This window comes from Amycolatopsis sp. TRM77291 (genome assembly GCF_054166285.1).
Map to the genome: position 1 here is coordinate 1,766,089 of NZ_JBSZHF010000001.1, position 57,369 is coordinate 1,823,457.

At 70.0% G+C, this 57,369-nt stretch carries 47 protein-coding genes and 1 riboswitch (1 of these 48 only partly in view); of the genes, 24 read left to right on the forward strand and 23 right to left on the reverse strand.

The features are described from left to right. Positions 1-191 precede the first annotated feature (191 nt). Both ACXIZN_RS08385 and ACXIZN_RS08390 read right to left on the reverse strand, forming a co-directional pair. The gene (locus ACXIZN_RS08385) at positions 192-506 is read right to left on the reverse strand and encodes a DMT family transporter (RefSeq protein ID WP_457953409.1); all 315 of its coding nucleotides are present in this window, start codon (positions 504-506) and stop codon (positions 192-194) included. An 11-nt stretch (positions 507-517) separates the two neighbouring features. Continuing rightward, positions 518-586, reverse strand: a riboswitch (guanidine-III (ykkC-III) riboswitch). 69 nt (positions 587-655) lie between these two features. Continuing rightward, entirely contained in the window at positions 656-1,237 is a 582-nt protein-coding gene (locus ACXIZN_RS08390; protein ID WP_457953411.1) for a TetR/AcrR family transcriptional regulator, read from the reverse strand. Positions 1,238-1,296: 59 nt separating this feature from the next. On the opposite strand from ACXIZN_RS08390, the gene ACXIZN_RS08395 reads away from it, so the two are divergent. Beyond that, entirely contained in the window at positions 1,297-1,842 is a 546-nt protein-coding gene (locus tag ACXIZN_RS08395) for an SRPBCC family protein (protein WP_457953413.1), read from the forward strand. Here ACXIZN_RS08395 and mptB read toward each other — a convergent pair. Then, on the reverse strand, positions 1,746-3,185 hold the full coding sequence (mptB, locus tag ACXIZN_RS08400; protein WP_457953415.1) for a polyprenol phosphomannose-dependent alpha 1,6 mannosyltransferase MptB: 1,440 nt from the start codon (positions 3,183-3,185) through the stop codon (positions 1,746-1,748). The genes ACXIZN_RS08395 and mptB overlap by 97 nt on opposite strands. 111 nt (positions 3,186-3,296) lie before the next feature. Between mptB and ACXIZN_RS08405 the strand changes: the two genes are divergently transcribed. Together ACXIZN_RS08405 and ACXIZN_RS08410 are read left to right on the forward strand one after the other, a co-directional pair. Next, positions 3,297-3,932: a DUF4230 domain-containing protein gene (locus tag ACXIZN_RS08405; protein WP_457960483.1), complete on the forward strand. Its 636-nt coding sequence runs from the start codon at positions 3,297-3,299 to the stop codon at positions 3,930-3,932. A 94-nt stretch (positions 3,933-4,026) separates the two neighbouring features. Then, the gene (locus tag ACXIZN_RS08410; RefSeq protein ID WP_457953417.1) at positions 4,027-4,536 is read left to right on the forward strand and encodes an SRPBCC family protein; all 510 of its coding nucleotides are present in this window, start codon (positions 4,027-4,029) and stop codon (positions 4,534-4,536) included. Positions 4,537-4,705: 169 nt separating this feature from the next. On the opposite strand, the gene ACXIZN_RS08415 is transcribed toward ACXIZN_RS08410, so the two are convergent. Both ACXIZN_RS08415 and ACXIZN_RS08420 read right to left on the reverse strand, forming a co-directional pair. Then, positions 4,706-5,953, reverse strand: a complete 1,248-nt coding sequence (locus tag ACXIZN_RS08415) for a cation:proton antiporter (protein WP_457953419.1) — start codon at positions 5,951-5,953, stop codon at positions 4,706-4,708. A 43-nt stretch (positions 5,954-5,996) separates the two neighbouring features. Then, a complete protein-coding gene (locus ACXIZN_RS08420) occupies positions 5,997-7,199 on the reverse strand; it encodes a transcriptional regulator (protein WP_457953420.1) in 1,203 nt (400 codons plus the stop codon). Positions 7,200-7,358: 159 nt separating this feature from the next. On the opposite strand from ACXIZN_RS08420, the gene ACXIZN_RS08425 reads away from it, so the two are divergent. Then, positions 7,359-9,176 carry a flavin-containing monooxygenase gene (locus tag ACXIZN_RS08425; RefSeq protein ID WP_457953422.1) on the forward strand — a complete coding sequence of 606 codons (1,818 nt, stop codon included), beginning with the start codon at positions 7,359-7,361 and terminating at the stop codon, positions 9,174-9,176. Positions 9,177-9,308: 132 nt separating this feature from the next. On the opposite strand, the gene ACXIZN_RS08430 is transcribed toward ACXIZN_RS08425, so the two are convergent. Beyond that, complete coding sequence (locus ACXIZN_RS08430) at positions 9,309-10,256, reverse strand: helix-turn-helix transcriptional regulator (RefSeq protein WP_457953424.1); 948 nt, start codon at positions 10,254-10,256, stop codon at positions 9,309-9,311. Positions 10,257-10,348: 92 nt separating this feature from the next. Here ACXIZN_RS08430 and ACXIZN_RS08435 point away from each other — a divergent pair, with 92 nt between their 5' ends. From ACXIZN_RS08435 to ACXIZN_RS08450, 4 genes are all read left to right on the forward strand, one after another. Further along, positions 10,349-10,912, forward strand: a complete 564-nt coding sequence (locus tag ACXIZN_RS08435; RefSeq protein WP_457953426.1) for a DinB family protein — start codon at positions 10,349-10,351, stop codon at positions 10,910-10,912. Positions 10,913-11,370: 458 nt separating this feature from the next. Further along, on the forward strand, positions 11,371-13,407 hold the full coding sequence (locus ACXIZN_RS08440) for an acyltransferase family protein (RefSeq protein WP_457953428.1): 2,037 nt from the start codon (positions 11,371-11,373) through the stop codon (positions 13,405-13,407). A 118-nt stretch (positions 13,408-13,525) separates the two neighbouring features. Further along, complete coding sequence (locus tag ACXIZN_RS08445) at positions 13,526-14,281, forward strand: carbon-nitrogen hydrolase family protein (protein WP_457953430.1); 756 nt, start codon at positions 13,526-13,528, stop codon at positions 14,279-14,281. Continuing rightward, positions 14,278-15,969, forward strand: a complete 1,692-nt coding sequence (locus tag ACXIZN_RS08450) for a flavin monoamine oxidase family protein (RefSeq protein ID WP_457953431.1) — start codon at positions 14,278-14,280, stop codon at positions 15,967-15,969. The genes ACXIZN_RS08445 and ACXIZN_RS08450 overlap by 4 nt, the downstream gene beginning before the upstream one ends. Here the strand turns inward: ACXIZN_RS08450 and ACXIZN_RS08455 are convergent. From ACXIZN_RS08455 to ACXIZN_RS08470, 4 genes are all read right to left on the reverse strand, one after another. Beyond that, a complete protein-coding gene (locus ACXIZN_RS08455; protein WP_457953432.1) occupies positions 15,933-16,433 on the reverse strand; it encodes a VanZ family protein in 501 nt (166 codons plus the stop codon). The two genes, ACXIZN_RS08450 and ACXIZN_RS08455, sit on opposite strands and share 37 nt — an antisense overlap. 12 nt (positions 16,434-16,445) lie before the next feature. Further along, positions 16,446-16,994 (reverse strand): cysteine hydrolase family protein, encoded by a 549-nt coding sequence (locus ACXIZN_RS08460; RefSeq protein WP_457953433.1) that lies wholly within the window; start codon positions 16,992-16,994, stop codon positions 16,446-16,448. 10 nt (positions 16,995-17,004) lie between these two features. Beyond that, entirely contained in the window at positions 17,005-17,994 is a 990-nt protein-coding gene (locus tag ACXIZN_RS08465; protein ID WP_457953435.1) for a TolB family protein, read from the reverse strand. A 134-nt stretch (positions 17,995-18,128) separates the two neighbouring features. Next, on the reverse strand, positions 18,129-18,992 hold the full coding sequence (locus tag ACXIZN_RS08470) for an alkaline phosphatase family protein (protein ID WP_457953437.1): 864 nt from the start codon (positions 18,990-18,992) through the stop codon (positions 18,129-18,131). A gap of 345 nt (positions 18,993-19,337) precedes the next feature. On the opposite strand from ACXIZN_RS08470, the gene ACXIZN_RS08475 reads away from it, so the two are divergent. Next, positions 19,338-19,973: a helix-turn-helix domain-containing protein gene (locus tag ACXIZN_RS08475; RefSeq protein ID WP_457953439.1), complete on the forward strand. Its 636-nt coding sequence runs from the start codon at positions 19,338-19,340 to the stop codon at positions 19,971-19,973. Here ACXIZN_RS08475 and ACXIZN_RS08480 read toward each other — a convergent pair. The 5 genes from ACXIZN_RS08480 to ACXIZN_RS08500 all read right to left on the reverse strand — a co-directional run bounded on the left by ACXIZN_RS08480 (position 19,930) and on the right by ACXIZN_RS08500 (position 25,489). Continuing rightward, complete coding sequence (locus ACXIZN_RS08480; RefSeq protein ID WP_457953441.1) at positions 19,930-20,253, reverse strand: hypothetical protein; 324 nt, start codon at positions 20,251-20,253, stop codon at positions 19,930-19,932. The genes ACXIZN_RS08475 and ACXIZN_RS08480 overlap by 44 nt on opposite strands. Before the next feature lie 236 nt (positions 20,254-20,489). Beyond that, positions 20,490-22,037 (reverse strand): purple acid phosphatase family protein, encoded by a 1,548-nt coding sequence (locus tag ACXIZN_RS08485; protein WP_457953443.1) that lies wholly within the window; start codon positions 22,035-22,037, stop codon positions 20,490-20,492. Between the two features lie 274 nt (positions 22,038-22,311). Continuing rightward, positions 22,312-22,581, reverse strand: coding sequence for a hypothetical protein (locus tag ACXIZN_RS08490; protein WP_457953444.1), 270 nt, complete (start codon positions 22,579-22,581; stop codon positions 22,312-22,314). A 174-nt stretch (positions 22,582-22,755) separates the two neighbouring features. Further along, on the reverse strand, positions 22,756-24,708 hold the full coding sequence (gene glpK, locus ACXIZN_RS08495; RefSeq protein ID WP_457953446.1) for a glycerol kinase GlpK: 1,953 nt from the start codon (positions 24,706-24,708) through the stop codon (positions 22,756-22,758). Between the two features lie 13 nt (positions 24,709-24,721). Continuing rightward, on the reverse strand, positions 24,722-25,489 hold the full coding sequence (locus ACXIZN_RS08500) for an IclR family transcriptional regulator (RefSeq protein ID WP_007033228.1): 768 nt from the start codon (positions 25,487-25,489) through the stop codon (positions 24,722-24,724). Positions 25,490-25,640: 151 nt separating this feature from the next. Between ACXIZN_RS08500 and ACXIZN_RS08505 the strand changes: the two genes are divergently transcribed. Genes ACXIZN_RS08505 through ACXIZN_RS08515 form a run of 3 tightly spaced genes read left to right on the forward strand, consistent with a single transcriptional unit; the run spans position 25,641 to position 29,785 of the window. After that, the gene (locus tag ACXIZN_RS08505; protein WP_034316663.1) at positions 25,641-26,462 is read left to right on the forward strand and encodes an MIP/aquaporin family protein; all 822 of its coding nucleotides are present in this window, start codon (positions 25,641-25,643) and stop codon (positions 26,460-26,462) included. Between the two features lie 12 nt (positions 26,463-26,474). After that, positions 26,475-27,992 carry a glycerol kinase GlpK gene (gene glpK / locus ACXIZN_RS08510; RefSeq protein WP_457953448.1) on the forward strand — a complete coding sequence of 506 codons (1,518 nt, stop codon included), beginning with the start codon at positions 26,475-26,477 and terminating at the stop codon, positions 27,990-27,992. Positions 27,993-27,997: 5 nt separating this feature from the next. Then, the gene (locus tag ACXIZN_RS08515) at positions 27,998-29,785 is read left to right on the forward strand and encodes a glycerol-3-phosphate dehydrogenase/oxidase (protein ID WP_457953449.1); all 1,788 of its coding nucleotides are present in this window, start codon (positions 27,998-28,000) and stop codon (positions 29,783-29,785) included. A gap of 242 nt (positions 29,786-30,027) precedes the next feature. Here the strand turns inward: ACXIZN_RS08515 and ACXIZN_RS08520 are convergent, their stop codons facing one another. Next, entirely contained in the window at positions 30,028-30,459 is a 432-nt protein-coding gene (locus tag ACXIZN_RS08520) for a cupin domain-containing protein (RefSeq protein WP_378342926.1), read from the reverse strand. After that, positions 30,456-31,190, reverse strand: a complete 735-nt coding sequence (locus ACXIZN_RS08525; protein WP_457953451.1) for an SDR family oxidoreductase — start codon at positions 31,188-31,190, stop codon at positions 30,456-30,458. Before ACXIZN_RS08525 ends, ACXIZN_RS08520 begins: the two co-directional genes overlap by 4 nt. A 114-nt stretch (positions 31,191-31,304) precedes the next feature. Here ACXIZN_RS08525 and ACXIZN_RS08530 point away from each other — a divergent pair, with 114 nt between their 5' ends. Further along, entirely contained in the window at positions 31,305-31,781 is a 477-nt protein-coding gene (locus ACXIZN_RS08530) for an RrF2 family transcriptional regulator (protein ID WP_457960485.1), read from the forward strand. Here ACXIZN_RS08530 and ACXIZN_RS08535 read toward each other — a convergent pair. Further along, a complete protein-coding gene (locus ACXIZN_RS08535; protein WP_457953453.1) occupies positions 31,762-33,057 on the reverse strand; it encodes an MFS transporter in 1,296 nt (431 codons plus the stop codon). The two genes, ACXIZN_RS08530 and ACXIZN_RS08535, sit on opposite strands and share 20 nt — an antisense overlap. 67 nt (positions 33,058-33,124) lie before the next feature. Here ACXIZN_RS08535 and ACXIZN_RS08540 point away from each other — a divergent pair, with 67 nt between their 5' ends. Next, positions 33,125-34,075 carry an Lrp/AsnC family transcriptional regulator gene (locus ACXIZN_RS08540; protein ID WP_457953455.1) on the forward strand — a complete coding sequence of 317 codons (951 nt, stop codon included), beginning with the start codon at positions 33,125-33,127 and terminating at the stop codon, positions 34,073-34,075. Here ACXIZN_RS08540 and ACXIZN_RS08545 read toward each other — a convergent pair. Then, positions 34,065-34,871 carry an NmrA family NAD(P)-binding protein gene (locus ACXIZN_RS08545; protein WP_457953457.1) on the reverse strand — a complete coding sequence of 269 codons (807 nt, stop codon included), beginning with the start codon at positions 34,869-34,871 and terminating at the stop codon, positions 34,065-34,067. The two genes, ACXIZN_RS08540 and ACXIZN_RS08545, sit on opposite strands and share 11 nt — an antisense overlap. A gap of 141 nt (positions 34,872-35,012) precedes the next feature. Between ACXIZN_RS08545 and ACXIZN_RS08550 the strand changes: the two genes are divergently transcribed. From ACXIZN_RS08550 to ACXIZN_RS08565, 4 genes are all read left to right on the forward strand, one after another. Continuing rightward, on the forward strand, positions 35,013-35,228 hold the full coding sequence (locus ACXIZN_RS08550) for a hypothetical protein (protein ID WP_457953459.1): 216 nt from the start codon (positions 35,013-35,015) through the stop codon (positions 35,226-35,228). A gap of 167 nt (positions 35,229-35,395) precedes the next feature. Then, on the forward strand, positions 35,396-37,972 hold the full coding sequence (locus ACXIZN_RS08555; RefSeq protein ID WP_457953461.1) for a glycoside hydrolase family 3 protein: 2,577 nt from the start codon (positions 35,396-35,398) through the stop codon (positions 37,970-37,972). 210 nt (positions 37,973-38,182) lie between these two features. Beyond that, positions 38,183-39,388 carry an MFS transporter gene (locus tag ACXIZN_RS08560; RefSeq protein WP_457953463.1) on the forward strand — a complete coding sequence of 402 codons (1,206 nt, stop codon included), beginning with the start codon at positions 38,183-38,185 and terminating at the stop codon, positions 39,386-39,388. Between the two features lie 134 nt (positions 39,389-39,522). Continuing rightward, positions 39,523-39,945 carry a TetR/AcrR family transcriptional regulator gene (locus ACXIZN_RS08565; protein WP_457953465.1) on the forward strand — a complete coding sequence of 141 codons (423 nt, stop codon included), beginning with the start codon at positions 39,523-39,525 and terminating at the stop codon, positions 39,943-39,945. A 166-nt stretch (positions 39,946-40,111) separates the two neighbouring features. On the opposite strand, the gene ACXIZN_RS08570 is transcribed toward ACXIZN_RS08565, so the two are convergent. Both ACXIZN_RS08570 and ACXIZN_RS08575 read right to left on the reverse strand, forming a co-directional pair. Next, positions 40,112-41,077 carry an aldo/keto reductase gene (locus tag ACXIZN_RS08570; RefSeq protein ID WP_257486024.1) on the reverse strand — a complete coding sequence of 322 codons (966 nt, stop codon included), beginning with the start codon at positions 41,075-41,077 and terminating at the stop codon, positions 40,112-40,114. Positions 41,078-41,079: 2 nt separating this feature from the next. Continuing rightward, positions 41,080-41,880 (reverse strand): SDR family oxidoreductase, encoded by an 801-nt coding sequence (locus tag ACXIZN_RS08575; RefSeq protein ID WP_457953467.1) that lies wholly within the window; start codon positions 41,878-41,880, stop codon positions 41,080-41,082. 302 nt (positions 41,881-42,182) lie between these two features. On the opposite strand from ACXIZN_RS08575, the gene ACXIZN_RS08580 reads away from it, so the two are divergent. Genes ACXIZN_RS08580 through ACXIZN_RS08600 form a run of 5 tightly spaced genes read left to right on the forward strand, consistent with a single transcriptional unit; the run spans position 42,183 to position 54,720 of the window. Then, positions 42,183-48,467, forward strand: a complete 6,285-nt coding sequence (locus tag ACXIZN_RS08580) for an SDR family oxidoreductase (protein WP_457953469.1) — start codon at positions 42,183-42,185, stop codon at positions 48,465-48,467. Continuing rightward, a complete protein-coding gene (locus tag ACXIZN_RS08585; protein ID WP_457960486.1) occupies positions 48,464-52,486 on the forward strand; it encodes a beta-ketoacyl synthase N-terminal-like domain-containing protein in 4,023 nt (1,340 codons plus the stop codon). The genes ACXIZN_RS08580 and ACXIZN_RS08585 overlap by 4 nt, the downstream gene beginning before the upstream one ends. Before the next feature lie 17 nt (positions 52,487-52,503). Further along, on the forward strand, positions 52,504-52,803 hold the full coding sequence (locus ACXIZN_RS08590; RefSeq protein WP_126734326.1) for a phosphopantetheine-binding protein: 300 nt from the start codon (positions 52,504-52,506) through the stop codon (positions 52,801-52,803). A gap of 4 nt (positions 52,804-52,807) precedes the next feature. Then, positions 52,808-53,593 (forward strand): alpha/beta fold hydrolase, encoded by a 786-nt coding sequence (locus ACXIZN_RS08595; RefSeq protein WP_457953471.1) that lies wholly within the window; start codon positions 52,808-52,810, stop codon positions 53,591-53,593. Then, positions 53,590-54,720, forward strand: a complete 1,131-nt coding sequence (locus ACXIZN_RS08600) for a glycosyltransferase (protein ID WP_457953473.1) — start codon at positions 53,590-53,592, stop codon at positions 54,718-54,720. Before ACXIZN_RS08595 ends, ACXIZN_RS08600 begins: the two co-directional genes overlap by 4 nt. Before the next feature lie 127 nt (positions 54,721-54,847). Here ACXIZN_RS08600 and ACXIZN_RS08605 read toward each other — a convergent pair whose 3' ends face one another. Together ACXIZN_RS08605 and ACXIZN_RS08610 are read right to left on the reverse strand one after the other, a co-directional pair. Next, positions 54,848-55,702 carry an ABC transporter permease gene (locus ACXIZN_RS08605; RefSeq protein ID WP_457953474.1) on the reverse strand — a complete coding sequence of 285 codons (855 nt, stop codon included), beginning with the start codon at positions 55,700-55,702 and terminating at the stop codon, positions 54,848-54,850. After that, positions 55,699-56,643 carry an ATP-binding cassette domain-containing protein gene (locus ACXIZN_RS08610; protein ID WP_457953475.1) on the reverse strand — a complete coding sequence of 315 codons (945 nt, stop codon included), beginning with the start codon at positions 56,641-56,643 and terminating at the stop codon, positions 55,699-55,701. The genes ACXIZN_RS08605 and ACXIZN_RS08610 overlap by 4 nt, the downstream gene beginning before the upstream one ends. Positions 56,644-56,881: 238 nt before the next feature. On the opposite strand from ACXIZN_RS08610, the gene ACXIZN_RS08615 reads away from it, so the two are divergent. After that, on the forward strand, positions 56,882-57,369 hold the 5' portion of the coding sequence (locus ACXIZN_RS08615) for a hypothetical protein (protein ID WP_457953476.1). The gene runs 292 nt beyond the window's last position; the window shows 488 of its 780 coding nt (coding positions 1-488); the start codon lies at positions 56,882-56,884; its stop codon lies beyond the right edge, outside the window.

Consider the following 57,369-nt stretch of genomic DNA (forward strand, 5'->3'; position numbering starts at 1 on the left):
CCCCCGCCCGGCCCACCCGCGGGGGGGCCCCCGCCCCCGACCGCCCCCGACGTCGTCCGTGCGTCGGGGGCGGTCCCTCTTCACGGCGTAACTCGCGTGCTTGAAGGCGTAACTCGCGTGATCAGACACGCGACACCCGAGTTACGCCTTCAAGCACGCGAGTTACGTGTCCGATCACGCGAGTTACGGGGTCAGTGCAGGACTTTCAGGCCCACGACGCAGGCCACGATCCCCACGATCAGCAGGATCCGGGCCACCGAAACGGTTTCCGCGCCCGACCACATGCCGTACGCGACGGTGAGCGAAGCTCCGATGCCGACCCAGACCGCATAGGCGGTGCCGACGGGGAGATCCTTCATCGCGTACGCGAGACCCACCATGCTGGCGACCAGCGTCACGCCGAAGATCATCGACGGTACCGGCCGGGACAGGCCTTCGGATTTGCCGAGGGCGGTGGCCCACACGGCTTCCAGCACACCCGAAACGATCAGGACAAGCCACGACATGACGCGCTCCCAGAGCGCCGTCTTGTCGCTGGCCGGGTACGGCACCCACTCGTCCGGGGACCTCGATCACGAGGTTCCACGACCAGGATGGCACACCCCCGCGCGGGGTGCCCGCGGGTTTGACGAGGGTCACCACCTGGTGTCGCCGGTCAGCCCGCCAGCAGCGTGCGCGTGGCCCTGGCCACCAGGTCGACGGTGCGCGGCGGGGGCGCCTCGCCGCGGTCGAGATACCGCCGCACCGCCGCATAGGGAAGATCGACGAGGGCCAGCATCAGTTCGTCGGTGCTCCGGCCGGTCAGCGGGCGAAGCCGCCGCAGGACCTTGGTGATCGCCGCGTCCAGGCGCTGGTTGGCGGCGTCCACGCGGGCGCGGTCTTCGGCGCTCCAGTCGTCGACTCCTAGCGCGCTGTCGCCGCCGTAGAGCAGCTTGCCTTCGGCGGGATGGGCGCGGCACCAGCGGACGACCTGTGCGGCCGCCTCGACGGCGGCTTCGGTGACCGGCTCCTGTTCGAGTGCTTCGAGGTACCCCTGCTGGAAGCGGGTCACCGTGCGGAGCCAGACGGCGGCGAGCAGCGCCGGGCGTCCGGGGAAGCGGTGGTAGATCGACCCACTCGGCGCGCCGACCTCGCGGGCGACGGCCGACATGGTCACCCCGGCGGCCCCTTCGGTGGCGAAGATCCGCACGGCGGCGTCGAGGAAGTCGTCGGCGGTGTGCCGCGGTGGCCGTCCCATTTTCAGAGACTATCCTCTACTATGGTTTTAGGGGAAGGTCTCTAGAACTGGGAGGCGCGATGCGCGTGTGGAACAGGCATCACCGGATCGTCGACGTGGCACAGGAGCGTGCCGGAGCACTGATCGACACTCTGTCCACCGACGGCGACAGGCTCTGGCCCGTCGAGGGGTGGCCGCCGTTGCGGTTCGACCGGCCGCTCGGGGTCGGCGCCGACGGCGGGCACGGACCGGTGCGGTACCACGTGGAGTCCTACGACCCGGGAAGGTCCGTGCGGTTCAGGTTCACCGCGCCCCGCGGCTTCGACGGGTTCCACGAATTCACCCTGCGGGCGACGGAAACCGGGGAGACCGAACTCGCGCACCTCATGGTGCTGCGGCTCCGGCACCCGGCCTGGTTCACCTATCCGCTGCTGTGGCGGCCGATGCACGACGCGCTGCTGGAAGACTGCCTCGACCGTGCCGAGCGTGAGCTCACCGGCACGGTCGGGCAGCCCGCGCGATGGAGCCTTTACGTCCGGCTCTTGCGGAGCCTGATCTCCGGCAGGAGGCCCTTTCGCTTGAGCAGGAACAAAGTGCCGCCGATGAGCACGACGGCGATCAGGTAGCCCAGCGCCAACGACACGGCGCCACCGTTCGCGGGCGGGAGCAGGACTCCGAACACCGCGCTGACGACGGCGAGGATCCAGCGTCCGCGGTCGGTCGTCAGGCTCACGGCCAGCAGGGCGACCGTCCACAAGAGATACCAGGGCTGGACGACGGGCCCGAGGACCAGCATCGCGGCGAAGGTCAGGCCCGCGGCGTAGAGCGGGTGCAGCTTCTCGCGGTACGTGAGCCACAACAGCCTGGCACCCACGGCGAGACCGAGGATCGCACCGATCAGCGAGAACACCTCGATCGCGCCGTCGGTCAGGTCGGCCCCGAAGATCTTGCCGATCCCGCCGACGAGGAAACCGAGTTCGTTGGTGGGGGCCATCCAGCTGTGGACCTGGCCGGAAACGCCGGACAGCACGCGTACCCAGCCGAAGCCGAGCCCGCTGCCGAGCGAGATCGCCGCGGTGACGGCGGCGAAACCGGCGGGCAGCCCGAGCGCGACCGCCACCCGGCCGGCGGGCGTCGCGCGGCGGAACAGGCCGACGCCGACGAACAGCAGACCGGCGACGGCCACGATCTTGATGTTCGCGGCCGCGCTCACCGCGATCACGCCGGCCGCGATCAGCGCGGGCCGGGCCGCGCCGGTCTTCGCCGCGCCCATGAGGACGAGTTCCAGCCCGGCGACCATCAGCCCGACCATGAGACCGTCGTTGTGCACGCCCGCCACGACGTGCCACAGCACGAGCGGGTTGAGCAGGGCCAGCCACAGCGCGATCGACGGCGAGACCCCGACACGGCGGGCGAGCCGGGGGAGCGCCCATGCCATGAGCACGATCCCGATAAGCCCCAGCAGCCGGTGCAGCAGCACCGTCGGCACGAAGGCGTCTCCCGCGACCTGGGCGATCGTGCGGGCCAGCGCGACGAAGGCGGGACCGTACGGTGCGGGCGTGTCCCGCCAGTAGTGGCTGACCGCCATCGTCACCGGTGAATCGGCGCCGAGCGCCTCGGCGGGCCCCACGAGATAGGTGTCGAACCCCTTGGCCGCGATCAGGCCCTGTGCCAGATAGCTGTTGATGTCGCCGCTGAACAGCGGGCGCGCGGCCAGCAGCGGCGCGCACCACGACACCGCGATCCAGTACAGCCGCCGCTCCGGCAGCCCGGCGGCGAGCCGTCCGATGCCGAGCCAGGACAGCACCAGGGTCGCCATCCCGGCGACGCCCAGCGCCACCACCAGCACCGAAGGGAGGCCGATCCCGGACGTGACCAGCACCAGTACGGCGATTCCGAGGAAACCCGCCCAGTGCAACGCCGAGATGTTCAGCCCGGTCTTCTCCGGCGCGGGCAAGACGTTCTGCATGCGGCCAAACTACTCCAAGTGCGAAATCCGGTTCGGCCGATCGCACGGTAAACCGGCCCGGACGCTTCGGGGCCGCGTCCGCCGGGTACCCCACGCCGTGGAGAGGCGGTGGTGCGCGTGAAGAAGCGCTGGGTGCGTCTCGGGGCGTTCGGCCTCGTCGGGCTACTGATCGTCGCGGCGGCACTGCAGATCACCGGGCTGCTGCCGAAGCTCGACCCGTTCGGAACGTCCACTGTGGACCGTTCGCAGCCCGCGGTGCTCCAGGCGGTCCGGGATCTGAGCCAGTACCACGCGGCGGTCGGTGACTACCAGGTCGTCGTCGACATCGAGAAGGACGTCCAGTGGGTGCCCGCGAGCATCGCCGGGGAACGCACCCTGTTCGTCGCGGCGGGCTCTGTCGACGCGTACGTCGATTTCGGTCCGCTGGTGGAGAATTCACTGACCGTGTCCGAGGACCGGCGATCGGTCGAGGTGCGGCTGCCCGAGCCGAAGCTCGCGAAACCCAACTTGGACAACGAACGCAGCTACGTCTTCGGTCAGGAGCGCGGCCTGATCGACCGGCTCGGCGCCCTGGTCTCCACGCAGGACCAGCGGCCGTTCTACCTCGCCGCGGAGAAACGCATCGGTGAGGCCGCGCGGCACTCCGGCCTGCTCGAACGCGCCAAGGCCAACACCAGGGCGATGCTCACCCAACTGCTGCGGGGGCTGGGCTTCCAGGTCACCTTCCCGGGGGAACCGGCCACCTGACCGCCCGGATTCCGCGTCCGTGCGGTGCTCACCCCGCCGGTCTTGACCAGGCGGGCCCGTGCTGGTGGGCTGGCGAAGTCGACTGGGAGGCGCGATGGTGACGAAGCCGAGGGACAGCCTGACCTACAGCGAACCGATCGCCACCGGGGAGGTCACGATCGACACGAGCCCGGAGCGGGTTTACCGGCTCGTCAGCGATCCTGTCTCGATGGCGGAGTGCGCCGAAGAACTCCGCAAGGCACGCTGGATCCGCGGCGCGACCGAGGCACGCGTCGGGAACTGGTTCTCCGGGAGCAACCGCAACGGATGGCGGCGCTGGGTGACCCACGCCGAAATCGTCGAGGCCGAACCCGGACGCCGGTTCGCCTACCGGGTGCGCACGCCGTTCTTCGTGCCGATTTCCCGGTGGGAGTACGAAATCGTCCCGGAGGGCGACGGCACCCGGCTCGCCGTGGCGAACTGGCTGCTCGTGCCGCCGTGGTTCGTCCCGTTCGCGATCCTCATCACCGGCGAGCCGGATCGGGCCGGGACCAACCGGGCCAACATCGCCGCCACGCTGGACCGGGTGAAGGCCCGGCTCGAAGGCCGGGAGTGGCACCGCTAGCGGCTCTCCCCGGCCGTGGTCGTGTCGTCCGTCCAGTCACACGTGTCGTCCGATCGGTCACGAGACCCGGCCCGCTCGGTATCGGTGCCCCTCGCTCGGCCGCACGTTGCGAAAGTGGCTTTCGCAATGTCGGCCGTGGCCGGGAGCCAGTCGGTACCGGTGGAGCCGCTCACTCGAAGTTCTGCATCCCCCGGTCCTCCAGTTTGCGCATCACCGGGCCGGAGAGCAGGCCGTGCACGAGCACCGAGACCGCGATCGTCAGGGCCGTGATCCGCCACAGCGAGTCGGCCATGGGGAAATCGCCGTGCCCCAGCGCGTAAGCGAGGTAGTAGAGACTGCCGATCCCGCGGATACCGAAGAACGCGATCGCCGTCGCCGCCGGGCGGGTGGTGGTGCCGCCGAGCAGGGCCAGGCCGCCGAACAACGGGCGGACGATGCCCACGGCGACGACCGCCACCAGCACTTCGGCGAGCTTCAGCCCGTCCAGTAGCCCGTCGCCCATCGCGACGCCGAGACCGAGCAAGGCCAGCGCGACGAAGAGCCGTTCCAGCTGATCACCGAATTCGTGCAGCACCCCGTGGTACTCGTGTGATCGCTCGCTGGCGCGGATGGTCGCGGCCGCGGTGAACACCGCGACGAAGCCGATGCCGCCCAGCCATTCGCAGAGCGCGAAAGGCAGGAACGCGATGGCCAGCACCACCAGCCCATCGGAGTATTCGCCGAGGCGCAGTCTTTCGTGCCGCACCCGGAACATCAGCCACGACAGCAACCGGCCACAGACGAGGCCGACCAGTACGGCGACCGCGAGCGGGATGACGACCTCCGTCAGCAGCCAGGGGACCGGCGACGTGCTCGCGGTCCCAGCCAAGACGAGGGCCAGCAGCACGAACGGCATCGCCAGACCGTCGTTGAGCCCGGCTTCCGAGGTCAGCGTGAACCGGATCTCGTTGTCCGAGCCCCGGCCGTCGTCGGTATGCGGCGCGGGCACTTGGACGTCGCTCGCCAGCACCGGGTCGGTCGGCGACAGCACGGCCCCCAGCAGCAGCGCGGCGGCGGGGGACAGGGCGAGCGCCCACCAGCCGAGCAGGGCGACCGCGCAGACCGACAGCGGCAGGGTGATCGCCAGCAGCCGCCAGGTCGAGTTCCACGACCGCCAGCCGAACAACCGGTCGGATTTCAGTCCCGCGCCGACCAGGGACACCAGCACGCCGAGTTCGGTGATCACTTCGACGGCGCCCACATGCGACCGCGGGTCGAGTACGCCCTGGCCATAGGGGTGTCCGAACGGGAGCAGCCCGAAGACGAGCCCGCCCACCAGCAGGACCAACGGCATCGAGAGCGCGCGTTCGTGCAGCAGGTTCGGCAGCACGGCGGCACACAACGCCAGAACGCCTGCCCCGGCGAGCAAGATCTCCATTCGCCCGGAGTACCCGGGCCGCTCGTCCGCCAACCGGGCGGGTTCAGCCGCCCACTTCAAGTCCTTTGTGGACCGTCAAGGCGACACCCGCGGCCAGCCGGTACGGCCGCGTGTCCACAATGGCCCCGAGCAGCCGTCGCAGCCGGGAGACCTCGGCGCGGACGGTGACCAGGTGTTCGGCGTCGCCGTAGAGCGCCCGGCTGAGCGCCTCGGCCGAAAGCCCGGACGAGCCGGCCGTGTTGAGGTGCACCAGGATCTCCGCGTGCCGCGGGGTCACCGTGCGGACCCAGCCGACGTCGCCCGACGCCATCCGCAGCATCGGCGCGTGACCGAGTTCGAGATCCAGCCGGACGCGGCGCGCGGTGTCGGCGGGGCGGACCAGCCAGCCTTCGGTCAGCCGCTCGGGCAGGCAGGCGCCGAGTCCCGGCACGGCGAGGATCTGTCCTTCCGCGGGCGCCGCGATCCGCGCGCCGGAGGCGACCCCGGCGGAGTGGGCCACCCAGCCGTCGTCGTCCACCAGCAGTACCGGGCCGCCCACGCCGGTGACCACCGGTTCCGCGGTGCGGCGCAGCCGGTCGAGACCCTGCTGATGGTGCCGCCAGAGCTCGGATTCGACCAGGCGCCGCCCGGTCTCCACCAGCGCGCCGATCGCCGGGTGCAGGGTCAGCGCGGGACCGCTGACGTCGATCACGCCGAGCAGTTCACCGGTGCGCGGGTCGTGCACCGGCGAGGCGGTGCAGTACCAGGGATGCTGGCCCTGTTCGAAGTGTTCGCCCGCGAGCAGTTCCACGGGCGCGGCCTCGGCGAGCGCGGTGCCGATCGCGTTGGTGCCGACCCTGGTCTCGGTCCAGACGGCGCCTTCGGTGAAGCCCAAGGTGTCGGCCCGGCGCCGTACGGCGGACGAGCCCACCCGCCAGAGGATGATCCCCTCCGCGTCGGTCACCACCAGCAGCATGTTCGCGGTGTCGGCCGTCGCGCCGACCACCTGCCCGAGGTCCTCGACCACCAGCCGCAGCGGGGAGGCGCGGCGACGGCGGGCGACCTCGTCGAGCGGCACCGAATCCCGGGTGTTCACCCCGTCGGCGGCGAGCCCGAGGCTCAGCATCCGTGACCACGACCGCGACACCAGCGGCCGCGGCCGGACCCGCGGACGGCCGCCACCGATCACGGCTTCGTGCATGCGGATCAGGTCCCGGGCGTGCATCGGCAGGTCGGCGCCGGGCGGGACCGAGCTGTACAAGCTCACAGGCCACCTCCGCACCATCGCGTCGACTGACCAGCATAGGACCGCCCGCCGAGGCGCGCCAAGGAGCCGGAGGTGCAACACGCTGCAACCTTTGCCCCCGTCCCCGCCCGGGGCGTGTGATCGGGGTAACAGCCGAACTTCGAAGTTCAGGGAGTGGCCATGACACAGACGGTGGACCGGATCGAGGCGACGGGCTCGCCGCAGGCCCGGGTGGACGCCTGGTTGAGCCGGTTCGAATCGGCCCTCGCCGCCCGCGATGTCGAAGCCGCCGCAGCGCTTTTCGCCGTCGACAGTTACTGGCGTGACCTGGTCGCCTTCACCTGGACGATCAAGACGGTCGAAGGCCGCGACGAGGTGGCCGGCCTGCTCGGCGCGTGCCTCGACCGGATCGACCCGTCCGGATTCCGTACGACCGAGACGCCGACCGAAGCCGACGGCGTGACCGAGGCGTGGCTCGAGTTCGAAACCGCGACCGGACGCGCCAAGGGGCACTTGAGGCTGAAGGACGAAGGCGCCTGGACGCTGCTGACGAGTCTGCGCGAGCTCAAGGGTTTCGAGGAACGCCGCAACGAGCAGCGGCCGAAGGGTGTCGAGCACGGTGTCGTGCGCGGCCGGAAGTCTTGGGCCGAGAAGCGCGAGGAGGAACAGACCCGGCTCGGCTACGAGCAGCAGCCGTACGTCGTCGTCATCGGCGGCGGACAGGGCGGGATCGCGCTCGGCGCCCGGCTGCGGCAGCTCGACGTGCCCACGCTGGTCCTGGAACGCAACGAACGGCCGGGTGATTCGTGGCGCAAGCGGTACAAGAACCTCTGCCTGCACGACCCGGTCTGGTACGACCACCTGCCCTACCTGCCGTTCCCGGACAACTGGCCGGTGTTCGCGCCCAAGGACAAGATCGCCGACTGGCTCGAGATGTACACGCGGCTGATGGAAGTGCCGTACTGGACCAGCACCGAGGTCACCTCGGCGTCCTGGGACGAAGAACAGCGGCAGTGGCTGGTGACCGTGGTCCGCGAGGGCGAGGAGCTGGTGCTCACGCCACGGCACGTCGTCTTCGCGACCGGGATGTCGGGCAAGCCGAATCTCCCGTCGTTCCCCGGGATGGACGTCTTCGAGGGCGATCAGCACCATTCGTCCCAGCACCCCGGCCCGGATTCCTACGCGGGCAAGAAGGCCGTCGTGGTCGGCTCCAACAACTCCGCGCACGACATCTGCGCGGCACTGTGGGAACACGGCGCGGACGTCACCATGGTGCAGCGGTCCTCCACCCACGTGGTGAAGTCGGATTCGTTGATGGAGCTGGGACTCGGCGACCTGTACTCGGAACGCGCGGTGCGGTCGGGGATCACCACCGACAAGGCGGACATGATCTTCGCGTCGATCCCGTACCGGATCATGCCGCAGTTCCAGATCCCGGTGTACGAGGCGATCCGCGAGCGGGACAAGGACTTCTACGCGCGGCTGGAAGCGGCCGGGTTCCAGCACGACTGGGGCGACGACGGCTCCGGCCTGTTCCTGAAGTACCTGCGCCGCGGCTCCGGCTACTACATCGACGTCGGCGCTTCGGAACTGGTCGCCGACGGGAAGATCAAGCTGGCCCACGGACAGGTCGACCATCTGACCCGGGACGCGGTGGTGCTGTCCGACGGCACGGAACTGAAGGCGGACCTCGTCGTCTACGCGACCGGCTACGGCTCGATGAACGGCTGGGTCGCCGATCTGGTCGGGCAGGAGACGGCGGACCTCGTCGGCAAATGCTGGGGCCTCGGCTCCGGGACCACGAAGGACCCGGGCCCGTGGGAAGGGGAGCAGCGCAATATGTGGAAGCCCACGCGGCAGGAAGGCCTTTGGTTCCACGGCGGGAACCTGCACCAGTCGCGCCATTACTCGCTTTATCTCGCGCTGCAGCTGAAGGCGCGTTACGAGGGCATCCCGACGCCGGTGTACGGCCTCCAGGAGGTGCACCACAAGGCGTGAGGAGCCTCGAAGCTTCGGTGACCGGGATCCCGGGCGGTCCCGGTGCCGGAGGGCACCGCCTCCGGACCGCGGGCGGTGGGCGACGTCGGCACCGTCCCCAGACCCTGGGCGGTCCCGGCGTCGTATCCGTGTTCAGCGGGCGGCCTTCGCATAGCGGCGGGCCAGGACGGCGAAGGCCTCCTTGAGTTCGGGAGGCCCGACGACCTCGATGTCGGCGTCGAACCGGCCGATACTCGCCGCGAGTCCGGCCCACGACCACGACCCCAGCGTCAGACGGCACCGATCCGGCCCGAGTTCTTCCACGACACCGTCGCGGACGTAGTGGGACACCGTGGCCGCGGGAAGATCGAGGACGACTTCCCCACGGCATGGCCATTCGCCGGATTCGGACGCACCACGAAAACGGCTCGCGACGAACGTGGCGACGTCGGGAGCCGGCAGTTCGCGTGGGGTGAACCGCGGGCCGGTCGGTGTGCGCGGCGAGATCCGGTCGGCCCGGAAGGTGCGCCAGTCCGCGCGATCGAGATCCCAGGCGACGAGGTACCAGCGGCCGTGCCAGGTGACCAGATGATGCGGTTCCGCCCGGCGCGGCGCGTCCGCGTAGTCGAACCGCAGGATCTCGCGGGCGTGCACGGCCGCGGCGAGCGCGAGCAGGACGTCGCCGTCGACGCGGGGTTCCGATCGGCTCGCGGGCGATTCGACGGCGGTGACCCGCAGAGTGTCGATCCGGCGCCGCAGCCGCGAGGGCATCACCTGCCGGACGGTGTGCAGTGCCCGCATCGCCGCTTCCTCGATCCCCGCGCCGCTGGTGGTGGCGATCTGGAGCGCGACGGCCAGCGCGACCGCCTGGTCGTCGTCGAACAGGAGCGGCGGCAGTTCGGACCCGGCGTCGAGCCGGTACCCGCCGTCTGGGCCCTTGATGGTCGCGATGGGGTAGCCGAGTTCGCGCAGCCTGTCGACGTCGCGCCGGACGGTGCGCGGGCTGATGTCCAGCCGTTCGGCCAGCAGGGCCCCCGGCCAGTCGCGGCGGGCCTGCAGCAACGACAGCATCGACAGCAGGCGAGCGGAGGTCTTCGGCATGTTTTCCATGATGCCTCCAGTAGAGGCCACAACCTGTCCTCTACCCCTGCGAGAGTCGTCTTGTGCCAGAAAACGACAACCCGGAGGGCCCGATGACCGCCACCATCCTCGACGCCGAGCGCGCCGACCTGCTCGAAGCCCTCGACACCGTCCGCGCCGCGCTGACCACCACCGTCCAGGGGCTCACCGACGAGCAACTCGACGAGCGTCCGACGGTCAGCGAACTGAGCCTCGGCGGCCTGATCAAACACGTCGCCTCGATCGAGGAGATGTGGCTGCGGTTCGCGGTCGAGGGCCCGTCCGCGATGACCTACGACCTGCCGGAGGGCGTCACCTGGGCCGACCTCGGCGCCGGGACCGCCCGCGAGTTCCCGCAGTGGGCGATCGACCACCAGAACAACTTCAGGATGCTGCCCGGCGACACGCTCGCGGGGATCCTCGCGCGCTACGAGCAGGTGGCCGCGCGGACGAAGGAGATCGTCTCGTCGATCCCGGACCTCTCCGCGGCGCACCCGCTGCCGGACGCGCCCTGGAACCCGCCGGGCGCGGTGCGCAGCGTGCGCCGGGTGCTGACGCACGTCATCGCCGAGACCGCTCAGCACGCCGGCCACGCGGACATCCTGCGGGAGAGCATCGACGGCCAGAAGTCGACCTGACCGTTGGTGCGATCGTGTCGCGAAAGCCACTTTCGGGACATCACACGTCCCGAAAGTGGCTTTCGCGACACNACGCCACGCCGGACAAGCTGTTCAACGATCCGGAGCACGACCGGACGCGGCGGTTCCTCAAGGCGGTCATCGACCGGGCTTGAGGCTCGGCTGTGCATGTCGCGAAAGCCACTTTCGGGACATCACACGTCCCGAAAGTGGCTTTCGCGACACCCCGCGCCTTCGTTGCAGCCCGGAGGCAGGGCGCTTGCGCTACCCGCCCACCGACGTTGCGAAAGCCACTTTCACAACGTCGATGGTTGCGAAAGTGGCTTTCGCAACCAGCCGCCTTTCGCCGCCCAGCCCAAGGTGACCGCCCGCCGCCCACAAGGGGGGCATAGCTCGCTCACAGCTTCCTGCCGTAGGGTCCCCGCCCGTCGGCGGCGGGTGATCTTGGTGGTGGTCGTGTGCGGGAGACGGGGCGGCGGTTCCGCCCGGAAATCCAGGGACTGCGGGCCCTCGCTTGCGTTCTCGTGGTCGTCTACCACGTCTGGCTCGGCCGGATCTCCGGCGGCGTCGACGCGTTCTTCCTGATCTCCGGCTTCCTCGTCACCGGCCAGCTCTACCGCGCCACGGCGCGCGGGAGGATCGAGTACCGGCCGATGTGGGGCCGGATGATCAAGCGCCTGTTCCCGGCCGCGCTCACCGTGCTGCTGCTCGTCGTCGCGATGAGCACGGTGCTGTTGCCGCAGAACCGCTGGTTCCAGACGATCAAGGAGGTCGTCGCCTCCGCGCTCTACGTGGAGAACTGGCGGCTGGCGGCGGATTCCGCCGACTACTTCGCGCAGCACAACTCGGCAAGCGTCGTCCAGCACTTCTGGTCGCTGTCGATCCAGGGACAGTTCTACGTGGTCTGGCCGCTGCTCGTCGGTCTGGTGCTGCTGGCCGCCAGGCGAACAAGCCGCAACGTACGGCCGATGCTCCTCGGCGTACTCGGCACGGTGTTCGCGGCTTCGCTGGCGTATTCGGTGTGGCTGACCGCGGTCGACCAGCCGCTGGCGTACTTCGATTCGCTGACGCGGGTCTGGGAATTCGCACTCGGCGGCCTGCTCGCGCTGGTGCTCGACCGGGTTCCGGTGCCCCGGCCGGCGCGCGTCGTGTTCGGCTGGGCCGGGGTCGCCGGGCTGGTCTCCTGCGGTCTGGTGCTCCAGGTCGGCACGGTCTTCCCCGGCTACCTCGCGCTCTGGCCGACGCTTTCCGCCGCGTTGGTGATCCTCGCGGGCGACACCGCCTTCAAGGGCGGCGCGGATCGTTTCCTCAGCAGCCGCCCGCTGAAGTACCTGGGCGACCTGAGCTACGCGCTCTACCTCTGGCACTGGCCGGTCCTGGTGTTCTACCTCGTCGCCCGTGACCGCGAGGAGGTGGGCACGCGCGGCGGCGCGGTGATCATCGCGCTGTCGTTCGTCCTCGCCGTCCTCACCCATCACCTGGTCGAAAAGCCGGTCCGTGGTTCCGCGATCGGAACGCGGAACGGTTGGGGCGCTTACCGTTTCGGCGTCGCGACGCTCGCGGCCGTGCTCGCCGCGGCGGGCGCCTGGCAGTGGGTGAGTGTGAGCCAGGCGGAGAGTTATTCGATCGCGGTGGACGATCCAGACCACCCCGGGGCGGTCGCGCACACCGAAGGATTCACTTACTGGGGTGCCGCCGACGCCGCGCTCGTCCCGTCGTTCGTCGCGGTGTCCGAAGACTGGGCGGGGATCGACCCCGGCCGCTGCGGTCCTTCCCCGCGCAACGCCGACCTCGAGGTCTGCACGTCGGAGACCTCGGGGCATCCCGCCCGCCGGATCGTGGTCGCCGGCGACTCCCACGCCGGGCAGTTCCTCGGCGCTCTGCTCCCGATCGCCGAGAAGAAGAATTGGGAGGTCACGGCGGTCCTCCGCGGCGGCTGCCCGTTCTCCACCGACTCAGACACCGTGCCGGGCGACCAGTCCTGTATCGACTGGAACTCCGCCGTCGTGGACGAGATCGTCACGACGCGGCCCGACGCGGTGATGACGATCGGCACCAGGGACGTGAAGGTCGGCGTCGAGGAACGGGTTCCCGCCGGCTACATCGCCCAGTGGCGCAAGGTCGACGAAGCGGGCATTCCCGTGCTCGCGGTGCGGGACAACCCGCGCTTCGGCCAGTCGCCGTCGGCGTGTGTCGAGAGCCGTGGCGCGGAGGCGCCCGAATGCGCCACCCCGCGTCATGATCTCTATGCGGCGGAGCCGCCGTACGAGGCGGTGCCGGATCTGCCGCAGAACGTGCGCTTCCTCGACTTCAGCGACTATTTCTGCACCGCCGAGATCTGCCCGCCGGTGATCGGCAACGTGCTCGTCTACCTCGACGACAACCACGTCAGCGGTACCTACATGTCGACGATGTCGGCGATCGCGGAGAAGGCGATCACCGAGGCCCTCGGCTGGGCGGACGACCACGCGGAGGAACCACCGCCGGGAGGGTGATCCAGACAACAGATCGCCGCTGAATTGCGGAATGCTGCACTGATTCGACGGTCTGTCAATATTCCACGCAACGATCAGCCCTTATCGGCGCACCGGAACGGCGGATATCGTCGTCACCATGAAGGTCGCCGTCCATCAGGGCTCGTACGCCGAGCTGCCGTCCGCTGTCGCGGTGTCGGGCGCCGATCTCGTGATCGCCGCCGAGATGATCACCACCGGCTACCACATCGGCGCCCGTTCCCACGAGCTCGCCGAACCGGCCGACGGTCCGACAGCGGTGCGGATGTCCGCGCTGGCAAGGGAAACCGGCGTCGCGCTGGCCTATGGGTACCCCGAGTCCGACGACGGCCGCGTGTACAACAGCGTCCAGCTGATCGGCCCCGGCGGGCAGCGGCTGGCGAACTACCGCAAGACGCATCTGTTCGGCGAAATCGACCGTGACTGGTTCGAGCCGGGCACCGAGGCGGTCGTCCAGGCCGTGCTCGGCGGTCTCCGCGTCGGCCTGCTGATCTGCTACGACGTCGAGTTCCCCGAGCTGGTGCGCGCGCACGCGCTCGCGGGGACCGAACTGCTCGTGGTGCCGACCGCGCTGATGAGCCCGTACGAACTGGTCGCCGACACGCTGGTGCCCGCCCGCGCCTACGAGAGCCAGTTGTTCGTCGCCTACGCGAACCGGTGCGACACCGAACAGGAGCTGACCTACTGCGGCCGCTCCTGTGTCGTCGCCCCGACCGGCGAAGTGCTCGCCCGCGCGGGCGACGGCCCGGAACTGATCAGCGCCGAAGTCACCCGTGACGCGCTCGTCGCGTCGCGTCTGGAGAACACCCACCTCGCCGACCGACGGCCCGAGCTGTACCGAGGACTTCCCGCATGACCTCCGCCCTCCCGACCGCGATCCACCACGACGAACCGGCGGGCCGCCCGATCACCATGTTCGGCCCCGATTTCCCGTTCGCCTACGACGATTTCCTCGCCCACCCCGCCGGGCTCGGCTCGCTTCCCGCCGAGCGCCGCGGCACCGAGGTGGCGGTGATCGGCGGCGGTCTCTCCGGCATCGTCACCGCGTACGAGCTGATGAAGCTCGGCCTGCGCCCGGTCGTGTACGAGATCGCCGAGATCGGCGGCCGCCTGCGCACGGTGAACTTCCCCGGCTGCCCGGACGACGTCGTCGCGGAGATGGGCGCGATGCGCTTCCCGCCGTCGTCGACCGCGCTCTTCCACTACATCGACAAGGTCGGCCTGGAGACCACGCCGTTCCCGAACCCGCTGGCCGAGGGGACGCCGAGCACCGTCGTCGACCTCAAGGGGGAGAGCCACTACGCGCGCACCGCGGACGAACTCCCCGCCGTCTTCGGCAAGGTCGCGGCCGCCTGGGACAGCACGCTGTCCGAGCAGGCCGCGTTCACCGAGATGCAGAAGGCGATCCGCGACCGCGACGTGAAGACGATTAAGCGGCTGTGGAACGAACTCGTGCCGAAGCTGGACAACCAGACCTTCTACGGTTTCCTCTGCGACTCGCCCGCGTTCGCTTCGTTCCGCGACCGCGAGATCTTCGGGCAGGTCGGCTTCGGCACCGGCGGCTGGGACACCGACTTCCCGAACTCGATCCTGGAGATCCTGCGGGTGGTCTACACCGGCGCCGACGACGAGCACCGCAGCATCGTCGGCGGCAGCAGGCAGCTTCCGTTGCGGCTGTGGGAACACGCGCCCGAGGACATCGCGTTCTGGCCCGCGGGAACGAGTTTGAGTTCGCTCCACGGCGGAAGCCCGAACCCGGGTGTCGCCAGGCTGCACCGCACCGCGCCGAACAACATCACCGTGACCGACACCGAAGGCCGCATCCGCACCTATCCGGCGGCGGTGTTCACCGCACAGAGCTGGATGCTGCTGTCGAAGATCGCCTGCGACGAGGCGCTGTTCCCGATCGACCACTGGACGGCGATCGAGCGCACGCACTACATGGAGTCCTCGAAGGTCTTCGTCCCGGTCGACCGGCCGTTCTGGCTGGACAAGGACCCGGCGACCGGCCGCGACACGATGAGTATGACGCTCACCGACCGCATGCCGCGCGGCACGTACCTGCTCGGCGACGACCCGGACGCCCCCGCGGTGATCTGCCTGTCCTACACCTGGGCCGACGATTCGCTGAAGTGGCTGCCGCTCTCGGTCTCCGAGCGGGTCGAGGTGATGTTGCAGTCACTGAAGGAGATCTATCCCGGCGTCGACGTCCGGCGGCACATCATCGGCGACCCGGTGACCGTGTCGTGGGAGGCCGAACCGCATTTCATGGGCGCGTTCAAGGCCAACCTGCCCGGCCACTACCGCTACCAGCACCGGCTGTTCACCCACTTCAAACAGGACCGGCTGGAGGAGCGCCACCGCGGTCTCTTCCTGGCGGGCGACGACGTCTCGTGGACGGCGGGCTGGGCCGAGGGCGCCGTCCAGACGGCGCTCAACGCGGTGTGGGGCGTCCTGCATCACTTCGGTGGCGAGACCGACCCGGCGAACCCTGGGCCGGGGGACGTCTACGACGAGATCGCGCCCGTCGAACTGCCCGACTGAGCGCGGCGGCCCACCAGCCACGCCATGCCCGTCGCGAGGAGAGCGCCGATGGTGTTCATCAGCCAGTCGCTGGTGTCGCAGGCGCGGCCGATGGCGGGGACGAACGCCTGCAACGCCTCGATCACCGCGGACAGTGCCGAACCCGCCGCGAGCATCGTCAACGGCCGCCGGGACGCCAGCGCGGCGAAGTACACCGGGGGCAGGAACAGCGCGATGTTGGCCAGGAGTTCCACCGAGCCGAGCGTGGGCAGGAAGAACTGCGCCGTGCAGACGACCCCGTCGATCGTGTGCGCCGTCGGCACCAGGGTCAGCGCGAAGACCGGCACCAGGGACACCCCGGCGAGGGTCCACAGGATCCGGCGCCTGCCCGCGAACAGATAGCCCAGGGCGGCGCAGACGAGCGCGACCAGCAGGATCGCCACCGGCACGAGGGCGGAGTGGTCGAGCAGGAAGTTCGTGATCATGGTGGGCCGATCCTACGAGCCGGTGAACCCGACCTCCGCCGACGGCACCACGCGCACTCGTCCGCCGGGATGGATCGCCGTGCTCAGCAGCAGGTTGTGCCGGGCGATGACCTGTTCGGCCGTCAGGCCTGTGGTCGGGTCTCCGTCGGCGGACGGCGCGTGGCCGTCGGCGACCAGCACGACGTCCAGGCCGTGGCTCTGCGCGGACCGGGCGGTCGCGTCGACGCAGTAGTCGGTGGCCAGCCCGGTCAGCACCACGGTGTCGACGCCCCGGTCGACCAGCAGACCGGCCAGGCCGGTGCGGTAGAAGGAGTCCGTCGCCGTTTTGTCGGCCACGACGTCGACCGGTTCGAGACCGAGCAGCGCGCTGACCCGCGTGCCCGGCGACGCGGGATCGAAGTCGGTGCCGGGAGCGCCGATCTGCCGCAGCGCGATCACCGGGACGCCGTTCTCACGGGCCCGCCGGGCGAGACCGGCGATCCGGGCAGCCAGCTCCTCGCCGCGCCAGACCAGGGGAACGAGCATTTCCTGCATGTCGACGATCAGCAGCGCGGCCCTCATACGCGGCAGCCTAGGGCAGCGCGGCGGGCGACTCCGCCTCCGAAATGAGCAGCCGGGGCGAGCCGGTCCCGTCGGCGGGGACGGCCCAGACGTCGGAGTGTCCTTGCGTACGGGGGAGGGCGTAGGCGACGGTGCGGCCGTCGAGCCAGGCCGGCTGGTCGTCGACGCTCCGGGTCTCGGCCAGCGGGGTCACCGTGCCGCTCGCGAGGTCGAGCACCGAGACACGCCAGCCCTTCGCGGGGTCGCCGTCGATGGCGGACTTGTAGGCGATGCGGGTCTCGTCGGGTGAGAGGGACGGGCATTCGACGTTGTCCCGCACCGTCCGCACGATGCGGGCCTTCGAGTCGCCTTCGACTAGATACCGGTGCGAGCCGGTCGACATGGTGGCGTAGAACCGGTTCGGCTGCCGGGTGAAGGTGACGCCCCAGAAGTTGACGTCGGCCGCCTGGTACGGCTTGCCGTCCACGGTCACGGCGAAGTCCTCCAGCGTGCCCTCGACGTCGCCGGTGGTGAGATCGAGGGTGCCGGCGCGGGTGGAGAACCGGCCGCCGTTGTAGGAGTCGCCGGTGACGAACACCGTCCACGCCAGCCGTTGCCCGTCAGCCGAGACCCGCGCCCGATTGGGCACCCCGACCAGCGGGATCTCCTGCGTCACCGCGAGACGGCGGTCGAGCACGGCCAGCTGATAGGTGGTCAGCCCGGTTTCCGGCCGCAGGCAGATCGCGGTTCCGCCCGCGGCGTGGACCCGGCTGCAGGTCACGGTCGACACCGCCCGTGGCCCGCCGGGGTCGGCCGCGCTGACGCTGGACACGTGCCCGCGATCGGCGTCGGCGGTGCTGCGGAACAGCAACCGCGGGCCTTCGAGGGTGACGGCGTCGCTGGTACCCGCCGAGGCGGCGCCTTGGTTGCGCGCGCCCGCCGCCCCGACGTAGAGCACGGCGGCCGTGGCCAATGCGAGGGTTCCGGTGATGGTGATCAGGACGCGGGTGCGGGTGTTCACGGTCGTGCCTTCCTGCGGAGGAGCCGAAGAACTGTTTTGGGGTAAGGCGAGTCCTGGTTCGCTCGACTTCGCCCTACCCGACAAGGCCGCCCGCGGGCGCGTCCACAGTGGACACGCCCGCGGGGTTCACCCGGTCACCGCCAGACGTTCGTGATCGGCGGCTTGTTCGCCGCGTTGCCGATGCCCGGCAGGCCGAACGCCGCCTCGATCGTGCGGAGGATCGAGTAGTGGTTGATCGATTCGCTGTAGCTGCCCGGCTTCACGTTGGCACCGACGAACGTGGTGAAGATCTGGTTCACCGACGTCCCGCTGTCCTCGTCGAAATTGACGATCAGCAGGCTGTTGTGCGTCTTGGCCCACTGGGCGTAGGCGTCGAGGTTCTTCTTCAGCCATTTGTCACCGGTGTCGACCGGGCAGTCGTGCATGTCGCTGCACAGATCCGGGGTCACGAAAGCGACGTCCGGCAGCTTGGTGAAGTCGCTCGGGAACGCCGAGAACCGCTTGTTAGCCGACGACGGCACATTGCTGAAGCTGACCCAGCTGTTGTGCTTGCGCGCGTATTTTCCCTTCGTGCAGCCGGTGTAGCCGTCGGAAGGCATGCTTTCGGCATAGCCGACGAACTTCTTGCCGATTCCCGCCAGCTGGGACGCGAGGTTCTCCTTGTTCCCGAGATCCTGGCATTTGTTGCTGTCGACCCCGTGGGTCGAGCCCGCGAACTGGGCGATGTAGTTCGGCTGGCTCGGGTGCGTCGTCCCGTACGCCTTGGTGAACTTGGCCCCCTGCGCGGCGAGCTGGTTGAAGTAGGGCGCCTTCGAACTGCCGCTGATCTCCTTGTAGTCCTTGTTTTCGAACATCACGAGGACGATGTGGTCGAACTTGGGCACCGCCGCCGCGGCGGGCTCCACCGCGGCGGCGGGAGTGTCCTGATGGGACACCACCAGCGCCGCGGCCAGCCCGGTCGCGGCAACGGCCGCGACCGCGATCCGTTTCCAGAACATTGAAACCTCCTGGGAAAAAGGTTGAAACTTTGACGACCGACCGTCGGGTTCAGCGGCGCTCCGCAGGCGTCGACAGAGTCGAGACATCAGATGTCTCAGGTGCATTTAAACGGCAGGTAAGTCCGCGGCCCATCAAGATCGCCTGACTGGAGCAGTCGGCGGGTGCGGAACGCCCCAAAACCGACATTACTTGGCACGAAACCATGTAAACCGGGCCTTCGCCTTGTGTCGGGGCGCGCGAACCGATCAACTTATGGCAACTCGCTGATTCAGCCCGTTGACACTGGTGGCGCCATTGCCGCCACTTCATGGTGCACTCATCCGACCATTGTTAAGCTGGTCGGCGTGAAGCCCTTTTCGCCGAGACCGGCCGGATACACGATCGAAGAACTCTCCACGATCGTCGGCATGTCGGCGCGTAATATCCGGGCCCATCAGACCAGGGGCCTGCTCGCCCCGCCGGTGCGGCACGGCAGGACCGCCTACTACGGGCCGGCCCACCTGCGGCGCCTGCGGCGGATCACGACGCTGCAGAAACAGGGCTTCAACCTGGTGTCCATCGCCGCGATGCTCGGAACGGCCACAGTGGACGGCGCCGAGCGGCTGGACGCGGCGATGGCCGACATCGCCCGTGACCAGCCCGCCGTCGTCCGCTGCCTGGAGCGGCACGGCGTGCTCGGGCGGGACGACGCGGGGGTGCCGGCCGTCGTGCGCCCGTCGGTCTCGCGCGCGGTGACGGAGCTCGCGGGAGCCGGGGTTCCGCCCGCCGCGGCGCTGCGGTTCCTCGGGCAGTTCATGGACCGGGTCGCGCCGCTGGCGGACGAGCAGCTGGCCGCGCTCAAAGCCCAGACCGGCGGTGTGTCGGCGGCTCCCTGGACCTGTTTCGCCGAGCTTATGGTAAGCGCTTTCAGAGCGACCGTGGAGAACGCGGCAGAAGTCACTTTCGCAGACGGGGAGCCAGGGCCACGGCCGCCGAGGTGACCGCCGCCGTCGCGACGCCGAGGCTCGTGCCGTCGGCGAAAGCGGACAGCATGACGACGATGTAGCGGTCGCCTTCACCGACGAGCCCGGTCGTGTGCGCGTCCACCGAACCTCGTCCGGCCGCGCAGACCTGTTTCACCGCCCACGGCCGGCCGGGGAAGGCCGGCGGAATGCCGAAATGCCGGCCGAACCCGTCCGCCGCGGTGCGCGTCGCCTCTCGGAGCGGTTCGAGCACCACGGTCCGTTTGGCTTTCGGCAGGCCGAGGTTATGGCGGTACACCGCGGCGACGTCGTCCGCTGTGGACAGTGTGTCGCCCCAGCGGCCCGGGTCAGCGGACGGGCCGGGAAAACGGGCGTGCGCCGCGGCCGGTGGGGCCCACCCGTACGGTGGTTGTGGCCGATCANNTTTTCTATTTTTTCTGTAAAGGTTTTGGCTTTTTTGGGGCGCCGATTCCGCCGGCAACCCGGGGGGCCGCCGCGGCCGCGGCGCACCACTCTTCCGGTGGATGTGCCCGATCAGGAACGCTGCACGATGACCTGATCGACCAGGGTGCCGTCGGCACTGATCGCGCGGACGTCCATTTTGGGCGGTGTGGTGCCCGTGCCCGCGATGACGTCGACCGCGACCAAGCTGTAGCCGCGGAACCGGACACGGGACCAGGTGACCTTCTTGGTGCGGTCCTGTCCGTCCCGTTCCGAGTACTTCATCGGGACCGGGGTGTCGTTGGCGGTCTCGTGGCCGAGGTAGGTGTCGGGGGCCGGGAATTCGGAGACACTGCCGCCCCCGCCGCCCGCGGTGATGTAGGTCGTCCCGTCCTTGACCGGGTCGGTCGTCCCGCGCGACGGCACCTTCTTGACGGCTTTGCCCGCCCGGATGGGGTCGGTGCGTTCGTAGATGTGGTTGTGGCCGTTGAGTACGAGATCGACCTGATACTTGTCGAACAGCGGAGCCCAGTCCTTCTGCGCGCCGAGTTCCGCGCCGTTGGAATGGCAGGTGGAATACGTGCACTGGTGGCAGTAGACGACGATGAAGTCGATCGTGGGATCGGCGCGGAACGCGGCGAGTGTCCTGCCGAGCCACTTGAGCTGCTTGCCCTTGGTGTAGTCCAGATTGGACGGACTGTTGTAGCAGACGTCGTTGCCGTCCAGGCTGATCAGCCCGACGTTCTGGTAGCGCCACGAGTAGATGCAGGTGGAGCCGTCCCAGGCGTTGTCCGGCATGGTGAAGCGTGCCCGCACGCCGCCGTACCCGTCCGCGGAGTACCAGCCCTCCATCTCGTGGTTGCCGAGTGCCATCATCCACGGGATCCCCGCGGTGACCGGCTCGTTCTGCACGAAGAAGGAGTCCCAGAGCCGCGCGTCGTACTTGTCCTCCTCCGGGTGCCCGCCCTCGCCTTCGAGGGCGTAGCTCAGGTCGCCCATGGCGAGGTGGAAGGCCGGATCGAGGCCCGCGATCAGGCTGCTGGTCGCGACGGCGTTGTAGCCGACACCCTGGTCACCGAAAGCGGTGAAGGAGAACGTGCCGCCGCCACCGGGGGCGGGAGCGGTGCGGAAGCTCGCCATTTCGCCCAGCCTGGTGGCGGGGTCGTAACCCTCGTGGCCGACGACGTAGTAGTACGTGGTGCTGGGCAGGAGCCGGTCGATCCGGGCGTGGAGGTAGTACTGGGTGATCGTCTTCGGGCTGTTGGGCGGTACTTCCTCCACCGGGTGCTGCCAGGACATCTGGCTGGTCAGCGCCCGGACCTCGGCCGGGATGGGCGGGCTGAAGTCGCCGGGCACCGTGCCGATCCGGACGAACGGCGCGGTCACCGCCGCGGGTACCTGCCAGGAGACCACGACCTGCTGGGACGGGTCGGCCCCGTAGGCGATGTGCCGTCCGAACGGGCGCAGCGCCGACCCCGCGACCTTGTCGGCGTTGAGCAGCACGGTCGGCCCGGGGGAGGCCGCGGCGGATCCGGGGAGGAGGACGCCGCCGGCGGCGAGTGCCGCGCCGCTCACCGCGCCCACCCGGAACAGGGTCCGCCGTGAGTACCGATTGACGAACTTGTCGTGTTTCTCGGCCAAGCTGAGCCGACGATAGGCTTGAGACCTGCTGTTCCGTGGAGTTTCGGCCATGAAGCAGAAGTTAAGAAGGCTTCTTAGCCAAGTCAATACATAGGTGGTTCTTCCTTGACCGGCTGCACGGAACCGTGCAGCGACATCGGGCATCGGGGACGTTTGCGCCGACTTCGCGTGCTTGGAGACGTAACTCGCGTGCTTGGAGACGTAACTCGCGTGATTGAAGGCGTAACTCGTGAGTTACGCCTCTAATCACGCGAGTTACGACTTTCGCGGGCAGTCAGACCAGTTCCGAGGAGACGACCGACGACAGCCCGCGCAGCCGGTCCAGCAGCGGCTCGACCTCATCGGCGTCGATCAGGACGGCGCAGGTCATGGTGCTTTCGCGGACGCCGTCGCGGACGTCGACGGACAGGTCGTGGACCAGGCAGCCGAGCGCCTCGACCAGGCCGGGGATCTGCTCGACGCCACCGACGAAGTAGGTCGCGATCCGGCGGCGGACCAGCATGGACGAGCGGGGTGCGGGGATCTGGAACGAAACAGCGGGCATCGTGGACTCCAAGGGCGGGAAACGTACAGGCCATGGAGGGCCAGGTCCCGGGAGATGCCCCGTGTCGAGGGGTCGCCGGATTGCGCGCCGGCGACCTGGTTCAGCCGGCGCGCTTGACTACGAGTCGCGTAAAGCGGAGTCGAGTCCAGTGGCGCACGGCGACAGGCTAGCACGTCACGAGAGGCGTAGCCGGGAACCCTGCTCGCGGACGTGCGCGGCGGAGCCGCAATCGAGGTCCAGCTGCCGCTGCCGTTCGGCCACGAACGCCCGGCCGAGGCCCGTTCGGTCCGAAGTGGACAGCGTGCGCCGCAATTCGTTGAGCAACCCGCGCTCCTCCGCGCGGATATGCGCGTCCACCGAGTTCTCCAGTACCGCCAACGCTTTTTCGGGATCGGCGGATTCCAGCACGGCCAGCAGTTCGTCCGCGAGCCCGCGGTCGCTCGCATCGGGGCGGACGATCCGTTCGGTCGCGTTGGCGTGGGCGACCAGTGCCGCCGACAGCTCCGCGATCAGTGCCGGACGGTCGGCCTCGTCGTTGCGGAGGTCCCGGAACAGCTGTTCGATCCGGCGGTGGTCGGCCAGGACGACCTCGACCAGGTCGGAGCCCGGGGGAGCGGCGGTCGGGCCCGGGCGCATCCAGCCGAACGTCAGTTCCACGGCCTGGCGCCAGTGCGAATACTCGCTGTCGCGGCGGGCCGGGTCCATCGTCGGCAGCCACTGCCCGGCGCGGTGCCAGTTCCGCCGCAGGCCTTCCAGGTCCGGCCAGTACCCGACCGACAGCCCGGCCGCGTACGCCGCGCCCAGAGACACGGTCTCGGCGACCATCGGGCGCACCACCGGCACGTCGAGGACGTCGGCGACGAACTGCATCAGCAGGTTGTCGGCGGTCATCCCGCCGTCCACCTTGAGCGTCGAGAGCGCGAGCCCCGAATCGGCGTTCATCGCGTCGACGACCTCGCGCGTCTGCCAGCCGGTCGCCTCCAGCACCGCGCGGGCGAGGTGGCCCTTGGTGATGTACGACGTCAGCCCGGCGATCACGCCGCGTGCCTCGCTGTGCCAGTGCGGCGCGAACAGGCCGGAGAAGGCGGGCACGATGTAGCAGCCGCCGTTGTCCTCGACCGTCCGCGCCAGTGTCTCGATCTCGGGGGCGCTGCCGATCAGTTCGAGCCCGTCGCGGAACCACTGCACCAGCGACCCGGTGACGGCGATCGACCCTTCGAGGGCGTAGACGGCGGGCTCGTCGCCGATCTTGAACCCTACGGTGGTCAGCATGCCGTGGGTCGAAAGCACGGGTGTCGGGCCGGTGTTGAGCAGCAGGAAGCTGCCTGTGCCGTACGTGCACTTCGCCTCGCCGGGCGCGAAGCAGGTCTGGCCGAACAGCGCCGCCTGCTGGTCGCCGAGCGCGGCGGCGATCCGGATCCCGGGCACCACCCGCGACGTCGTCCCGTACACCTCGGTCGACGGGCGGATCTCCGGCAGCATCGCGCGCGGGACGTCGAAGAACTCCAGCAGCTCGTCGTCCCAGGACAGCGTCCGGAGGTTCATCAGCATGGTGCGCGAGGCGTTGGTGACGTCGGTGACGTGGACGCCGCCGTCGGGCCCGCCGGTCAGGTTCCAGATCAGCCAGCTCTCGACCGTCCCGAACAGCACGTCGCCGCGCTCGGCGCGTTCCCGCAGGCCAGGGGTCCTTTCCAGCATCCAGCGGATCCGGGGAGCGGAGAAGTACGTCGCCAGCGGCAGCCCGCACAGCCGCCGGACGCGGTCGGCGCCGGGCTCGCGGGCGAGCTGTTCGAGCATCGCGTCGGTGCGGGTGTCCTGCCAGACGATCGCGCGCCCGACCGGGTTGCCGGTGTGCCGGTCCCACAGCACCGTCGTCTCGCGCTGGTTCGCGATGCCGAGGCCGACCACCTGCGCCGGTTCGACGCCGGCGTCGGCCAGCGCCTGCGGCACGATCCGGCCGACGTTGCGCCAGATCTCCGTCGCGTCGTGCTCGACCCAGCCGGGCCGGGGGAAGTGCTGCTGGTGTTCGCGCTGCGCGACCGACACCAGCCTGCCGCGCGCGTCGAACAGGATGCACCGCGTCGAGGTGGTGCCCTGGTCGATCGACATCACGTAGCGCTGGACCACGCGAGCACCTCCATCACCATCGGGACGCGCCGAGATCGCGGGAGACCGCGCGTGCCGCGTCGCGCACGTGGCCGAGCAGCCGGGGGATCGGGCTGCCGTCGGCTTCACAGATCCGTTCCGTCGCGCCGGACACCCCGATCGCGCCGACCACGATGCCGCCGTGGCCGCGGATCGGCGCCGCTATCCCGGCCTCACCGGTGATCATCTCGCCGTTCTCGCTCGCCCAGCCCGCCTCGCGCACCTTGCCACAGGCGCGTTTGATCGCGGTCTGGGTGACCAGGGTCCGGCGGGTGTAGGCCTCCGGCTCGCCGGTGCGCAACGATGCCACGAGACCGGTGTCATAGGCCAGAAGTACTTTTCCGAGCGCCGTCGCGTGCAACGGCAGGAGTGTTCCGACGTCGAGGGTCTGCAGGCTGTCGTCGGGGCGGAAAACGTGGTGCACCACCAGGACCCGGCCTTCCAGCGGCGCGCCGATCCGGACGGCTTCACCGCTGCGCGCGGCCAGCGCGTCGGCCCAGTTGATCGCGCGCGACCGGAGCTCGTTGACGTCGAGGTAGCTCGTGCCGAGGTGCAGGAGTGCCGCGCCCAGTTGGTATTTCCCGGTGTCGCGGTCTTGTTCGACAAAGCCGACCCCTTGCAGGGTGCGCAGGATCCCGTGCGCCGTCCCCTTGGCGAGTTCGAGGGAATCGGCGATCTCGCCGACCCCGAGACGCCCCGAACCGCGCGCCAGCAACCGCAGGATCGCGGCGGCGCGCTCGATGGACTGGATCGGACCGGGCACGGCTCAACCGTAGCCCGACCGGCCCTGATTCGACAATGTCGAACATCGTTTTCGGGCGTTCGACAATGCCGACCGGCGTGCGTTGACCCCGCGTTTCCGCGAACTTAACTTCGGCCTCAACAGGGCAACGGTGTCCTTTGTGGAGGAAGCAATGGTGCGAAACCTCAAGGCTCGCGGACTGGCGGGCGAACTGGCGGCGGAGTTCGTCGGGACGATGATCCTCATCCTGTTCGGCTGCGGGGTGGTGGCTCAAGTCGTCGCCGCGGGCATCGGGGACCACGACAGCATCGCGTGGGCGTGGGGAATCGGTGTCACGCTCGGTATCTACGTGGCTTCACGGATCAGTGGCGCGCATCTGAATCCCGCCGTCACCGTGGCGCTCGCGGTGTTCAAGGGCTTCTCGTGGCGCAAGGTCGCCCCGTACGCCCTGGCGCAGACCGCCGGCGCGTTCCTGGGCGCGCTGCTGGTGCGCTGGAACTACACCGAGGTGCTCAACGCCGCCGATCCCGGCCTGACGATCAAGACCCAGGGTGTCTTCTCCACCCTTCCGGGTAACGGAACCCTGCCGGTGGGTGACTGGGGCGCGTTCCGCGACCAGATCATCGGGACCGCGATCCTCGCTTTGGTGATCTTCGCCATCACCGACCTCCGCAACACCGCGCCCGCCGCGAACCTCGCCCCGGTCGTCGTCGGTTTCCTCGTGGTCGCGATCGGCATGGCCTGGGGCACCAACGCCGGCTACGCGATCAACCCCGCCCGCGACTTCGGCCCGCGGCTGATGTCCTGGCTCACCGGCTACGACACCGCGTTCACCGACCAATACGGCTATCCGTACTGGTGGATCCCGATCGTGGCGCCGGTCATCGGCGCGGTGATCGGCGGTGCGATCTACAAGTTCTTCATCGAGCGTTACCTGCCCGCTGACCCGGCACCGGAAGCCTTGCCCGCCAAAGACATCGAGCGCGTTTCTTAAGGAGCGAAACCCATGCCTGACTACATCGGCGCCGTCGACCAGGGCACCACCAGCACGCGCTTCATGATCTTCGACCACGGCGGCAACGAGATCGCCCGCCACCAGCTCGAGCACGAGCAGATCCTCCCCAAGCCGGGCTGGGTCGAACACGACGCCACCGAGATCTGGGAGCGGACCCGCTCGGTCATCGCCACGGCGCTCAACAAGGCGAAGCTGACCGTCGCCGACCTCGCGGCGCTCGGTATCACCAACCAGCGTGAGACCACCGTCGTGTGGAACCGCCGCACCGGGCGCCCGTACTGCAACGCCATCGTGTGGCAGGACACCCGCACCGACCGGATCGCCTCGGCGCTCGAACGCGAGGGCAAGGGCGACGTCATCCGCCGCAAGGCCGGTCTGCCGCCCGCCACCTACTTCTCCGGCGGCAAGCTGCAGTGGGTCCTGGAGAACGTCGAGGGCGTCCGCGAAGACGCCGAAAAGGGTGACGCGCTCTTCGGCACCACCGACACCTGGCTCATCTGGAACCTCACCGGCGGCCCGGACGGCGGCGTCCACGTGACGGACCCGACCAACGCTTCGCGCACCATGCTCATGGACCTGGAAACGCTGGAGTGGGACGACGAACTGCTGTCGTTCTTCGGCGTCCCCAAGCAGATGCTGCCGTCGATCGCGCCGTCTTCGAACAACGGCCGCTTCGGCGTCACCCGTGCGGACGGCCCGCTCGGCGGCGAGGTCGCGATCACCGGCGTGCTCGGCGACCAGCAGGCGGCGACCGTCGGCCAGGTGTGCTTCCGTCCCGGCGAGGCCAAGAACACCTACGGCACCGGCAACTTCCTGCTGCTCAACACCGGCCACGAGGTCGTGCGCTCCAAGCACGGCCTGCTCACGACGCTGGCCTACCAGCTCGGCGACGAGAAGCCGGTGTACGCGCTCGAAGGCTCGATCGCCGTCACCGGTTCCGCCGTCCAGTGGCTGCGCGATCAGCTGGGCATCATCAGCGGCGCGTCCCAGAGCGAGAGCCTCGCCCGTCAGGTCGAGGACAACGGCGGCGTCTACTTCGTCCCCGCGTTCTCCGGGCTTTTCGCGCCGTACTGGCGATCCGACGCGCGTGGGGCGATCGTCGGCCTCACCCGCGCCACCACGAACGCGCATCTGGCGCGGGCGACGCTCGAAGCGATCTGCTACCAGACCCGCGACGTCGTCGAGGCCATGCAGAACGACTCGGGCGTGACGCTCGACGTGTTGCGTGTGGACGGTGGCGTGACGGCGAACGAACTCTGCATGCAGCTCCAGGCGGACATCCTCGGTGTGCCGGTGTCGAAGCCGGTCGTCGCGGAGACCACCGCGCTCGGCGCCGCCTACGCGGCCGGGCTCGCCGTCGGGTTCTGGAAGAACACCGACGAGCTGGAACAGAACTGGAACGAGGACAAGCGCTGGGAGCCGTCGTGGACGGACGAACAGCGCGCCGAGGGCTACGCGGGCTGGCAGAAGGCCGTCGGCCGCACGCTCGACTGGGTCGAGGTCGAGTGAGCCCGATGAACAGGAGGAACAGAGTGACACCCGTACCGCTTTCCCCGGTCTACCGTGCCGAGACGCTGCGCAAGCTCGCTCGCGAGGAGATCGACGTCCTCGTCGTCGGCGGGGGAGTGACCGGTGCCGGCGTCGCGCTCGACGCGGCGTCGCGCGGGCTCTCCGTCGCGCTCGTCGAGGCCCGTGACTTCGCCGCGGGCACGTCCAGCCGATCGTCCAAACTGATCCACGGCGGGCTGCGTTACCTGGAGAACCTGGACTTCAAGCTGGTCCGTGAGGCGTTGAAGGAGCGGAGCCTGCTCCTGCAGACCCTCGCGCCGCATCTGGTGCGGCCGGTGAAGTTCCTCGTGCCGCTCAAGCACCGCGTCTGGGAACGCGGCTACATCGGCGCGGGTGTCACGCTCTACGACACCCTCGGCGGAGCGCGGGCCTTGCCCCGGCACCGGCATCTGTCCAAGCGCGGCGCGGGCAAGGTCGCTCCCGGCCTCGCGGACGACGCCCTGATCGGCGCCATCCAGTACTACGACGCGCAGGTCGACGACGCGCGCCACACGATGACCATCGCGCGGACCGCGGCCGAACAGGGCGCCTCCGTCCTCACCCGTGCCCGCGTGACGTCGTTGATCCGTGACGGCGAACGCGTCGTCGGCGCCAAGGTCGTCGACCGTGAGAGCGGCGCGGAGATCGAGGTCCGGGCGAAGACGGTCGTCGCGGCCACCGGCGTGTGGAGCGACGACATGGCCGAAGCGGCGGGCATCCCCGCGCCGTTCACCGTGCGCGCGTCGAAGGGCATCCATCTGGTGGTGCCGCGCGAGAAGATCGACCTGGACACCGGGCTGATCCTGCGCACCGAGAAGAGCGTCCTGTTCGTCATCCCGTGGGGGCGGCACTGGATCGTCGGCACCACCGACACCGAGTGGGACCTCGACCGCGAACACCCGGCGGCCAGCCAGGCGGACGTCGACTACGTGCTCGATCACCTCAACGCGGTCCTGCGTACGCCGATCACCGCCGACGACATCGAAGGCGTGTACGCGGGGCTTCGGCCGCTGCTGGCCGCGAAGGCGACTTCGACGACGAAGCTGTCGAGGGAGCACGCCGTGGCGCATCCGGTGCCGGGTCTGGTGATCGTGGCCGGCGGCAAGTACACGACGTACCGCGTGATGGCCGCCGACGCCGTCGACGTCGCGGTGGAGGACCTCGGCCGTCCCGCGCCGTCCTCGTGGACCGAGCGGCTGCCGATCGTCGGCGCGACGGGGTACCACGAGCTGTGGGGCGCGCGGCACTCGCTCGTGCAGCGCACGGGGCTGCCCATCGCCCGCATCGAGCACCTGCTCCAGCGCTACGGCACCGCGATCGAGGACATCCTGGAGTCGATCTCGGAGCGTCCCGAACTGGGCGAGCACCTGCTCCAGCGCTACGGCACCGCGATCGAGGACATCCTGGAGTCGATCTCGGAGCGTCCCGAACTGGGCGAAGCGATCCCGGGAACCGCGGAGTACCTGAAGGCGGAGGTCGTCTACGCGGTCTCGCACGAAGGCGCGCTGCACCTCGAGGACGTCCTGACGCGGCGCACCCGGATCTCGATCGAGGAGCGGGACCGCGGTGTGACGGCGGCGCCGGTGGTGGCGGAGCTGATGGCGCCGCTGCTGGGCTGGGACTCGCACAAGCAGGAGCGCGAGGTCGCCAACTACCTCGCGCGGGTCGAGGCGGAGCGTTCCGCCCAGGCCCAGCCGGACGACGAAGCGGCGAACGCCAGCCGTCTCGCTGCTCCGGCGCTGTTGCCCAGCTGATCTCGGGCGGCCCCGGTCGGACATTTCGACCGGGGCCGCGCCGGTAACTCCCGGCATGGGAAGAAAGCGTTCCCTGACCGCGCCGGACCGCGGTCAGGGGCGTGGTGCCCGCCGGTCACGCCGTTCTTCGAGCTCCTCCGCGGACACCGGGATGAGCATCGGCTGTCCAGGCTCGCCGAACANCCCGCGCCGGTAACTCCCGGCATGGGAAGAAAGCGTTCCCTGACCGCGCCGGACCGCGGTCAGGGGCGTGGTGCCCGCCGGTCACGCCGTTCTTCGAGCTCCTCCGCGGACACCGGGATGAGCATCGGCTGTCCAGGCTCGCCGAACATCGTGACGACGAACTGGCTTTCGGCGTCGTCGAAGTGGTTGCCGTCCTGGTAGTGGATGACGTCGCCACCCGGTTCCCAGAATGATTCCCCCGCCTTGACGACGCGTTCCGGCTCGCCTTCGAGTTCGAAGACGATCGCGCCCTTCAGGACGTACCCGAACGCGGGACCGGTATGCCGGTGCGGGGGCGCGCCTTCGCACCCGGGCGGCAGGGTGACCAGGATCGTCATCGCCTCGGCGTCGTCAGGCATCGGCGGCGCCGGGACCGACGAGACCATTTCGATCTTCGGCGGCGGCTTGGTCGAACCCGGATTCTCCAGGTGGTGGAGGTGATCGGCGGTCATGACTTCAGCCACTCGAGGTAGCGGGTCCCGGCGATGCGGGCGCCGTCCTTCGTGGTGAGGACGTCGCCCTTGACGGCGGCGAACATGCCCGCGGTCTCGTCGACGGTCACCGGACGCGTGTCTCCCTTGGCGGACAACGTGATCCGGCCCAGCTCGTCCAGCGGGTAGACGTCCGGGCCGCCGACGTCGAGGGTTCCGTTCAGCGGTTTCCCTGCCGACACCTCGGAAACGGCGGCGGCGACGTCCGCCGCGGCGATCGGCTGGATCGGGGTGGTGGGCAGGCGGACCGCGGTCTCGTCGGAGGTCCAGGACAGGACCGCGCCGACGAATTCCATGAACTGGGTGGCGCGGACGATCGAGTAGGGGACGCCGCTCTCCTTGAGGATGTCCTCTTGCAGCGTCTTCGCCCGGTAGTAGTCGAGGTCGGGCACCTGGTCGACGCCGACGATCGACAGGATCACGAAGTGCCCGGTGCCCGCCTTCTTCGCGGCCGCCACGAGGTTGTCCATCGACGTCCGGAAGAACGCGGGGGAGGCGTCGTCGAAGGTCGGCGAGTTCGTGAGGTTGACGACCACGTCGGCGCCGTCGAGCGCGCTGTCCAGCCCCTGGCCGGTCAGCAGGTCGACCCCGGTGGACGGCGAATGCGGCACGGCCTCGTGCCCCGCCTCGTTCAGATTGCGCACGACCTGCGAACCGATCAGCCCGGTCCCGCCGATGATCGCGAATTTCATGACCCAGTGCCCTTCGTCGGTGCCGCCCGGTTAACCCGGACAACTCATGTCCGAGATAATACTCGGATACATTGTGTCCGAGTCAAGGGGCGGGTTAGAGTCATCCGGGTGAAGATGTCCGGTGGGGTCGAGTGGGCCCTGCACTGCTGTGTCGTGCTGACCTCGGTCGACGAACCCGCGCCCGCCGCGCGCCTGGCGCAGCTGCACGACGTCTCGCCGAGCTACCTCGCGAAGCAGCTCCAGGCGCTTTCCCGGGCAGGCCTCATCCGATCGGTGCAGGGGAAGGCCGGGGGATACGTCCTCACCCGGCCGCCTTCGGAGATCACCGTGCTCGACGTCGTCGAGGCCATCGACGGCCCGGGCCCGGCCTTCGTCTGCACCGAGATCCGGCAGCGCGGCCCGATGGCGACGCCGCCCGAGGCGTGCACGACGCCGTGCGCCATCAGCCGCGCGATGGCGAACGCCGAAGTCCAGTGGCGGGCGGCGTTGCGCGCGGTCTCCATCGCGGATCTGGCCGAAGACGTCCGGGGCGACTACGGTCCGGGCGCGCTCGCCGGGATCGGCGCGTGGTTCAAGTCCGCAGAGGGGTAGCGGACATCAGCGCGGTCGCGACCGTGGTCGCCACCACCAGTGCCGCCGCGAGCGAGAACGCCCGCACCATGGAATGGCCGTGCAGGAAGACGGTGCCGAGCACCGCGATGCCCAGCGTCGCACCCACCTGCTGCACCGCGTTCAGCAGCCCCGCCGCCGATCCGGTCTCATGTGGACGGACGACGGACAGCGCCGCGGTGAAGAACGGCACCGTGAACAGTCCCAGGCCGAGCCCGCCGATCCCGAGCGCGAACGACAGCGGGCCGGCCATCGCCAGCAGGATCCCCGCGAGCAACAGTGCCAGGCCGGCGAAGGCGACACGCGATCCGTACCGGGGCACGAGCCATTTGCCCGCCGCCCAGGAAGAAACCGCCAGTCCGAACGACCACGGCAGCAGCGTCAGCCCGGACGCGAGCACGCCGAGACCCTCGTCGAGCTGCTGGTGCAGGACCACCACGAGCATCATCCCGTTCATCACGGCGAAGAACAGCGTCGACGCCGCCAGTGCCGCGGGAAAACCGCGGTGTGCGAACAAGCTCGGCTCGACCAGGGGATGACGCCGGTTCCGCTGGTGGAATCCGAACAGCACCAGCACGGCGGCGCCGGTCGCGAAGAGACTCCAACTCCACCGGTCGATCAGCGGGTACACCAGAAGCCCGATGCCGAGCGAGGCGAGCAAGGTGCCGGGCACGTCCAGCCGGACCGGCTGCCCGGCACGGTCTTTCGGCAGCAGCCGTCCGGCCACGAGCACCACGATCGAGATCGGCACGTTCACCAGGAACGCCGCCCGCCACGAGACCAGGTCCGTCAGCAGGGCGCCCAGCAGCGGCCCGCTCACGGCGGACAGGCCGACCACCGGCCCGTTCCAGCCCAGCGCCGCCGCCAGCGCCGGACCGGAGAACAGGACCTTGATCAAGCCGAAGGTCTGCGGGATCACCAGTGCCGCCGCCATGCCCTGCACTGCTCGCGCGCCGATCAGCACGCCGGTGCCCGGCGCGAGCGCACAGCACAACGAGGCCAGGGCGAACACGGCGACGCCGTACAGGAACACGCGTCGGCGGCCCAGCAGGTCGCCGAGTCTTCCGCCGGTGATCAGGAGTACCGCGAAAGGGAGGGTGTACGCGGCGCCGAACCATTGGATGGCGGAGGTGGGGCCGCCCAGATCCGCGTGGATCGCCGGACCGGCGACCTGGGTGATCGTCGCGTCCAGCACGTTCATCGCCTCCGCCGCGAGCAGCGTGGCGAGCGGAACCGATCGGGTCTTGGTCAGTTGCATGATCGAGAGCGTGCGGCGAAGATGACATCTGTTCCATGAATCCGGGATTGGATGGACGAAATATTCCATGCTCGACGACATCGATCGCGCTTTGATCCACGCCCTGCAGATCGACGCGCGTGCGCCGTTCAAGCGGATCGGGGCGGTGCTCGGTGTCTCGACCCAGACCGTCGCCCGGCGCTACCAGCGGCTCCGCGCCGAATCCGGATTGCGTGTCGTCGGCCTGCCCGATCCCGACCGGACGGGTCTGACGCAGTGGCTGGTGCGGCTCAGCGCGCAGCCGGCCACCGCGCGGACGCTCGCCCGTTCGCTGGCGAAGCGGCCGGACACGTCCTGGGTCAAGCTCACCTCGGGCGGCACGGAGATCGTGACGATCGCGCATACGCCGCGACACGAGCAGAGCGCCATGCTGCTGTACGACATCCCGCGCACCGCGAGCGTCACGGCGGTGTCCGCGCATTTCATCCTGCACACCTACCTCGGCGGCCCGACGGCGTGGCGCGGGCGGGTCGCCGCGCTGACGGAAGAACAGCAGGAGGCGTTGCGGCCGCCGGAATCGGTCGCCGACGAGACTCCGCTGACCGCGGCGGACCACGCGCTGATCGCCGCCCTCCGGTACGACGGCCGGGCGAGCATCGCGGAGCTCGCCGCGGCGGCGGGGCTGGCCCCGGCGACCGCGGCCCGCCGTCTGGCGGATCTGCGCGCCCGGGGCGCGCTCTTCTTCGACGTCGAGATCAGCGCGGCCCTGTACGGCGTGACCACGCAGGCGTTCCTGTGGATGGCCGTCGCGCCGGCCGATCTCGACGAGGTGGCGACGAAGCTGGCCACTCACGAGGAGCTCGCCGTCGTCGTCGCCACCACCGGGCCCACCAACCTGGCCGCGCAGGCGCTGTGCCCGGATCCCGCCGCGCTACACCACTACCTCACGCACCGGCTCGGCGCGCTGCGCGCGATCCACACGGTGCACACCGCGCCGGTGCTGGAGATCGTGAAGGCGGTCGGACCGCTCACGCCTTGAACCGGCCGGCGTGCTCGGCGACCCACTGCGCGAAGGTGCGGGCAGGGCGTCCGGTCACCTTCTCGATCGTGTCGACGACGGTGCGCGCCTCCACCGGCGGATCGCTGTGCCAGCCGACGACGTACTCGGCGTCCGCGACCGAGACGCCTTCGGCCAGCAGCCGGTCGATCGCCTGCTGCCGCGTGATCCGCTCCAGCGCGATGTCACGGCCGACGCCGGAGCCGAGGATCGCGATCCGTTCGCTCGTGGTCAGCGCTTCCGGGCCGGTGAGGTTGTAGACCTTGCCCGAATGCCCGTCCTCCACGAGCGCGGTGGCGGCAACGGTGCCGATGTCGCCCTCGTGCACGACCGCGCTCGGGAGGTCGAACGGCTCACGGACCACGCCGTCGGCGCGGACGGAGTCGACCCAGGTCAGGGCGTTGGACATGAACTCCTGCGGCTCGAGCCGCGTCCACTCGACCCCGGACTCGGCCATGGCCTGTTCCGTCGGCCCGACGTAGCCGCCCCAGACGACGGTCATGCGCCGGACACCCGCGTCCACGGCACGTTTGACCAGATCGGCGCCGACGTCGGCGAGCCCCGCCGTCACGGTGATGTGCAGCCGGGTGACGCCGTCGAGGGCGTCGTTCAGCGTTTCCGGCGCGGTGTGCGTGCCTTCCACCAGTTCGACGCCTGCCGGAAGCCGCGCCGCGGCGGGGTTCCTGCTGAGTGCCCGGACGCGTTCCCCGCGGCGGACGAGTTCGGCGACGACATGGCGGCCGGTGTTCCCGGTGGCGCCGGTTACCAAGACGGTCATGAGTGATTCCCTTCGTATCCCGTGACGGTAAAAGCTCAAGTAATGTGGAGGTCAAGCGGACCGATCAGGAATCGAGAAGCGTCGAGGTCCACGGGATCCCTAGCGTCTTCGCCGCGGGCAAAACGACTCCAGGAGATTCCCGTGAGCAAGCGGATCCGGACGTTCCACCGGTGGACGTCGCTCGTCTTCGTCGCCACCGTCGTGGTGTGCTTCGTGGTCGTCGCGCAAGGCGACCCGGCCGAGTGGGTGCTCTACACCCCGCTGCCGCCGCTCTTCCTGCTGATGTTCAGCGGTCTCTACCTGTTCACGCTGCCGTATACCGCCAAGCGGCGGAACCGGCGGCGCGTGGCCGGGTGACTCGCCGAGTCTTAGTTCATGGCAAAAATTAACACTCGCCGTACCGGCCGGAAACTCTTGACGCGGCCGCCGGGTCCGGTGAGGATCGGCCGGTCCCCGCCTTCCGCAGAATGGACCAGACCATGGCAAGACGTGCCCGTGCGCGCCGAAGTCCGCTGATCGCCTTGATGAGTCTCACGCTGCTCGGCGGGGCCGTGGTCGCCACGCCCGCCGCCGTCGCCGCCGGACAACCGGTGATCGGGAAGCCCGCGTTCGACCGGGACGGCTGTGCCCGGATCGAGAAGAGCCTGCCGACGCTCGCCGACTGGCCGAAGGTCGAAAGCCGGTTCAAGGGCAAGGGCGGTGACGAGCGGCGGATCGCCCGGATCCTCGAAGGGATGACCCTGGAGGAGAAGGTCGGGCAGATGACGCAGCCCGAGATCGCGGCGATCACCCCCGACGAGGTCCGGCAGTACTCGATCGGCTCGGTCCTCAACGGCGGCGGTTCGTGGCCGAACAAGGACAAGCACGCCTCCCAGCAGGACTGGCTGAAACTCGCGGACGCCTACTGGGACGCCGCGAAGGGCAGCCGGACGAAGATCCCGGTCATCTGGGGCATCGACGCCGTGCACGGCAACAACAACGTGTACGGCGCCACCGTCTTCCCGCACAACATCGGTCTCGGCGCGGCGCACGATCCGTGCCTGGTGCGCGACATCTCCGCGGCGACGGCCCGGCAGATCCGCGCCACCGGCCAGGACTGGGCCTTCGCGCCGACGCTGGCCGTCGTGAAGGACGACCGCTGGGGCCGCACCTACGAAGGGTTCTCCGAGGACCCGCGGATCACCCGGGCCTACGGCTACGAGGCGATCAACGGTCTCCAGGACGGATCGACCAAACGCATCGGCTACAACGGCGTGATCGGCACCGCCAAGCACTTCATCGGGGACGGCGGCACCCTCAAGGGCCAGGACCAGGGTGTCAACCCGGCGTCCGAAGCCGAGATGATCAACGTCCACGGCCAGGGCTACTACGGTGCGCTCGCGGCGGGCTCCCAGACCGTGATGGTGTCGTTCAACAGCTGGACCAACACCGAACTCGGCATCGACGAGGGCAAGCTGCACGGCAGCGACAAGGCGCTGAACCAGATCCTCAAGGGCAAGATGGGCTTCGACGGCCTCGTCGTGTCCGACTGGAACGGTATCGGCCAGGTTCCCGGCTGCACCAACGCTTCCTGCCCGCAGGCGATCAACGCCGGCATCGACATCGTGATGGTGCCGAACGACTGGAAGGCGTTCATCGCCAACACCGTCGCCCAGGTCAAGGACGGCCGGATCCCGCTTTCGCGGATCGACGACGCGGTGACCCGGATCCTGCGCGTCAAGCTGCGTTCGGGGCTGTACGAGTCGCAGAAGCCGTCCGACCGGTCCTACGCCAACTCCGACGAGGCGCTGAAGGAGACCTGGCTGGCGCGCGACGCCGTCCGTTCTTCGCAGACGTTGCTGAAGAACAACGGCAACGTGCTGCCGCTGAAGCCGAAGTCGAAGGTCCTCGTGGTCGGCAAGAGCGCGGACAGCATCCAGAACCAGACCGGTGGCTGGACGCTGAGCTGGCAGGGGACCGGCAACACCAACGCCGATTTCCCCAACGCGACGTCGATCCTCGCCGGGCTCAAGCAGCAGCTCGGTGACGTCAACGTCACCTTCGACGAGAAGGGCGACACGGACCCGAAGGGCTACGACGCCGTCATCGCCGTCATCGGTGAGACGCCGTACGCGGAAGGCGTCGGCGACCTGACCCGCAAGACGCTGGAGGCCTCGAAGCTCTACCCGGAGGATCTGGCCGTGCTGGACAAGGTCCACGGCAAGGGCGCTCCCGTCGTCACCGTCTACGTCGGCGGCCGACCGCTGTACATGAACAAGGAGCTCAACCGCTCCGACGCCTTCGTCGCGGCCTGGCTGCCCGGCACCGAAGGCGGCGGTGTCGCCGACGTCCTGCTCAAGGGCGGCTTCAAGGGCACGCTGCCGTACTCGTGGCCGAAGAGCGCGTGCCAGACGCCGCTGAACGCGGGCTCGGCCGACTACGACCCGCTGTTCAAACTCGGCTACGGCCTCAAGACCGGGCAGCGCGTCACCATCGGCCAGCTGGACGAGACGGCCGGGCCGGTGACCTGTGGCTCGACCGGTGGCGGCGGCACGGCGACCGAGGATCTCGAAGTGTTCAACCGCACCGATGTCGCGCCGTACAAGGGCTTCATCGGCTCGGCGGAGAACTGGGGCGGTACCGAGATCGGTCCCGACGGCGCCGCTTCGCACGCCGAGATCAACGTCGTCCAGTCGGACGTGAACGTGCAGCAGGACGGGCTCAAGTCCACCTGGACCGGCACCGGGCCGGCGCAGCTCTACTTCCAGAACCCGGCCGGTACCAACGATCTGCGCGGCTACCTCAACGCCGACGCGGCGCTGGAGTTCGACACGATCGTGCACGAGGCGCCCGCCGGCCGGACGGTGATCAGCATGCACTGCGTCTATCCGTGCTTCTCCGAGGTGAACGCGACCAAGCTGTTCACCGATCTGGCGGGAGCGCCGAAGTCGACGGTGAAGATCCCGGTGTCGTGCTTCGCCAACGGGCTCGACCTGGAGAACGTCAACACGCCGTTCCTGGTGTACACGGACGCGAAGTTCTCCGCTTCGTTCGCGAACGTGCGGTGGGTGCCCAAGGGAGCACAGGACCCTGATGCGAGGCCCTGCTCGAGTCTGAGCTGACCTCGCCGCTAGGGTTCCGGCCCCGGCATGACGCGAAAGCCACTTTCGCAACCTTCAAGGTTGCGAAAGTGGCTTTCGCGTCTTCGGGGAGCGGTGGGCCGGGGGTGATGAGACGGCGGGCGAGCACTCGTTGCGGGGCGGGCCTGCCGCGTGTATAAAGTGAAACGACCGTTCAAAATGTAACGATCGTTCAAGTTGTGGGGGTGTGCCGTGCCAGGCCAGTATCGAGAGCTGTTCGCCCCGAAGGGTTCTCTCGCCTTCTCCGCCGCCGGTCTGGTCGCGAGGATCCCCGTCCCGATGATGGGGATCGGGATCATCACGATGCTGGCGCAGACACGGGGCGACTACGGGCTCGCCGGTCTGGTGTCGGCGGCGTACACGCTGTCCATGGCGCTGCTCGGGCCCCAGGTGTCGAGGCTGGTGGACCGCCGTGGACAGAGCCGGATCCTGTTGCCTGTCACGGGGATCAGCGTGATGGCGCTCGGCGCGCTCCTGCTCTGCGCACGCTTCGGTGCACCGGTCTGGACCCTGTACGTGTCCGCGATCCTCGCCGGGTTCATGCCCAGTATGGCGGCGATGGTCCGGGCCCGGTGGTCGGGGCTGTACCGCGGCTCGCCCCGGCTGCACACCGCTTTCGCGCTGGAATCGGTGGTCGACGAGCTGACCTTCGTCATCGGGCCCGCGCTGTCGGTAGCGCTGTGCACCACTGTCTTCCCCGAGGCCGGGCCGCTGGTCGCCGTGGTCTTCCTCGCCGTCGGAGTGCTCCTGTTCGTCGCACAGCGCGAGACGGAACCGCCCGTGCTTCCGCCGAGCGGGTCTTCCGGGAACTCGGCGATCCGTCTGGGTGCGGTGCGGGTGCTGGTGCTGACCCTGATGGCGGGCGGCGTCATCGTCGGCACGGTCGACGTGGTCAGCGTGGCGTTCGCCCGGCACGTCGGGTCGCCGTCGGCGGCGGGCGTCGTCGTTTCGGTCTACGCCGTGGGCTCCGCGATCTCGGGACTGGTCTTCGGGACGCTCAAACCGGCCATGACACCGCCTCGGCTGCTCCTGATCGGCACCGCGGGCACGGCCGCGAGCGTGCTGCCGTTGCTGGTCGTGGACGGCGTCGTGAGCCTGTGCGCGGTGGTGTTCGTCGCCGGATTGTTCTTTTCTCCCACGATGATCGTCGTGATGGGGATGATCGAGAAGGTCGTCCCGGCGGAGAAACTCACCGAGGGGATGACGTGGGCGATCACCGGCCTCAGCATCGGTGTCGCGCTCGGCGCCGCGGTGTCGGGTGAGGTCGTCGACCGGTTCGGGCCGGACGGCGGGTTCGCCGTGGCGGTCGTCGCCGGTGGCTTGATCATCCTCATCGCCCTCCTCTCGTATCCTCTGCTGAGCAGGAAGACCGCGATCAGCGAGGAGGCGGCACGCTGAACGAGCCGAGCACTGACGGCCGTCTCGCCAAAGGTGAGCAACGCAAACAGGAACTGATCCAGGCCACGCTGCGCATCGTCGCGAGGGACGGGGTGTCGGGGGTCAGTCACCGCACCGTCGCCCGTGAAGCGGGTTTGCCCGCGACAGCGGCCGCGTACCACTTCCGGGGGATCGGAGACCTGCTGACCGCCGCGCTCACCCAGTGCATGGACGAGGACTCCGAACGGATGCGGGCACTCGCCGCCGAGGCCGACGGGGGCGAGGACGCGCTGCGGAGATTCGCCGCCTTGATGGCCGAAGTCGTCGCCAAGCCCGCGCATCTGTTGGCGGAATACGAGTTGTATCTCTTGGCGGCGAGGGAGCCGAAGCTGCGCGAGTCGACCGATCGCTGGTTGGCGGCGCTGGCCGACTTCGCCCGCCGCTACACCGCCGATCCGGTCCGGGTCGAGATGGTGGTGGGGCTGGTGGACGGAGTGCTGCTGCAGGGATTGCTGCGCGACGAACCGCCGACGGCGGAACGCTTCGAGGCCATCCTGCGGACCGCCTTGCCCTCATGAGGAGGTAGGGAGGCGCGTTGGGAAAGCCACTTTCGCAACGTCGGCGGAGGCATGGAGTGTCCGTGAAGGCCTCCTTCCCTACCCTGAAGGTAGTGAAGGAGGCCTTCACGGTCCGTGAAGGCCTCCTTCCCTACCCTGAAGGTAGTGAAGGAGGCCTTCACGGACTTCAGGTGGTCGCGGGTGGTGACCAGGTCAGCCGCGGATCCGTCTGCACGAAACTGCCCAGCAGGTGATCGATCCGTGTCAGCGCGTCGAGGTCCAGCACCACGCCCGCCGCCTTCGCGTTCTCGGTCACCTGGGCGGCGGTGCTCGCGCCGGTCACCACGGAGGCGACGGTGTTGTGCTGCAACGTCCACGCGAGCGCCAGCTGGGCCATGGTCAGCCCGGCCTCGTCGGCGACGCCGCGCAGCATGCCGACGCGTTCGAGGAGGTCGGGCAGGAGCAGCGGCCGCGCCTCGGCCGACTTGGCGCCCCGTGAGCCCGGCGGGATCTCGCCCGGCCGGTACTTGCCGGTCAGCACGCCCTGAGCGAGTGGGACCGACGCGAACTGCCCGATCCCCGAGCGTTCGCACACCGGCATCACCTGTGCTTCGGCGACCCGCCACAGCATCGAGTAGTGCGGCTGGTTCGCGATGAGCGGGACGCCGTGCCGCTCGGCGATCGGCCGCGCCTCCAGCAGTTGTTCCGCCGTCCATTCCGCGGTGCCCGCGTAGAGGATCTTCCCCTGCCGCACCAGATCCGACAGCGCGAGGAACGTCTCCTCCAGCGGCGTCCGGTAGTCGAACCGCAGCAGCTGGTAGACGTCGATGTAGTCGGTGCGGAGCCGCCGGAGCGAGCCGTGCAGCGACGTGACCAGGTGTTTGCGGCTGAGGCCGGCGTCGTTGACACCCGGGCCTTCCGGCCAGAAGACGCCGGTGCACAGGACGAGATCGTCGCGGCGGGCGTGGCTCAGCGCCGCGGCGAGGTTCTCTTCGGCGGCGCCGCCGTCCCAGGCCGCGGCGGTGTGGAAGGTCGTGATGCCCGCGTCGAGCGCGGCCTGCACGCATTCCGCGCCGTCCTGGTGGGTGAGCCAGTTGCCGTAGGAGATCTCACTGACGGACAAGCCGCTCGCGCCGAGCCTGCGGTACTCCATGGTCACCTCTTCCGCGCGCCGGTTTCGAGGATGGTGCGGTCGATCCATTCGTCGAGACCGGCGGCTTTGCGGGCGTAGGTCTCCCGTACCGATTCGTGCGGCAGGATCAGGAACTCCTCCGACGCCAGCCCGTGCACGACGGACTCCGCGACGTCCTCCGGTTCCAGCAGGGGCGCGGCGGCGGCGATCGCGAGCGCGGCGGGGTGCCCGGCCGCGATGCCGGGTTCCAGCAGCGCGGTCCGCACGCCGAGCGGGCACAGCGCGCTGACCCGCACCCCGCGCGGACGGTAGGTGATGGCCAGCCATTCGGCGAGCCCGACGGCCGCGTGCTTGGTCACCGAATACGGCGCGTCACCGGGAGTGCCCAGCAGACCCGCGCCCGACGCCGTGATCAGCAGGTATCCGTGGCCCCGGCTCAGCATCGCGGGGAGCGCGACCTGCGCGGCGTGCACGTGCTGCATGACGTTGATCGCCCACGACCGCGTCCACTGTTCGTCCGCGGCGTGCACGCCGGTCCCGAACGCGGCGCCGGCGTTGGAGCAGAAGAGGTCCACCGCGCCGAACGCCGAGCGGGCGTCGGTCACCAGCGTCTTCAAGTCCTCTTTGGACGACGCGTCGGCGTGGCGCGCGATCGCGGCGCCGCCCGCGGCGGTGATCTCGGCGACCACCTTCTCCGCGCCGTCGAGATCGAGATCGGAGACGACCACCCCGGCGGCGCCCTCGGCGGCGAACCGCCTGGCCATGGCCGCGCCGATACCGTGTGCCGCGCCGGTCAGCACGACGACTCGTCCTGTTACTTCCACATGCGCTCCATGGTTATCGATTCTGCTTTCGGTGACAATTCTTCTGTTTTGTTACGCCGGTGAGCGACGCGTTGTCGAAATATGCGACGCGGATGATAAAAGCGCAGGTCAGAGCCATGTTTCACGGGTGTCGACATATTTGTTTCCGGCGCCGGACTTTAGCACGCGTTCCCTTGTTTTCCGAGTTTTCGCGCGAGACTATTGCGCTCTCTGCGGCAAGTAGGTTATTTCTTGGGAATCCCGCTGAAAGATCGCCGAACCCGGCGAGGTTCGACCAGCCCAGCCGAACAGGAGGTCCGCCGGTGAGTCATGCGACGGCGCGCACGCGGGTACTCGGCGTCAATCCGCTCGGACGTCCCGATCCGGGGCTGGCGGCGGCCGTCGCCAGGGGCGGCGGTCTCGGGATCGTGCCGATCGGGTCCATAGTGGACGGAGCGTTCCCGTTCGGCGTCCGCGTCCCCGCGGGCCGCCACGTGCGGGACGAAGAGGTGCGGGAAAGCGGCGCGGGGCTCGTGCTGCTGGCCGAGGGGGCGGTCTGGCGGGGCAGGGCCGGCCTCCCCGTGCTGGCCGAGGTGACCGGTGTCGAGCAGGCCGTCCGGATGCTCGACGCCGGCGCCTCCGGTCTGGTGGCGAAGGGGGCCGAAGCGGGCGGTTCGGATCTCACCACGTTCGTCCTGCTGCAGCGGTTGCTGGAGCGGTTCGGTGAGGGCGTCCCGGTGTGGGCGTACGGGGGCATCGGGCCGAGGACGGCGGTCGCCGCGATCGCCGGCGGCGCGGCGGGCGTGGTGCTCGACGGGCTCGGCCTGTTCCCCGAGGCCGACGTGCCCGAGGCGGACCGCGTCGAGCTGGCCAGGGCCGACGACGGGCTCAGCGCGATGCTCGCGAATCGCTTCGAGGACGCGGAAAGCGCTGTCCGCTCGGTCGTGCGGTCGCTCGCGGTGCCTGCGATCCCCGCGGATCAAGGCGTGCGGCTGTGCCGCACGCTGGGGACCCGGCTGCCGGTCGTGCAAGGCCCGATGACGCGGGTGAGCGACCAGCCCGGGTTCGCCGCCGCCGTGGCCGCGAACGACGGCTTCCCGTTCGTCGCGGTCGCCACCGCGAACGGCGCGAAGACCGCCGAACTGCTCGGCCGCACCGCCGAAGCGCTCGGCGAACGACCTTGGGGAGCGGGGATCCTCGGCTTCGTCCCGGAGGCCCTGCGCGCCGAACAGCTCGCCGCGATCCGCGCGGCGCGCCCACGCTGCGTGCTGATCGCGGGCGGGAAACCGGCGCAGGCCAAGTCACTGGAGGCCGACGGCATCGCGACCTTCCTCCACGTGCCGTCACCGATCCTCCTGCGGCAGTTCCTCGACGCCGGGATCCGCCGGTTCGTCTTCGAGGGCGCCGAATGCGGCGGGCACATCGGCCCGCGGTCGAGCTTCGTGCTGTGGGAACAGCAGCTGGACGTCCTGCGCGAACACGGCGCCGATGACGTCGAGGTCCTGTTCGCGGGCGGCATCCACGACGCCCGGTCCGCCGCGATGGTGTCGGCGATGGCGGGGCCGCGCACGGGCATCGGCGTCCTGATGGGCACCGCGTACCTCTTCACCGAAGAGGCCGTGACCCACGGCGCCATCACCGGGACCTTCCAGGATCGTGTGCTCGACGCCGGATCCACGGTCACCCTGGAGACCGCGCCCGGGCACCTGACCCGCTGCCTGCCCAGCCCGTACACCGACGAGTTCGCCGCGCTGAAGGCCGGGCTCCGCGCGGACGGCGTCCCGCCGCAGGAGGCCTGGCAGCGGCTGGAGGAGCTGAACACCGGGCGGCTGCGGATCGCGAGCAAGGGCATCCGGCGGGATGGCGACGCGCTCGTCGAAGTCGACACCCTCGGCCAGCTCGCCGAGGGCATGTACATGGCGGGTCAGGTGACCGTCTTGCGCGATGACCGCACCGACATCGCCGCCCTGCACCGGGAAGTCACCGAAGGCGCGGCGGAACTGCTCGCCGCCCGCGCTCCCGCCGAAGAGTCCGTTGTGGACGGTGACATCGCGATCGTCGGGATGGCCTGTGTGTTCCCCGGGGCACCCGACCTCCCGGCCTTCTGGTCCAACGTCCTGCGCGGCGCGGACGCCGTCACCGAGGTGCCGGACCAGCGCTGGGACACCGACGTCTACGCCGACCAGTCGACGTCGAAGTGGGGCGGTTTCCTGCCGCCGGTGGACTTCGACCCGCTCGCCTACGGCATCCCGCCGAAGTCGATGGGCAGCATCGACCCCGCCCAGCTGGTCTCCCTGCAGACCGCGCGCCGTGCCCTCGAAGACGCCGGTTACGGCGAAGGCGGCTTCGACCGCGAGCGCACCAGCGTCATCTTCGGTGCCGAAGCCGGGGGAGACCTGGCGAACGCCGGAGTCCTGCGCGCACTGCTCCCCGGCTACCTCGAAGACGTCCCTGAGGAACTCCTCTCCCAGCTGCCGGAACTGACCGAAGACTCGTTCCCCGGCACCCTCGCCAACGTGATCTCCGGCCGGATCGCGAACCGGCTCGACCTCGGCGGCGCCAACTACACCGTCGACGCCGCGTGTGGTTCCTCGCTGGCCGCGCTGGATCTCGCGGTGAAGGAGCTGCGGGCGGGGACGAGTTCGATGGTCCTGTGCGGAGCGGTCGATCTGCACAACGGCGTCAACGACTACCTCATGTTCACCTCGGCGGGTGCCCTGTCGCCGACCGGCCGGTGCCGTCCGTTCGACGCGTCGGCGGACGGGATCGCGCTCGGCGAAGGCGTCGCGTGTCTCGTGCTCAAGCGGCGGTCCGACGCCGAACGCGACGGCGACCGCGTGTACGCCGTGGTCAAGGGCGTCGGCGCCGCCAGCGACGGCAAGGCGCTCGGCCTCACCGCGCCGCGTCCCGAGGGGCAGCGGCGAGCCCTCGCCCGCGCGTACAGCGACGCCGGCGTGTCCCCGGCGGACGTCTCGCTGGTCGAGGCGCACGGCACGGGCACGGTCGTCGGCGACGCCACCGAACTGACCACGCTCACCGAGTTCTTCCTCGCCGCGGGCGCTGAACCGGGCACGTGCGCGCTGGGCTCGGTGAAGAGCCAGATCGGGCACACGAAATGCGCCGCGGGGCTGGCGGGCCTGATGAAGGCGGCGCTGGCGCTGTGGCACGAGGTCGTGCCGCCCACGCTGCACCTGAGCAGGCCGAACCCCGCCTGGGACGCCGAGCGCAGTCCCTTCACCTTCTCCACCGGCGCCCGGCCGACGCCGGTTCCGCGCGGACGCGAGTTCGCCGGAGTGAGCGCGTTCGGGTTCGGTGGGACCAATTTCCACGCCGTGCTCGCCGCGCCGGGGGTCCCACCGGGAAGGCGGCACGGCCCGCGTGACTGGGACGCCGAGCTGGTCCTGCTCCGCGGCACCGACGTGGACGCCGCCCGCGCGTCCCTGCGAGATCTGCTGGCGGCCAACGAAGGACGTCCGCTGCGGGAAATCGCGGCCCTCGCCGCCGAACGGGGTGGATCCGAGCCGGTCTGGCTCGCGGTCGTCGCGAGTGACGTCGCGGAGCTGCGTGACGCCGCCGGGAACGGCGGGATCGTCGCGGGCGCCACCGAAGCCGGTGCGATCGCGTTCCTGTTCCCCGGGCAGGGCAGCCAGCGGACGGGAATGCTGGCGGACCTGTTCGTGCACTTCCCCGAACTGGCCGACGTCCTGCGGCTCGCCCCCGACGTCGCCGCGGCGGCGTTCCCGCCGCGCGCGTTCACCGAAGACGCCCGCATCGCGCAGGAGGAAGCGCTCAAGGACACGCGCGTCGCGCAGCCCGCGCTGGGGCTCGTCGAGTCGGCCGTCTGCCGGTTGCTCGCCGACCTCGGCGTCCGGCCGGATCTGCTGGCGGGGCACAGCTACGGTGAACTGACCGCGCTGTCGGTCGCGGGCGCGTTCGACACGCCGACCCTGGTGGCGCTCAGCCGGGCCAGGGCCCGTTCGATCGCCGAAGTCGCGGGCGCGGATCCCGGCGCGATGGCAGCGGTGAAGGCTTCGCGTGACGAACTGGCCGCCGCCCTCGATCACCCGGACGTCGTACTGGCCAACCACAACGCGCCGGGGCAGACCGTCCTTTCCGGACCGACGGCCGCCATCGAGGAGGCGGTCCGCGAACTGCGGGGCCAGGGGATCGGTGCGAAGCGGATCCCGGTCGCGTGTGCCTTCCACAGTCCGCTGGTGGCCGGGGCGAGCGACGTCTTCGCCGTCGATCTCGACAACGCCGAGATCGGCGAGCCAGGCCCGCCGGTGTGGTCGAACCGCACCGCCCGGCCGTACGAGGCAGGCGCGGTGCGCGCCGAGCTCGCCGCCCAGATCGGCTCGCCGGTGCGCTTCGTGGAACTGGTCGAGGACATGTACGCGGCGGGTGCGCGCACGTTCGTCGAGGCGGGCCCCGGTCAGGTGCTTTCCCGGCTGGTCAAGGACATCCTCGGCGACCGGCCGCACACCGTGATCCCGTGCGACCCCGGCGGGCCGGGGCTGCGCGGGTTCCTCACCGCCCTCGCGCGCTTGGCGCTCACCGGCGTGGACGTGCGCACCGAACGGCTCTTCCGCGGCCGGGTCCGTGTCGGCCCGCTCCCCGAACCCGCCTGGACCGTGGACGGCCAGACCGTCCGCGCGCCGGGCGGCGAGGTCCCCGCCCATGGGCTCGTGCCCGCCCGACGAATCCCGAGGACGACCATGAACCAGCCCGCGCCCGGACGTGACCAGGCCGTCGTCGAATTCCTCCGCACCAGCCGTGAAATGCTGGCGGCGCAACGGGACGTGATGCTGGGGTACCTCGGCACCGCGCCGCTCGCCCCGGCCCCGGTGCAGATCCCCGTCGTGCCCGCGTCGTTGCCGCCGGTCGAGGCTCCGGTCGTCGTGCCCGAGCCGGAACCGGTCGCCGAGCCCGCGGTCACGGACGTCCTGGCCACCGTGATCGGCGCGATCAGCGAACGGACCGGCTACCCGGCCGAGATGATCGACGCCGATCTCGACCTCGAAGCGGATCTTTCCATCGACTCGATCAAACGCACCGAGATCGCGGGCTCGCTGCTCGCGAAGCTCGGCCTCACCGGCCGTGTGCACGACGACGCCCAAGACCAGCTCAGCCGGGACCGGACGGCGAGCGCGCTGGCCGCACGGCTGCGGAAGTGGCTCGAACCGGCCGCCGTGACGCCGGCCCCCGCCGGGACACCCGCCGGAACCGCCCCCGGCCGGTACCTGCTCGACCGCGTGTCCGCCCCGCTCGGCACACCCGACCTCGCCAAGGTGGCGGGCAAGTCGGTCGCCGTGAGCTTCGAGCCCGGTCAGGAGGACCTGGCCGAATCGGTCCGCGCGGTGTTCGCCGGCGCGGGTGCCGTGCCGGGGGAGCGGGACGAGGCCGACGTCGTCGTCGTGCTGAATCCGTTGTCGGACGCCGAGGAACCGGTCGCCACGCAGGTGTTCGGCCTGCTCAAGAGCGCCAAGGGCGCGGTGGTCGTGGTGGCGAGGCCGGGTGCCGGGCACACCGCCGGACTGCGTGGTCTCGTCCGCGCGGCGGCGCGGGAGCGGAGCGAGCCGACCAGGCTGGTCGAGCTGGAGTCCACAGTGGACCTCGCCCGGATCGTGCGGGAAGAGGTGATCGCCGACGGTCCGGTTGCCGTCCGCTACGACACGGCGGGGCGCGCGGCGTTCGAGCCTGCCGCGGGCTCGCTCGGTTCGATCGCGTACGCGGGCGCCGGTCCCGGCGGAGGAGAGGTCAAGGCGCTCGGCCTCGACGCGGATTCGGTGCTGTTGCTGATCGGCGGCGCCCGCGGGATCACCGCGCGGGCGGCGGTCGCGCTGGCGGCCAGCGGCGGCCGGATCGAACTGGCAGGCCGCACCCCGTGGCCCGCCGAACCCGGCGACGAGGACCTTCCCGATGACGCGCCGGGGATGCGCTCGGCCTTGGCCGCGCGCGGCGGCTCGCTGGGGGACATCGAACGACGGGTGCGCACCGTGCTGGCCCAGCGAGAGATCGCCCGGACACTCGACCAGATCCGCGCGGCGGGCGGTGTCGCCGCGTACCGGTCACTCGACGTGCGCGACGCCGCCGCCGTCCGGCAGGTGGTCAAGGACCTGCACACCCGCTACGGCCGGATCGACGGCGTCGTCCACGCGGCCGGGGTGATCGACGACAAGCTGATGGCAGACAAGGACGAACACTCGTTCCGCACGGTCTATGGGACCAAAGTGGACGGTGCGCGGGCGTTGCTCGACGCTCTGGAGCATTTCGGTGTGCGGCCCGGCTTCGTGACCTTCTTCGGCAGCATCGCCGCGGTGCTGGGAAACCGGGGTCAGACCGACTACGCGGCGGCGAACGACGCGCTCGAAACCCTCGGCGAGCAGTGGGCGGAACGCACCGGCTGCCGGGCGCTGACCGTCCACTGGGGACCGTGGGCACCCTCGGACGACCACGCGGGCATGGTCTCGCCCGAGCTGGCGCGCGAGTACGAACGCCGCGAGGTGGCCCTGATCGACCCGGACGAAGGCACCGCCGCGCTCCTGCGCGAGCTGGCCTACGGCCCGGCCGACGTCCGCTCGGTGCTGTACACGGCGTCGCTGTGGTGAACAATCAGGAGCCGGTCGCGATCGTCGGGATGGGCGTTTTCCTTCCCGGATCGTCCACTGTGGACGAATACTGGCAGAACATCGTCTCCGGTACCGACGCGATCACCGAGATCCCGCCGCACCGCTGGGACCCGAGCTTCCACGACGGTGACGGCCGCACCCCGGACCGCACCTACGGCAGGCGTGGCGGGTTCGTCGCCGACAGCCTGGACTTCGACGCGACCGCACTCGGCATCGCGCCCAGCACCGTCGCCGGGATGGAGCCGGACCAGCTGGTCGCGCTGGCCGTGGCCGCCTCGGCGGTCGACGACGCCGGAGGCCTGCGACGCCTCGGTGACCTCGAACGCGTCGGCGTGATCCTCGGCAGGGGCGGCTATCTCTCGCCCGGGCTCCAGCGGTTCGACCAGCGGGTCCGGTCGGTCCGCCAGATCACCGGCGCAGTCCGGGAGCTCCTGCCGTCGGCGCGGCCGGAGATGCTCGACAGGCTCCGCGACGCGCTGCTGGAGCCGCTCGGCGAGTTCCGGCCGGACACCGCGATCGGGCTGGTGCCGAACCTCGCCGCGTCGCGGGTCGCCAACCGCCTGGACTTCGGCGGACCGGCGTACACGGTGGACGCGGCCTGCGCGTCGTCGCTGCTCGCCGTGGACCAGGCGATCGGCGAACTCGCCCGCCGCCGCTGCGACGTCGTGCTGGCCGGCGGCGTGCACCACTGCCACGACGACACGCTCTGGTCGATGTTCACCCAGCTCGGTGCCCTGTCGCCGAGTCAGCGGATCAGCCCGTTCTCGCGGGACGCGGACGGGCTGCTGATCGGTGAAGGTACCGCGATCGTCGTCCTGAAGCGGTTCTACGACGCGCGCCGCGACGGCGACCGGGTCTACGCGGTGCTGCGCGGTTCGGGGACGTCGAGCGACGGGAAGGGCGCGAGCCTGCTCAGCCCGGCCGTCACCGGTCAGACGCTGGCCTTGCGCCGCGCGTGGGCGTCGGCGGGCCTCGATCCCACCGCTCCCGGCGCGCTCGGCCTGCTGGAGGCGCACGGGACCGCGACGCCTGCCGGGGACGCGGCCGAACTGGCCACCCTCGCCGAGGTGTTCGGCCCGCCGGACGGACCCCGCGCCGCGATCGGCGCGGTGAAGGCGATGATCGGCCACACCATGCCGACCGCAGGCGCCGCCGGGCTGGTCAAGGCGGCGCTCGCCCTGCACCACGCGACCCTGCCGCCGACCCTGAACTGCGCCGATCCGAGCCCTCTCCTTGACAAGACGCGATTCCGTACCCTGACCACCGCCGAGCGCTGGCGTTCGGGAGACGTGCCGCGCCGGGCGGCGGTCAACGCCTTCGGTTTCGGCGGCGTCAACGCGCATGTGGTGCTGGAGGAGGCCGACCCGGCGCCCGCGCGGCCACGCCGGGCCAAGGTGACCGGGGAAGCCGAGCGGGTCCTGCTGCTCGCGGCGTCGTCGCCCGGGGAACTGCGCGCTCTGCTCGACCGGCCGGAGCCGGAAACCGGTGGGCACGGCCCGTGCCGGATCGGGATCGTGCGGCCCGACGAGAAGCGGCTCGAAGTCGCGCGGAGGGTGCTCGCCAAGGTCGCGGCCGAGGGCGGGTCCTGGCACGGTCCCAACGACATCTGGTGCACGACCGCGCCCTTGCTGGAGCAGCCCGGGGCGAAGACCGCTTTCGTCTACCCGGGGCTCGAAGCGGACGCGGAACCACGGTGCGCCGACGTCGCCAAACACTTCGGCCTGGACCGGCCGGAGTGGTCGACGACGAGCGTGCTTTCGCGCGCTTCGAGCGTGTCCCAGGTCGGATTGCTGCTCGATGCCGCGCTGAGGCGGCTGGCCATCAAACCGGATCTGCTCGCCGGGCACAGCGTCGGCGAATGGACCGCGATGCAGGCGGCCGGGATGTCCCCAGGACTGTCCACAGAGGACATGCTGGAGCGTTACTGGCCGCAGGGATTCACGCTCCCGGACGCCGAATTCCTGGTACTCGGCTGCTCCGCGGAACGTGCCGAGTCGCTGCTCGCGGCCGAACCGGAGCTGATGATCTCGCACGAGAACGCGCCGCGGCAGACGATCGTCTGCGGGGATCCGGCCGCCGCCGCCCGGCTCGCCAAGCTGTGCACGCAGCACGGCGTCGTCGCCAGGACACTGCCGTTCCGGTCCGGTTTCCACACCCCCCTGATGCGGTCCCGGCTCGGCCCGTTCACCCGGCTCGCGGCGGAACTGGAGTTGAAGCCGCCGCGGGTCCCGGTCTGGTCGGCGACCACGGCGCGGCCGTATCCCGCGGACCCGGTGGAGGTCCGCGAGCTGTACCTGGCCCACCTGGTGCGCAAGGTCCGGTTCCGTGAACTCGTCGACGCGCTCTACGCCGACGGCGCGCGCGTCTTCGTGCAGGCGGGTGCCGGTCAGCTCGGGTCGTTCGTGTCGGACACGCTGGGCTCGAAGCCGCACCTGGTCATCCCGGCGTCGTCCGGTACGAGGCCCGGCCTCGGGCAGTTGCGCAGGGTCGCCACCGCCTTCTGGGTGGAGGGCGGTCGGCCGGCGTTCGAGGCGCTGGAGCCGCGCCGCACCCGCATCGACACCGCGGGCACACTGCTGTCAGTCGAGGGCGATGTCAAAGGCATGTTCGACGGCGCGGTTCCCGAACTGGCCGATGGGATCCCGGACGCTATCGTCGCGGAGTTCACCGCGCTGCTGGCCGAGACGAGAGAGGCCGCCGCGAGTGTCGCCAACGCGGCCGCGCGGCGCACCTTCGAGTCCACTGTGGACGTATCGCTGGCGACGATGCCGTATCTGGTGGACCACCGGTTCTTCCGTCAGCGCGAGGGCTGGCCCGACGAAGCCGACTTCCGGCCCACCGTCCCGGCGACGACGCTGGTCGGCCTGGCCTGCCGGGAAGCGGAGCGCGCCTGGCCGGGTACGGTCGCGACCGGGGTGAGCAACGCGGCGTTCTCCCGGTGGCTGATCGCCGCCCCCGCCGTGCGCGTGCCGGTTTCGATGACCCGGGAGGGCGACCGGATAAGTGTCCAAATAGGACCGCACGCCAGTATGGACGTCCATCTGGCGCAGCGGTATCCGACGGCTCCCCGGCCGTCCCCGCCACCGGGGCCGGAAACCGCCCCGCCGCTGACCGCCGCCGAGATCTACACCCGCCGCGAGATGTTCCACGGCCCCGCGTACCAAGGGCTCGACAAGCTCATCGGGCTCGGCGAACGGCATATCCGCGGCGACCTCGTCGTGCCGCCGGCGCCCGGCGCGCTGCTGGACAACGTCGGCCAGCTGCTGGGCTGCTGGCTGATGGCCACCAAGGCGGACGCGCTGCTGGCGTTCCCGACGTCGATGGGCCGGATCACCTGGTACGCGCCGGAACCGCCGCCGGGCACCCGGCTGCGGTGCGTCGTGCGGGTCCGGCTGCCCCGGCCGGACGTGCTGGAGATGGACGCGGAACTGGTGCTGGACGGCGCCGTGCTGGCCAGGATCGAGCAGTGGCGCGACATCCGGTTCCCGTGCGACCGGCCCGCCCACCGGGTGTACGCCTTCCCGGACCGGAACCGGCTTTCCGAGGACCACCACGGCGGCTGGACGCTGGTCACCGACCGGTGGCCGAGCCCGGCCGCGCGGGACATCTACGCCGGCATCTATCTCGGCGCGGAGGAACGTGCCGAGTTCGCCGCCTGCGCGCCCCGGCGGCAGCGCGGCTGGTTGCTGGAACGGATCGCGATCAAGGACGCGGTGCGCGCGAAACTCGGCCTGGACGGCGTGTACCCGGCGGAACTCCGGGTGAGCGCCGACGGGACCAGGGTGACCGGGCTCCACGGCCGGGCGGTGCCGCCGCTGGACGTCGCCGTCGCGTCCACGGGAGAGGTCGCGGTCGCCCTCGTGCGTGAACCGGGCGCGACGCCGCCCAGGATCGCGATCCGGGCGGAAGGCGAGCCGGCCGGGCTCGCCGAGGAGATCGGTATCGGGGCGGAATTCGCCGGAATCCCCGGGCACGTGGTGGCCTGGAACCGCGGGTGAGAGCAAGGAGTAAGAGCATGACGGTCGAACAGCAGAGCCCGGCTTCGGTCTTCGGCACCGTGGCGGAGTTGCTGCGAGAACTGGTCGGGGACGTCGACGTCCTCGGCATCGAGATCACCCCGCGGACCACCTTCCACGAGGATCTCGGACTGGAGAGCATCGACCTGGTGACCTTCGCGAGCATCCTCGCCGAGTTCTTCGGCGAGGACGTCAACCTCGCGGAGTTCCTGGCGGAGAAGGACCTCGACGACGTGATCGGGCTCCGCGTCGGCGACATCGCCGACTACGTGGCCGCCCGCCTCGGCGAACGGGGCTGAGGCGATGCCGACGATGACCGTCAACGGGCTGCGCACCAACGTGCAGCTCGTACCCGGCGGGGGCACGGAGACCGTGGTGTTCCTGCACGGCATGGGCACCGACAGCCTCGCGAGCTTCTACCTCACGCTCGCGCCGCCGGTCGCCGCCGCCGGGGTGGACGTGGTCAGCTACGACCTGCGCGGGCACGGCAAGACCGAACGCCCCGAACGCGGGTACACGATCGCGGACTTCGTCGCCGACCTCGACGACCTGCTCGATCAGCTCGACCTGGACCGGCCGGTGCACCTGGTGGGCAACAGTTTCGGCGGCACCCTCGCCTACAGCTACGCCGTGGCGAAACCGGACCGGGTGCGCAGCATCGTGTGCATCGAGTCGGAGCCCGCCACGGAACTGTGGGCGGGCAAGATGGCGCAGATCCTCGAACACACCGTGCGTTTCTTGAAGGTCGAGGAGAGCTTCGACTGGATCGAGGCCAACTACAGCGCACATCACCGGCGGCTGGCACGGATGGCGGCCGAGCGGATCATGTCGACGTCGATGGCCGAAGAAGTCCCGCTCGGTCCCTTGCTGACCCTCGACCAGGTGGCCGGGATCGACTGCCCCGTACTGTCCATTTTGGGCAGTCACGGCTATCAGGCCGACGACCTCACCGCGTTGACGTCGGTGCTGCCCCGCGGCGAACTGCACGTGTTCGAGGGACAGGGGCATTCGGTGCTCGTCGAGCAGCACCGGGAGGTCCGGGAGCTGCTGCTGAACTGGATCTCGCGGCACGGGAGGCGACGCGGATGAGGTTCCTGCTGGTCGTCCCGCCGCTCACCGGGCACGTGGCGCCGCTGCGCGCGGTGGCCGCCGAGCTGGTGGGGCGCGGCCATGACGTCGCCTGGTGCGGTCCGGAACCCACGACGTCCGAGCTCACCAGGGCGGGCCGGGTGTACGCGGCCGGGGACGCGCTGGAGTTCGCCGTCGAACGCCGTCCCGAGGGGCTGCGCGGGTTCGCGGCGCTGAAATACCTGTGGGAGCAGTATCTGGTTCCGCTGGCGGACGCGATGGTGCCGGGCGTCGAGAAGGCGGTGGCCGAGTTCCGGCCCGACGTCGTCGTCGCCGACCAGCAGGCGTTCGCCGGCGCCCTCGTGGCGAGCCGTCGCGCGCTGCCGTGGGTGACGTCGGCGTCGACATCCACCGAACTCGGGGATCCGCTGGGCGCCATGCCGAAGATCGCCGCCTGGGTCGGCGGGCTGCAGGAAGACCTGCGCGCGCGGCACAAGGTGTCCTGCGGGGACCTGCGGTTCTCGCAAGATCTCATCCTGGCGTTCACCACCGTGTCCCTGACCGGCCCGATCGCCGACGTGGGCACGGTCCGGTTCGTCGGCCCGGCGCTGGCCCCCGCGCCCCCGGTGGGTTTCTCGTGGGACCGGCTCGACGGCCGACCGCTCGTCCTCGCCACCCTCGGCACCGCCAACGCCGCCCTAGGCCGTCGCTTCCTGTCCGAATGCGTCGACGCGCTCGCCGGGATGCCGGAGGTCCAAGGCCTCGTCGTCGACCCCACCGGTGAGCTGCTCAGCGACGAAGTACTGGTGGTCAAACGGATCCCGCAGGCGGAAGTGGTGCGGAAAGCGGCGGCGGTGATCTGTCACGGCGGGCACAACACCGTCAGCGAGACCCTCGCTTCCGGCCTGCCGCTGGTGATCGCGCCGATCCGGGACGACCAGTCGATGCTGGCGCAGCAGGTCGAGGCCGCCGGCGCCGGGTTGCGGCTGCGTTTCGACCGGGTGAAGGCGCCCGACATCCGCGACACGGTCACCGAAGTGCTGACCGAGCCCGCCTACGCCGCCGCGGCCGCCCGGGTGCGGGCCTCGTTCGCGGCGGCCGGGGGAGTCGTGGCGGCGGCGGACCACCTGGAAGCCTTGCCGCGCTGAGCGTAACTCGCGTGCGTGGAGCCGTATCTCACGTGATTGAAGGCGTAACACGGAGATACGGCTCCAATCACGCGAGTTACGCCTTCAATCACGCGAGATACGCCTCTGATCACGCGAGATACGGGGTTCAGGCCATCGGGGTGACGCCTCGCGGCGACCGGAACGTCCGGGCCGCGATCCACCCACCGGCCGCGGCCGCCACGGCGGCGATCGCGAGCGAAATGGGAACCGACCAGCCCGAAGGACGTCCGAGCGCGAGTGCACGGGTCGCGTCGATCGCGTAGGTCAGCGGGTTGAGCGCCGAGACCACTCGCAGCCACGTCGGCATCGTTTCGAGCGGCATGTACGCGCTGGACGAGAACATCAGCGGGAACATGACCACGAAGGACGCCATCTGCAGCGTTTCGGCCTTGCGCAGCCAGGTCGTGATGGCGACGAAGATCCAGCTCAGGCACCAGCCGACGACGAGCGTGAGCAAAAGAGCCGCGGTGACACCGAAAACACCGCCGGTCGGCCGGAAACCCAGCAGTACCACGCTGGCGAGCGCGGTCACCAGCAGTTGCACGCCGAGCCGGGCGGAATCCGAGATGGTGCGCGCGACCAGGACGGCCGAAAGGCTGATGGGCATGCAGCGGAGACGTCCGGTGAATCCACTGTAGATCTCAGCGAGCAGACCGGCCCCCGAACTCATCGCCGTCGTCATCGCGATGTTCACCAGCGTCGCAGGGACGAGGAAGTTCACGTAACCCTGGTAGGCCGCGACTCCGGGCAGCGTGCTGACGCCGTTGAAGACCTGGCTGAACAGCAGGAGGAGCACGATCGGTTGCAGCAGCCCGAAGAACACCAGCCGCCGGTCGCCGAAGGCCGTCTTCAGCGAGCGGGCGGCGAGCACCCGGACCTGGGTGGTGAAGGTGCTCGGCGGCCAGGTCGACGGGTCACCCAGCACCGGCGGGGACGGTGCGCGATGCCGTGCCTCGGTCATGGCGCGACCGCCGGATTCCGGTGCAGCGAAAGGTAGACGTCGTCGAGCGTCGGCTCGGCGACGGTGAGGTCCTTCATCGGCGCGCCCGCCGCGTCGAGCGCGCGCACCAGCACGGTGATGTCGGCGGGCCCGGCCAGCGCGACACCGATCACCAGCCCGGACGCCGACGCCGTGCAGCTCATGCCGAGCCGGTGGATCGCGGACAGTGCCCGGCGGGCGGCGAGATCGGTGCCGAAGGTCAGGGTCGCCGTCCGTTCCCCGAGCCGGGCCTTCAGTTCCGATGGCCGCCCGGAGACGGTCACATGCCCCAGCCCCAGCACGATGACGTGATTTGCCAGTCTGTCCGCCTCCTCGAGGTACTGCGTGGTGAGCACGACGGTGGTGCCGCGTGCGGCGAGCCGTTCGACGCCGTCCCAGAGCCCCGCGCGGCTGAGCGGGTCGAGGCCGGTCGTCGGTTCGTCGAGGAAGAGGACGTCGGGCGCGCCGACGAGCCCGGCGGCCAGGTCGAGCCGCCGCCGCATGCCGCCGGAGTACGTCCGCGCGGGACGGTCGGCCGCGTCGTCGAGACCGAACGTGGCGAGCAGTTCGGCCGCGCGGGCCCTGGCCTGACGCCGGTTCGCGCCCAGCAGCCTGGCGACGAGTTCGAGGTTGCCGCGACCGGAGAGCGCGTCGTCGACCGCCGCGAACTGGCCGGTGACCCCGATCCGCCGCCGGACGTGATGCCCGGCGCGCACGACGTCGAATCCGCAGACCTTGGCGCTGCCGCCGTCCGGTTTGACGCGCGTGCTCAGGATGTCGATCAGCGTCGTCTTGCCCGCGCCGTTGTGGCCGAGCACCGCGAGCACGGTGCCGCGGCCGACCCGGAGATCGACGCCGGCGAGGGCGGTCACCTCACCGTAGTGCTTGGCGAGGCCGGACACCTCGATGGCAGCCTGCTCCATTCGCCGAACGTAGCGGGGCGTTCGGTGCGGCCGCAATGCCCAGGGCCTCGTGCGTGGCAAGGGCGGTTAGAACCGTCATTACCACTCACGAGACCCAAGGCAAAACAGTTACGCCCATTACAATCTTTTCCCCTCGCGGAGCCGCTATTCCCGGGTTACTTGTCCCTCCGGCATTCCGTCAGTAGCGTGCTGCTCCAGTTGGCCGTTCGGCCGGATAAGTCGAAATGAGGAAGCCCGAATGTCAGTGCTGACCGGGCGCGTTCTGCGCGCCTTCCTGCTCCCGGCGGTGCTGGGGCTGGGCGCGCTTTCCTTGGCTTCCGCGTCCGCCGACCCCGCGCGGACACAGCAGACACGAGAAGCCCTCGCGCAGGAGCCCGCCATCGCCCAGGCCGGACTGACGTTCGGTTTCTACGTCGGCGACGAACAACAGCCCACGACCAGCCGGGTCGCGAAACTCGGATCGGACATCACCTTCCCGCAGGGCCGGTTCGACGGCAAGATCCTCGGTTTCACCGGACAGGTGCCGATCACCGGCAAACTCGCCATCCCGCCGACGTCGAGTTATTTCGTGTCCTTCCGCTTCATGCCCGCCACCGGTGACGTCGCACTCATCCCGGACGGCGACGCCACCGGCACGGTCCTCGTGAAGACCGGCGCCACCGGCGACTGCAAGGAGGTCGGCACCAACATCTGCGCGCACACCGACGTCACGAACAAGGTGTTCAT

Excerpts from the sequence above, each read along its gene's own strand:
- ACXIZN_RS08545 (WP_457953457.1), bottom strand. The coding sequence starts at position 34,871 with ATGACCGTCTTGGTAACCGGCGCCACCGGGAACACCGGCCGCCATGTC.
- glpK (WP_457953448.1), top strand. The coding sequence starts at position 26,475 with ATGCCTGACTACATCGGCGCCGTCGACCAGGGCACCACCAGCACGCGC.
- ACXIZN_RS08610 (WP_457953475.1), bottom strand. The coding sequence starts at position 56,643 with ATGGAGCAGGCTGCCATCGAGGTGTCCGGCCTCGCCAAGCACTACGGT.
- ACXIZN_RS08490 (WP_457953444.1), bottom strand. The coding sequence starts at position 22,581 with ATGCCCGCTGTTTCGTTCCAGATCCCCGCACCCCGCTCGTCCATGCTG.
- ACXIZN_RS08425 (WP_457953422.1), top strand. The coding sequence starts at position 7,359 with ATGACACAGACGGTGGACCGGATCGAGGCGACGGGCTCGCCGCAGGCC.
- ACXIZN_RS08590 (WP_126734326.1), top strand. The coding sequence starts at position 52,504 with ATGACGGTCGAACAGCAGAGCCCGGCTTCGGTCTTCGGCACCGTGGCG.
- ACXIZN_RS08600 (WP_457953473.1), top strand. The coding sequence starts at position 53,590 with ATGAGGTTCCTGCTGGTCGTCCCGCCGCTCACCGGGCACGTGGCGCCG.
- ACXIZN_RS08460 (WP_457953433.1), bottom strand. The coding sequence starts at position 16,994 with ATGAGGGCCGCGCTGCTGATCGTCGACATGCAGGAAATGCTCGTTCCC.
- ACXIZN_RS08525 (WP_457953451.1), bottom strand. The coding sequence starts at position 31,190 with ATGAAATTCGCGATCATCGGCGGGACCGGGCTGATCGGTTCGCAGGTC.
- ACXIZN_RS08605 (WP_457953474.1), bottom strand. The coding sequence starts at position 55,702 with ATGACCGAGGCACGGCATCGCGCACCGTCCCCGCCGGTGCTGGGTGAC.
- ACXIZN_RS08385 (WP_457953409.1), bottom strand. The coding sequence starts at position 506 with ATGTCGTGGCTTGTCCTGATCGTTTCGGGTGTGCTGGAAGCCGTGTGG.
- ACXIZN_RS08415 (WP_457953419.1), bottom strand. The coding sequence starts at position 5,953 with ATGGAGATCTTGCTCGCCGGGGCAGGCGTTCTGGCGTTGTGTGCCGCC.
- ACXIZN_RS08390 (WP_457953411.1), bottom strand. The coding sequence starts at position 1,237 with ATGGGACGGCCACCGCGGCACACCGCCGACGACTTCCTCGACGCCGCC.
- ACXIZN_RS08445 (WP_457953430.1), top strand. The coding sequence starts at position 13,526 with ATGAAGGTCGCCGTCCATCAGGGCTCGTACGCCGAGCTGCCGTCCGCT.
- ACXIZN_RS08435 (WP_457953426.1), top strand. The coding sequence starts at position 10,349 with ATGACCGCCACCATCCTCGACGCCGAGCGCGCCGACCTGCTCGAAGCC.
- ACXIZN_RS08540 (WP_457953455.1), top strand. The coding sequence starts at position 33,125 with ATGCTCGACGACATCGATCGCGCTTTGATCCACGCCCTGCAGATCGAC.
- ACXIZN_RS08455 (WP_457953432.1), bottom strand. The coding sequence starts at position 16,433 with ATGATCACGAACTTCCTGCTCGACCACTCCGCCCTCGTGCCGGTGGCG.
- ACXIZN_RS08595 (WP_457953471.1), top strand. The coding sequence starts at position 52,808 with ATGCCGACGATGACCGTCAACGGGCTGCGCACCAACGTGCAGCTCGTA.
- ACXIZN_RS08520 (WP_378342926.1), bottom strand. The coding sequence starts at position 30,459 with ATGACCGCCGATCACCTCCACCACCTGGAGAATCCGGGTTCGACCAAG.
- ACXIZN_RS08535 (WP_457953453.1), bottom strand. The coding sequence starts at position 33,057 with ATGCAACTGACCAAGACCCGATCGGTTCCGCTCGCCACGCTGCTCGCG.
- ACXIZN_RS08470 (WP_457953437.1), bottom strand. The coding sequence starts at position 18,992 with ATGTTCTGGAAACGGATCGCGGTCGCGGCCGTTGCCGCGACCGGGCTG.
- ACXIZN_RS08570 (WP_257486024.1), bottom strand. The coding sequence starts at position 41,077 with ATGGAGTACCGCAGGCTCGGCGCGAGCGGCTTGTCCGTCAGTGAGATC.
- ACXIZN_RS08450 (WP_457953431.1), top strand. The coding sequence starts at position 14,278 with ATGACCTCCGCCCTCCCGACCGCGATCCACCACGACGAACCGGCGGGC.
- ACXIZN_RS08555 (WP_457953461.1), top strand. The coding sequence starts at position 35,396 with ATGAGTCTCACGCTGCTCGGCGGGGCCGTGGTCGCCACGCCCGCCGCC.
- ACXIZN_RS08515 (WP_457953449.1), top strand. The coding sequence starts at position 27,998 with ATGAACAGGAGGAACAGAGTGACACCCGTACCGCTTTCCCCGGTCTAC.
- ACXIZN_RS08530 (WP_457960485.1), top strand. The coding sequence starts at position 31,305 with ATGTCCGGTGGGGTCGAGTGGGCCCTGCACTGCTGTGTCGTGCTGACC.
- mptB (WP_457953415.1), bottom strand. The coding sequence starts at position 3,185 with ATGCAGAACGTCTTGCCCGCGCCGGAGAAGACCGGGCTGAACATCTCG.
- ACXIZN_RS08410 (WP_457953417.1), top strand. The coding sequence starts at position 4,027 with ATGGTGACGAAGCCGAGGGACAGCCTGACCTACAGCGAACCGATCGCC.
- ACXIZN_RS08395 (WP_457953413.1), top strand. The coding sequence starts at position 1,297 with ATGCGCGTGTGGAACAGGCATCACCGGATCGTCGACGTGGCACAGGAG.
- ACXIZN_RS08505 (WP_034316663.1), top strand. The coding sequence starts at position 25,641 with ATGGTGCGAAACCTCAAGGCTCGCGGACTGGCGGGCGAACTGGCGGCG.
- ACXIZN_RS08430 (WP_457953424.1), bottom strand. The coding sequence starts at position 10,256 with ATGCCGAAGACCTCCGCTCGCCTGCTGTCGATGCTGTCGTTGCTGCAG.